A 57,671-nucleotide genomic window follows, 5' to 3' on the forward strand; every position below is an offset into this window, starting at 1 on the left:
GCGGAAAGAATGTCAGTGCAAAAAGATATGCTATGATAAGTTTTGTGTAGGTTTTGTTACATTTATTGAGCAGAGTGCGGTTGTGGGCATACTCCCTTGCCTTTGCCTCCTGATCACGATAAACATCAAATCTATCCATAATAAAACTCCTACAAGAAGTTAATATCAGTATTTTGAATCCAGCATTTTTGCCATGAAGCAGTATACTATAGAGAATACAAGGCTGAAAATAGCTGTGCTCTTGTCGCTTGTGATTGCGAAAGATATGATGTTCAGAAGCATAAGGACCGCCGCGAGTTTGTAGCACAAATCATAATTTCTTTTAAGTCCCTGAACAGCCATATAAATAACAAGAAGAGTCGGTATGAGCAACATAAGCGCCGTGAAAAAAGCTACACCGCCAAGGGCAGCGTCGGCTCCTCTTTTGCCTGCTGCTGCAGTGCCTGCGGCAGAGATACCTGTGAATGTGATCACAGCAATTATGCCGTAATACACCACAAGAAGTATGTTGATAATTTTGAATGCCTTTGCCATTTAGATTTTCCTCCTATATCATAAATATATATCAGACCGCCGTCTGCATGTGAAGCGGCAGGTATGACCCATTATATTCTGTCGTCTGTGTGGACGATGACAGTATTTTCCAGCAGCCTGAACCCCATATCGGCTGCCGCGTCGGGAACGCCTCCTGGAAGTCTGATACCACTGTAAACAGCCGGAACTGCTGCAGATGGCGTCTCCCTGCGTTCCTTTTTTATGATAATGCTCCACATTATCAGATTTATTATAATGAACACCGCGGCAGCTGCCACGATGACAAGTATCTCTCCTGTAGTCATAGTTCCTCTCCTTTGAGCGGATAGCTGCGTTTGAAAGTTTGTCAGAATTCGGGACGGAACAGAGCGGCTGTGATATTATCGTTTTCCTCTCTTGCTTTGACTGTGTCTATGAGCTCCCTGAGCTTTTTCTGCATATCTGCCTTTGTGACGGTGCGTTCTGGAGAAAGCTCTTCAAACAGCTCTTTTTCGGTAAGTACATGGCGGAAGCCGTCAGAGCATATCATATAGTTCGCGCCGCTTTCAAGGTCTCCCAGTTTTACCTCCGGGAATATATCTGCGGTGACGCCAACGCACTGCACTAGGGCGTTCCTGCGGGGATCTGTCTTAGCTTCCTCGGGAGTCATTCTGCCGTTTTTTACCTCGCGGTTCACGAAGGTATGATCGTCGGTGAGTTGGCTGAGCTTGTCAGATATCTTGTAAATACGGGTATCGCCTACGTGGAATGTCATGAACTTCGAGTCCACGGCTATTATTCCCGTAGCTGTAGTGCCGAGTTGTATATCCTCGTGCATACCGTAGTCAACCATAATGGCGTTGAGCCGTCTGAGGCGACTTATGACATTACGGGCTGCGGTCTCCCAGTTCCAGTCGGGAAGCTCAAAGGGAAACTCGCTGTCAAACCACTCTGCAAAGCTGCGTATGACTTCTGCGCTGGCGAGTTCACCACGGGAGAGACCACCCATTCCGTCACATACAAGTATAAGAGCGGCTTTACCGCTGCCTGTTTCGGCTGTCTTGACGCATACGCTGTCTTGATTTATGTATTTTGATATGCCTGCGTCTGTATCGCAGGCTGCGATGTATTTCATACTGACCTCTACCTGTCTGTGAAATCGAATTCTTCGTTTGAAAGCTTGAGCACATCGCCGCTCTTTAGCTTTATTTCCCTTTCGGGGATGAGGGGAGTGCCATTTATGTATGTTTTATTGGTGGAGTTGTTGTCTTCTATGAAGCATGAGCCGCTACGTGTATAGATAGTGGCGTGAAGGCGGCTTACTGTGCGGTTTTCGGTGACACAGAAGTCAACGCGGCTGCGTTCCTTGCCTATCCTGAAGACCGGCTTATCGATATTTACCGTAACTCCGGTTGAGCGTCGTGTAAGAGTTGGATATCTCTGTTCTGTATGAGGTATCTCTTTTTTCACAAGATCTGGGAGCCCCTGCTTTCTTTCCTCCCTGAGGGAAGGAATAACCTTGGGCTCAGACTTCTGAGTTGCTGGTGTCAAAGGTCTTTCAGCTCTATGTGCTGAAAATTCGTGAGTATCTCCGCTGTGCTGCACAGGGGGCAGCACTTTCGGCTTGCGCACCTGCTGAGCGGATTGGGAAGCAGGTCTGCTGAACTCGCTCCTGTCCGGTAATGCAAAGAGCTCGGGAGCCTCGTTGTGTATATAGTTTTTGGCCTCGTATATACTGAAACCGGGCTTGCTTATGATAAAATTCATGAAGCTGTCAACGCGGTCGTAGTCGTAACGGTCGCGGTAGCTTGCATAGGTGGATATCTTACGCAGGCAGTTGACGATTCCGTCGTTGGTTGACTCGTTATACCAGAGTGGAAGATAAAAAAGGTGAATCTCTTTTGTCTGCCGGTCTATGATGATATAATTCGGATCAAGCACGATATTCTGCATATTGAAGCCGCATTTCTCTGCAATTTCAAGTATATTGAGAAGATTTGACACTATCTGGAAATACTGTGTCTTGTCTATGCCGCTTTTCAGCACGTCTATAAGGGGGACTCCGTGAGCGCCAGTGAATACCAGCTTATCGGCGGACTGCATCGAGGGAACGAGCCAGCCCTTTATGCGATTGTCGATAAAATAACGGTATTCGGGTTCGTTGAGCATTTCGCTGCCGATGAGTCTGCATACTATATATACCTCTCCATTTTTCTCCGAAAATTTAAGCTTAGCCACGTTACCACTCCTTTCAGCTGATTCTGCAATATATTATACAATATAATCAATACAAAGTCAAGATGATAGTAGCAAGGTGTTAAAGGTGTAATCGGAAAGTGTGCATAACAAAAAACCGCCCCGAAGGGCGGTTTGAAAGTTTACTTTGAGCTCTTTTTCTTTGCATCGGATTTGTTCTTCCACCATGACCATGTTACAGGTGCAACGAAGAGTGAGGAGAACGTACCTGAGATAAGACCCATCATAAGCGGTACAGAGAAGCTGAGCAGCGACTTGTAGCCTGTTGCCAGAACAACAATAGTGATGACGAGCATAGTACCGATAGTTGTGATAGATGTTCTGATAGATCTTGTAAGTGACTGTGTGCAGCTTACGTTGATAAGCTCGTTAAGTGAAGCCTTCGGCATGAGGTTGCGGTTTTCTCTGATTCTATCGTAGATAACGATAGTGTTGTTGATAGAGTAACCGAGTATAGTGAGTATAACGGCAACGATGTTGGAGTCAATGCTGAAGCCGCATACTATAGTAGTTGTGAAGGCTACGAATATATCGAGGCAGAGTGCAAATATCGAGCATACGCCGGCTGACCAGCCGCCGATATTTCTGAATCTTATTGCGATATATATGATAACGATGAATGCTGCAAAGAGTACTGCGATGAAGCACTTGAGCAGGAATTCACGTCCCGATGAGGGATTAACATCATTTGAATCGTAGATAACGAGATCGTTTGAAGCAAACTTCTCTCTGAGAGCTGATGTGAGCTCTGTCTGTCTGTCGGCTGTAAGTCCTTGATCTGAGGTAAAGGAGATTGTTACCTGTTTTCCGCCTGAGTCAAGGCTCTCACCTGTTCTTACCGTAACTGTCGAGCCTACGATATCTTTTACAGCATCTGCGACCTCATTGGTGTTGATGTCGCCTTGATAGGTGTAGGTTATAAGGGTACCGCCCTTGAACTCGATAGCGAGGTGGATACCCCTGATTATTGCAGCGCCGATGAATACTAAAAGTACCGCTATGACAACGCCGAGGATAAGTTTTTTCTTGGAACAGAAGTTATAAACCTTTGCGGGAGTGCTTACGCTTTCCTTCTGAGTATTTTTCTTGCTCATTTCACGTCACCTCCGTAAAGCTTTCTGTTTTTGAAGCACTTGAACTTGGAGAGTGATGTTACCATAAGTCTTGAAGCAAATACTCCGAAGATAAAGTTGCAGATAACGCCTGCGAGCAGGGTAAATCCGAAGGAGTAAACAACGCCCTCAGCAGTAGCGCCGAATGCGAAGAATATCGTCTTGTTAAGTATCTTCGAGAAGAAGCTGTCGGGAACGCCGAAAGCTCCCATGAGGATAACGGCGATGATAACGTTTGTGATGTTGCCATCGAGGATAGCCGAGAAAGCCTTCTTGTAGGCGATCTTTATAGCGGCGTCAAGGGACTTGCCCGTTCTAAGTTCCTCCTTGATACGCTCGCCGGTAATGATATTTGCGTCAACGCCCATGCCGACTGCAAGTATGATACCTGCGATACCGGGAATAGTGAGAGTTGAGCCTTTCATGAATCCGAACCAACCTGTAACAGCTGCAAGAGAACCTGCTACCTGGCCGCAGAGTGCGATAACGGCAACAACGCCGGGAAGTCTGTAAAGGATTATCATATATACTGCTATGCAGCAGAAAGCGATGAGAGCTGCAAGAAGTATAGCGTCGAGTGAACCCTCACCCATTGTAGGAGATATGGTCCTGAAGCTCTTGGTCTCCATTTTGAAAGGGAGAGCACCGGAATTGATCTGGTTTGCGAGCTTTGCTGCGGTTTCTGCGGTAAAGTTACCTGTGATCTGAGCTGAGCCGTCGGTAATAGTGCTCTTTACGGTAGGAGCTGAGATCATAGTATTGTCCATCCATATGGAAATAGGTGTATCCGAGCCTGATAGCTCTGCTGTAGCGGCAGCGAATTTTTCAGAGCCTGATTGCTCGCCGTTTTCGCTGGTCTTCTTGAGCTTAAGGCTTACAACGTACTCAGCACTTTTTCCGTCGTCTGTCGGAAGATAGCCCATCTGAGCGGATTCGATATCATCGCCGTTAATGACGAGCTCGCCTGAAGGTACGGTATTTCCGTCTTCGTCAGTAGTGGTATCTGTGCCCTTACGGAATGTCAGTTCAGCCATTTCGCCGAGCTCCTTAACAGCAGCCTCTGGGTCGAAGTTTGTTTCGCCGACCTTCCAAGGGAAACGAACGATGATTCTGTCGCTCTTAATATCGCTGTACACCTCGTTATCTGTGATACCGAGTGAAGAAAGTCTGGTCTTGATGACTTCTGTTGCGGAATCGAGCTGTGCCTGATCCGCGTCATAGTCGCCGGCAGGACCGAAGGTAACGTCAACGCCGCCCTTGATATCTATACCAAGACGGATATCGTCAACACCCTTGACATAGGTAGTTCTGTTATCGCCGAAGAGCTTGTCAATGCCCAGTATCGACGAAACAGCAAACAAAGCGATAAAAGCAACGACAATGAAGAAAGTTTTTTTGCCTGTCTTTTTCACAGTCATGCCTCCTAAATATGGGGCTTTTTCCGCCTTACCGAAGCTCTTCGGAAAAGGCATGAGCCCTTATTTCCTGTCTCTTTGACAATTACATTAATTGTACTATATTTTTGCAAAAAAGTCAAGTATCTGGACTGAAAAAATCCCCATTTCAAAAATATGCACAATTAAGAACAGAAAATTTCGGAATTATGAACAAATTAGCCGTTGAAATGAAGAGCGGCGGAATAATATCAGCCCGTGCCGTCTTTAGTCAGTTTTCTGACAAAAATCGGCTTGTTTTTATCACGATACCCATACGAGCTTTTTGTGGTCAAGGAGCACATTTTTTCTATATGATACCGGCATCCATATCTTGCATTTCTGCACTTCTCCGCGCACTCTACTATACTTCCGGGCGGTTCGCCGAAGTCTTTCCCGTTTATCTCTTCTTTGCAGATCATGTTATAATGCTCTAAACATTTTTTATAAATGCGTCGTACATAGCGTTTCCATAGTCATTACCCGCCTTTCCTTTAGCCGTTAGTTGTCTTCAGAAAGAAACAAATTGGGCTGCCAATGGTAGCTACAATACTACTTCCTACTTACTACTCATAAAAAATGCACCCCGGGTACGGAGTGCATCTGATCTTACTTGAAATGTTTCTGTGACAGCTTAAGTCGGTTCATGGCACGGTTGAGGGCAGCCTGAGTCTCATAGTACTCCTTGATGCTCTGCTTCTGCCTGAGTCTCTCCTCGGCACGTTCCTTAGCTTCCTGAGCGCGTTTGATGTCTATCTCCTCAGGTAGCTCGCAGGTGTCTGCGAGGATTATTGACGAATCCGGCATTACCTGTATGAAGCCCTCGGATATAGCAGCGTACTTCCACACGCCGTCAACAAGGTATTTCAGCTCTCCCGTGGGGAGGGAGGTAACAAGTGGCTCATGTCCTGCCATTATACCAAGAAGACCGTCGATAGCCGTTATAACGAGGTGCTCGACCTCTCCGCTGAAGAAAATGCGGTCTGTTGCGATTATTTCAAGGTGAAAGGTCTTTGCCATAACGGGTGCCTCCCTTAACTTTCGTCCATTTGACGGGCTTTCATAATAACGTCGTCGATAGTGCCTGCCATGAGAAAGGCAGCCTCCGGGTATTTGTCCATATCTCCTTCGATAATAGCCTTAAAGCCCTCAATAGTGTCTTTAAGAGGTACGTACTTGCCTTTGAGACCCGTGAAGTTTTCGGCAACGTTGAAGGGCTGAGAAAGGAACTTCTGTATCTTTCTTGCGCGGTATACCGTCAGCTTGTCGTTTTCGCCAAGCTCCTCCATACCGAGTATGGCAATGATGTCCTGGAGCTCCTTGTATTTCTGGAGTATCTCCTGAGTCTGTCTTGCGACTGTATAATGTTCCTCGCCGACTATTTCAGGTTCGAGGATACGGGAATTCGATTCAAGAGGATCTACAGCAGGGTATATACCCTGTTCAACTATCTTACGGGAAAGTACTGTAGTAGCGTCAAGGTGTGCAAATGTTACCGCAGGAGCTGGGTCTGTCAGGTCGTCTGCAGGGACGTAGACAGCCTGTACTGAAGTTATGGAGCCGTTTTTCGTAGAGGTGATACGCTCCTGTAATTCGCCGACCTCGTTTGCCAGCGTAGGCTGATATCCAACGGCTGAGGGCATACGTCCGAGAAGTGCTGATACTTCAGAGCCTGCCTGTACGTAACGGAAGATATTATCGATAAAGAGAAGTACGTCCTTGTGCTCACAGTCGCGGAAGTACTCAGCCATGGTAAGACCTGTCTGAGCCACGCGCATACGCGATCCGGGAGGCTCGTTCATCTGACCAAAAACAAGAGCGGTCTTTGAGATAACTCCCGATTCCTGCATTTCGTTCCAAAGGTCGTTGCCCTCACGTGAACGCTCTCCCACGCCTGTGAATATAGAGTAGCCGCCGTGCTCAGTGGCAATATTGCGTATGAGCTCCTGTATAAGGACGGTCTTTCCGACGCCTGCACCTCCGAAAAGGCCTATCTTACCGCCTTTTGCGTAGGGGGCTATAAGGTCTATAACCTTAATACCAGTTTCGAGTACCTCAACGACAGGGCTCTGATCCTGAAAAGTAGGAGCCTTGCGGTGTATCTCCCATTTTTCCTCTGTCTCAATGTCGCCCTTCTTGTCGATAGGCTCACCTAGGACGTTGAACATACGTCCTAGGGTCTGCTCGCCCACAGGTACTTTTATACAGGAGCCCGTGGGAGTGACCTCCATATTCTTGCTGAGTCCTTCACTGGACGCCAGCATGATACAACGGACAATATGATTGCCCATATGTTGAGCGACTTCCATAACGCGTTTTTGGCCGTCCACTTCAACGGTAAGAGCGTCCCTTATCATAGGGAGCTTTCCCGAGCCAAACTCAACGTCTATAACAGGTCCGATGACCTGAGTTATTCTGCCTTTTTCCATTGCTTTCTCCTTTTGTTTAAGAGAACTTGTAGGTGAGCACTTTGTGCGCCCGAGCCTGTAGCTATTAGCCTTTATTTATCAGCTTGTAGGGGCGGTGCTTCGACGCCCGTAGTTTTGTGTTGTTTGTGAATGCCCTCTGGCTCCCCTATGTATTATTCGCTGATAGAAGCCGCACCGCCGCAGACCTCAGTTATTTCCTGAGTGATAGCCGCCTGTCTTGCACGGTTATAGAGCAACGACAGATCCTTTATCATATCCTTTGCACTTGTTGTAGCAGCGTCCATAGCGGTCATGCGCGACTGCTGCTCGCAACAGAAGGCTTCCACCATAGCACCGTAGATTATGCCCTTGGCGTACTGAGGTATGAGGTAATTCATTACTTCCTCTGGAGAAGGCATGAAGGAAGCTTTAGGTAGCTTCTTCATAGTACCATCGGCAGCCTTGCCGAAGTGCTTTCTCTCAAAGGGGAGAAGCCGGAGCGTTCTCGGTTCCTGAAGGCTTGAATTGACCATATCGGTATATATAAGGTATACCTCGTCCAGCTCCATTTTCTCAAACTTATCGAGTACTAGTTCGGCTATCTCACGGGCTCTGTATAGAGTAGGATTCTGGGTGGTATAGAGGAATTCTCCGTCCACGTAAGCCTTCTTGTCGCTGCCAATACGGCGTTGAAAGTGCATTCTTCCAACTTGTCCCATGACGAAAAGGTAGCAGTTGTCGATATCTGCCGCTTCCGCAAGCTTCTGCTCGGTGTATCTGAGTATATTATGGTTATAGCTTCCGCACAGTCCCTTGTCGGCGGTAATGACGATATATCCTTTTTTTCGCTTGTCCTCAGGGATATCTTGACGCCTGTCGAAGTAGAGCTGACGGGTATGTGGGGTATGCTCCAGAACACTTTCGATTGTTGACTGGAGCTTGTAGAAGTAGGGCTCTGTAGCCTCCAGTGAACTCCTTGCCTTTTTCAGTTTTGAGGAGGACATGAGGTACATAGCATTAGTTATTTTGAGTATCTGCTGGATACTTCCGATCCTTTCGCGGATCTCTCTCATATTGGGCATATCTTTACCGCCTTATTCTTCAAAAGCTGTGAGTATTCTTTCGATACGCTCTGCAAGGTCGTCGTTGAGAACTTTATTCTCCTCTATCTCGGTGATGATGTCCTGACCATAGCTTCTAATGTAGTTCATAAGGTCTGTGCGGTATTCTCTCAGCTCTTCAAGGGGTATGCCTTTGAAGAAGTCATGTTGCGCCGCATAGAGGATTATGACTTGCTCGTAGTGAGGGAGTGGATTGTAAAGAGGTTGCTTGAGCAGTTCTGTAAGCATACGTCCGTGATTGAGAAGCTCAGTTGTAGACTGATCGAGCTCCGAGGAGAACTGTGTGAATATCTCCATTTCTTTGAACTGAGCAAGGTCTATACGGAGATTTCCAGAAGCCTTCTTCATAGCCTTTGTCTGAGCTGCTCCACCTACACGGGATACGGAAAGTCCGTAGTTCACGGCAGGACGGAGACCGGAGTTGAAAAGCTCGCTTTCCAGGAATATCTGACCGTCTGTTATAGATATTACATTGGTCGGGATATAAGCGGAGATGTCACCTGCAAGAGTTTCTATTATCGGCAAAGCTGTCAACGAACCGCCGCCGTGCTCGTCGTCAAGACGGCTGGAGCGTTCAAGAAGTCTCGAATGAAGATAGAAAACGTCACCGGGATATGCTTCACGTCCCGGAGGACGATGGAGCAGAAGTGACATGGCTCTGTAAGCTACGGCGTGCTTGGAGAGATCGTCGTAAATTATGAGTACGTCCTTGCCCTTTGACATGAAATATTCTGCTATAGCAGTTCCCGAATAAGGAGCTATATACTGGAACGGCGCAGGGTCACTGGCAGATGCGCAAACAACTACGGAGTAATCCATAGCACCGTACTTTTTAAGGGTATTTACTATCTGTGCAACGGTGGAGGACTTCTGACCTATGGCAACATAAATACAGATAACGTCCTGTTCCTTCTGGTTTATGATAGTATCAACGGCAATGGAGGTCTTTCCAGTCTGACGGTCGCCGATTATGAGCTCACGCTGACCTCTGCCAATAGGGAACATCGAGTCTATGGCAAGTATGCCTGTCTGTAGCGGTACGCTTACAGGTTTACGCTCGATAACACCTGGAGCCTCGCGCTCTATGGGGAAATAGTCCTCTGACTTTATCTGCCCGAGGCCGTCAATAGGCGCACCGAGAGCATCAACTACTCGTCCGAGAAGCTCGTCGCTCACGCCGATACCAGCTCTCTTACCCGTTCTGATAACGGAGGAGCCCTCCGTAAGTCCGTGGTCGTCGCCGAGGAGAACTACTCCTACTGTCTTTTCCTCGAGGTTCTGAACTATACCGCGTATACCTGTCTCAAACTCAACAAGCTCGCCATACATTACTGAATTCATTCCGCGTACCCTTGCGATGCCGTCGCCGAGACGAGTGACGAAGCCAGTCTGTGTAGCTCCTGATTTTACGTCAAAGTCGCGCACCTCGGTCTTGAGCACAGAGATTATATCGCTGTTTTTGCTTTTTGATATTGAGCCGACATATTCCGTAGCTTTATTCTGGAGTGTGTCCTTCATAAGTCTTAGGCTTGTACGGTAGCTCTTGTCGTATTCAAGGTCGCCGGCGTTGAGTATGAAACCGCCTATGATATCGGGATCGTGCTTATACTCTATATCAACATCTTCTTTGACAAATCTGTCCATGATAAACTGTCTCAAGTCAGCCTGCTGTGACTCCGTAAGGGGAGTAACATAGCGTACCACAGCCTTTATACTGCCCTGCTTGTCAAGAAGTATACTGTCGTATTCGTCAAGTATCTCGCCTATTCGCTCAATAGCTCCACCGCGTACAGCGTTCATCATGAACTTCTGCATTGATTCGGGGAAGAGCTTACTTATAACGGCTCTTTTCTCGTCGTGGGTCACGAGGGGATTTGAAAGTGTATCCGCAAGGTCGGGACAGGTCTCGAGTACCTTCCTTGTGTCGGAGCAGTCGGTCTGGGAAACTTCAAGATGGACGAGCTCTTTCAGTAATTCTCTGTCTGCGTCGTTCATTTCTTACCCTCCTCCTCGGAAAGGAACTTGTCCACGAGACGGCGGTTCTTTTCGTCGTCTACGTTTTCACCGATGATCTTTGAAGCCGCTTCTATGGCGAGGTCTGCAATCTCAGACTGAGCCTGACGCAGAACGCGCTTTCTCTCGTTTTCGATTGTCTTGTCAGCGTCTGCGACTATCTTTTCAGCTTCCTCCTGAGATTTCCTTATTATGGCAGTTCTCTCGTTTTCGGCGTCCTCATGGGCTTTCATTATGATCTGGTTAGCCTTTGCCTTGGCGTCACTGATTGAGTTCTCATACTGCTGACGGAGCTCTTCCGCTTCTTCCTTTGCCTTTTCGGCGGAATCCAGGTTATCCTGTATAGTACGGGTGCGGTCGTCCCTGATCTTGTTTAAAGGTTTGAAAAGGAATATCCTCAGGAGCACAAACAGTATCAGGACGTTTGCAACAGCCTCGAAGATGCTCCAGAATTCAAATTTAAGCATTTTATGCCCTCCTTAGGTCTGATTGCTTATTATGCTTTGCCTATGATCATTATCGCAATAACAAAACCATAGATAGCGGTAGCCTCTGCGAGAGCACAGCCAAGCAGGAGAGCTGTTCTGATGTCGCCCTTTGCTTCGGGCTGACGGGCGATAGATTCTGTAGCCTTAGCAGTAGCGATACCTATGCCGATACCAGCGCCTGCGCCTGTAAGAACGGCGATAGCAGCGCCAAGTGCGATGAGTCCCATAATAATATCCTCCCTTGTATGTATTATGCTTTACCTATTATCATGATAGCAATAACGAAACCGTAGATAGCAGTAGCCTCTGCTAGGGCACAACCAAGCAGGAGAGCTGTTCTGATATCTCCTTTAGCCTCAGGCTGACGAGCGATAGATTCCGTAGCCTTAGCAGTAGCAATACCTATGCCGATACCAGCGCCCGCGCCTGTAAGAACGGCGATAGCAGCGCCAAGTGCGATGAGTCCCATAATTTATACCTCCATGAAGTTGAGTTTATTCTTCTTCCATGGCTTCAGCCATATAAAGAGAAGTAAGGAATACGAATACATAAGCCTGTAGAAGTCCGTCGAAAATGTCAAAGTAAGCGCTTGCTATAACAGGCACGCCTATTGCTGCAATCCCCTTTTTTACAAGCTCCATAACGACGAAGGCTCCGAGTACGTTACCGAAAAGTCGCATACAAAGCGACAGCGGTCTTGTCACAAGGTCAAGCAAGTTTATAGGGTTAAGGAAGCTTTTCAGCCATTTAAGTGGACCTTTTTCTATTATAAATGACAGTTGAACAAAGATTATAGCCATGCCAGCTAAAGCTGCTGTGACGTTTACATCCTTTGTGGGCGGAACAAAACCGAATAAGCCTATGATATTGGCAAATGCTATGTAAATTATCAGTGTTTCAAGAAAAGGCAAGTACTTTTTTCCCTTATGACCGAGGATGCCAAGAAAGAAATTATCCAGCCAGTCCATTATCCCTTCCAGTATGCACTGAGAGCCAGTAGGCACTTTTTTCATCTTGCGCGTGAGTATTATGGACAGCAGAACTAATGCTCCCATTATTATCCATGTGACAACACATGATTCGGCAATAGGTATCCCTCCGAAAATCGGTATGGTAAAAGCCGTTTTTGCTTCCAGCTCTTCCATGAGATTGTCCATTATAACACCTTCTTTCCTGCGTGACTGCGCCAAATAATAATAAAACGGAGACTGCAATTACACAAATCTCCGTTGATTGAGTCTTGATAAGGTACAGATATATGTCCGTCGGACTTTTTCAAGCTGAGGGGAATATCCTGTCCACTTATATATAATATAACAAAATTGATATGTTGTCAAGACTTTGAGAAAAATTTCACATTAAAAATGTTATTATTTTCCGTCACTGTCGGCGAGCTTAAGAGCACGGTCTATACGTTCTATAGCTCCGGAATTGAGCTTTTCCGCAAGCCGGACGCGGTCTATCTCCTTTTTGAAAGAGTTCAGCTCGTCAGCTATGCGGCGCAGCACCTCGGCGGTCTTTACCTGCTGATCCTCCAAAGCGCAGACGCGCTTTATGAGAGCGTTTATATTTGTGGCGAGTAGCTCGTTGGCGTTGTTCTGATTATCTCCAAATTCCGTCAGCTTTTCGCCTGCCTTAAGGGTACTTATCTTTTCATGTCCGGTAAAGGTAAGCATTTTATCTTTTGTCAGCTTCATATCAGACATTTTGTTCACTCCTTTTGTTCAGTTGAGAGTCGATGTGTCGCCTTGCGGCGTTAATATCACAATTTGCTAGCTTTGGCAGCTTTTCATGTGCCAAGTGACAATCCGTAAGCCATAAGCTTTTCACGCCAGAAGTTCAGCGTATCCTCTACGGTCTGCTCCATGCTTATCTCTGCACGCCAGCCGGTATCGTCGAGTATCAGTGAAACATCGGGCTCTATTATAGGTATATCCGAAGCTCTCATGCGGTTGGGATCCTGTTTTACTTCTATTGGCAGCTTTGCGAAGGAAAGGGCAGTATCCAGTATGTACTGTATCGTCACAGACTTGCCTCTGCCTACGTTGTACACGGCTCCACTCCTGCCCTTTTCACCGAGGAGACGGTAAGCTTTTACAACGTCCCTGACGTCAGTGAAATCGCGCATAGCCGTGAGATTTCCCACGCTTATAACGGGCTCACGAATACCCTTTTCTATTTCTGCTATCTGTTTGCAGAAATCAGAGATAACGAAGATATCGCTCTGACGCGGTCCAGAATGGTTGAAAGCCCTAACCATTACGATGTCCATTTTGTAGGCATGGGCATATATTTCGCCAATCATGCCCTGACAAGCCTTTGTGGCGGCGTAGATATTGCCGGGATTGAGGGGCTCCGACTCCTTAAGCGGACAGGCTCCCTCGCGGATATAGCCGTATTCCTCGCCGGATCCTATGAGAAGTGTCCTTATATCCTTTTTTTTGGCTTCACGGAGCGCTTCCAGCACATTTATAGTACCGATTATATTTATCTCCGCAGTGAGCTGCGGCTTTTTCCATGATACTGACACCGAGCTTTGTGCAGCAAGATGATACACCACATCGGGAGCGTTTTCGTCAAGTATCTGTGATATATCGTCTTTGTTCATTATATCGAGCACGTGGGTGCCGCATTTTTCGGTTATTGTCTCATTCGGCAGACAGGTAGCGTGGACCTCCCAGCCTGCGAAGGCGAGTTCGCGGATAAGATAAGCTCCTACGAAGCCTGCCGCGCCGATTATCAATGCTTTCAAGTGTCTGCCCTCCATTATCAAGAAGTTGTACTATTTCAGGAGCTCATAGAGCCTGTTGAGTATGGTCTTTTCGTTGAATTCGTTCTGTACTCTCTCAGCGGCTGCTTTACCGTACCTTTCCCGGAGATCCTTATCGGCTGCAAGGGTATTTATCGCCTCTGCAAGAGCCTTAGATGAGGATGGCGTCACTGTTATGCCCGTCACTCCATCGAGACTGACGTATGGAACGCCGGATCTCAGCGCTGTATTTATGACTGGTTTACCGTATATCATAGCTTCGAGTTGCACGATGCCAAAGGCTTCACTCGGCGCTACAGACGGCAGCACGAAGATATCACAGTCTGCGTAAGCCTGTTTAAGCTCCTCGTCGGGGAGAAAGCCGAGAAAGTGTACTCTGTCTTCCATGCTATGAGCGGAAACAAAGCTCCTGAGCTTGTCGCCTAGCTCTCCTGTGCCTGCGATGAAGAGCTCGCAGCCGAGTACCTTTTCAAAGGCTCGGAGAAGGACGTCCACGCCCTTGTAGTAGACGAGCCTTCCTGTGAAGAATACCTTCACGCAGCTTTTGTCGTTCGCTCTTTCGGTGAGAACAGGTCTTCGCGGTACGGAGATATAATTCCCGGGAGTTATCCCATATGGAAGTATCTTGCATTTCTCCTTGAATTCAGGGAGATAGAGGGAGTGCTTAACGTGGCCCTCCGTCGCGGCGAGTATGATATCAGCTCTTTTGAGCAGATAGCGCATGAATGGCTTATAAAAAAGCATGAGCTTTTTCTGCTTTACGATGTCGCTGTGCCATGATACCACGACTTTTCCCTTGTAACCAGACAGCAGTAGAGCAACGTCTGCAAGAGGAAAGGGTACGTGTATGTGTACCACGTCGGCTTTTTTTGCCATTCGTTTGAAATTGCGGATAAATGACAAGGATACAGGACATGAGAAATAGGTCCCGAAGCTTCCCGATCTTATAAGGTCTACTCCACACATTTTCTCATGGATAGTCTTTCCTCTTCCGTCGCGGCATACGAGAGCCTTTACTTTAACGCCCTCAAGCTTTCCGAGCTCCTCGGAATACTGGCGTATAAGGGTCTCTATACCGCCTATATGCGGAAAGTAGGCCTTGTTTACTTCAAGTATGTTAAGCTGTTTTTTCATTTTGCAAGCTCCCTGTATACTTCCATGAGTATTTCAGCGGAGCGCTTCCATGTGAAGCCCTGAGCGCGCTGAAGTCCCTTTCTGCCAAGCTCTTGGCGCAGCTCTTCGTCGCGGTATAGTCTGTACATACCGTCGGCAATGCTTTTGGGGGCGTATGCATCGCATATCACCGCGCAGTCACCTGTGACTTCAGGGAGAGAAGCTTCTCCGGAAGCGAGCACCGGTACTCCGCAAGCCATAGCCTCAAGGGGAGGCATACCGAAGCCCTCGTAAAGTGAGGGAAAGACAAATGCCAACGCACCGCACATAAGTGGGTTCATGTCCTCTGAGGGGACGTATTTCGTGAATATTACTCTGTCCGTTAGACCGAGCTTTTCGACCCTGCCATATATGCCCTGATCCAGCCAGCCCTTGCCGCCTGCAAGAACGAGCTTGGGAGCGTTGATTCCTGCCTTTTTCACAAAGGCTGAGTATGCGGTTATAAGGCGTTCAAGATTTTTTCGTGGCTCAATAGTGCCAACATATAGGAAGTAATCACCCTCGATTCCCAGCGACTTCTTTACCGCAGGTATGCGTTCCGGAGCCTCACAGGGATGAAAGCGCTCAAGGTCAACTCCGCATGGAACGACCCTTATCTTATTTTCGTAACGGGGGAAGTACTTTATTATCTCCGATTTTGAGAATTCTGAGTCAGTAACTATAAGGTCGGCACGCTTCATGGAGCGTTTCAAACCTATATCCAGCATATATTTTGTTCTGCCGCGGACGGTTCCCGGAAAGGACTTGTATACCATATCGTGAACGGTCACGACCTTTTTTCCGTGTACGAATGGCGGAATAATGTAGTTGAAAAAGTGGGTGATATCAGACTTCCTGCCAAAAAAGAATGAATACGGCACAGGAAGGAAGGTACTGACGGCGCGGTAAGCAAAACCTGAGAACTTTGAGGTGTTAAGCTTTATGCCCTTCCCTGCAAACTTTTTTACGCGCTTTACACGCTCCTCATCACCGCTTGTGAAGAAGCTGTATTCGTATTTGTTTGTGGGATAGAGCTCTGCGAGAGCCTGAGTCTGCCCGAGCTCACACCAGCCTATTCCCGTCATTTTATCGCTGCATATAGGTACAGCGTCGAAAGTTATCCTCAAATCAACTTCTCCACCTTTGATGTGTTTTTATTGTATTTTTTTCTCGATCATATTAACAAGATCGGAGATATAAGTATCGGTGTCCTCGACCGAAAAGCCGAAAGTACCAAAAAAGCCTCCCTTTTCGGTGTGGAGTGTAGTCTGTTTTATCCTATCAAGCTCTGAGAGCGCCTTTTCACGCGGCATACCCTCTGTAACAGCAAGCAAGAGCCCGTTCAGCGCGTCTAATTTAGCGATGACGCTGGCCTTGGAATAGCCGCCCTTTACAGTCCTGAGTACCTCGAATCCCATGATGAGCCCTCCTTAAAAAAGCTTTTATATCAGCCTATAGCTTCCTTTATTTTTATTTCCTTGTCAACCAATGCAAGGTCGTTCTTTACCATGCGTTCAACCAGCTGTGAGAAGCTTATCTCACGTTTCCAGCCAAGGGCCTTTTCAGCCTTTGACGGGTCACCGAGGAGTATATCAACCTCTGCCGGACGGAAGAACTTCTTGTTTACTTTAACGACAGTCTTTCCGTTTGCCTTGTTTATTCCGGTCTCGTCAACGCCTTCACCCTTCCACTCGATGTCTATACCGACGTGTCTGAATGCAGTCTCAACGAATTCGCGGACAGTTCTTGTCTCGTTTGTAGCGATAACATAGTCATCAGGCTTATCCTGCTGAAGCATGAGCCACATTGCGCGGACATAGTCCTTGGAGTGACCCCAGTCGCGCTTAGAGTCCATATTTCCAAGCTCAACACAGTCCTGAATGCCCAACTTTATACGCGCTACGGCGTCTGTTATCTTGCGTGTGACGAACTCTATGCCCCTGCGCTCGGACTCATGGTTGAAGAGTATTCCTGAGCAGGCGAAAAGTCCATAGCTCTCGCGGTAATTCTTGGTTATCCAGTGGCCGTAGAGCTTTGCGACACCGTAGGGACTTCTGGGATAGAATGGAGTTGTCTCTTTCTGGGGAATCTCCTGAACAAGTCCAAACATTTCCGATGTGGAAGCCTGATAGAAGCGAGCTTCAGGCTTTACTGTGCGGATAGCCTCCAGCATATTTGTAACGCCTACGGCGTCGATGTCTGCAGTGCCGAGGGGAGTGTCCCAACTCGTAGCCACAAAGGACTGTGCAGCGAGGTTGTACACCTCGTCAGCCTGTGATATTCTCATGGCGGATATAAGAGAAACAGGATCGGTCATATCAGCGTATATGAGAGTTACTCTATCCTTTAGATGAGCGATGTTGCCGTAGTCGGCAGTAGCCTTTCTTCTCCATATACCGTAAACGTTGTAGCCTTTTTCCAGCAGAAGTTCTGCAAGGTAAGAGCCGTCCTGACCTGTGATGCCTGTGATAAGTGCGTTCTTCATTATTGTTGCTCCTCCGTAATATTCATACTGCCGCTCACACGAGCTCGTTCCTGTTCTGTTCCCTGAGCTGTGCTATGACTTTTTTAACGTCCTGCGTGTTGTTCTTTGAGCATACGAGCAGAACGTCGTCGGTATCGACGATTATTATATCTCTTGTGCCGACGGCGGCGATAAGTCTTTTTCCACCGCATACAGTAGTGCGCTTGGCATCGACTGTGATAATGTCGCCATCGATGAAGTTATTGTCGTCGTCGGTCTCATTTATGCGCTCGACAGCCAGCCAGCTTCCTACGTCGTCCCAGCCGAAGCTACCGGGGATAGTGTATATATGACTGGCTTTTTCCATGATGCCGAAGTCTATAGATTCACTTCTGAAGGCTGTGAACTCCTTAACGAGAGTATCCTCAAAGCCGTCAGTGCCAAAAGCCTTTCCTATACGCATTGCGCCCTCGTATATATCTGGCATGAACTCCTTGATATTGTACATGACAGAGGATATCTTCCACACGAACATACCGCTGTTCCATAGATAGCGTCCGGACGCAAGATACTCCTTTGCGGTGGGGAGATCGGGCTTCTCTACGAAGCGCTCTACAGCGTATACATCACCCTTTTCCTCGCCAAAGTTGATATAGCCATAGCCTGTTTCGGGGTACTCGGGAGTGATTCCGATAGTTACAAGACGTTTGCCTTTTTCAGCTGCCTTTACAGCCTTTTTTAGAGTGTTGATATATATGTCCTCATAGCCGATGAGATGATCCGAGGGGAGCACGAGCATTATCGCGTCATCGTACTTCCTGCTGATGACTGCAGCCGCAAAGGCTATGCAGGGAGCAGTGTTCCGTGCACAGGGCTCCAGAAGGACATTTTCCTTCGGCACTGCTGGGAGCTGATTGAAAACGAGCTCTTTGTAGGCTGCGTTGGTAACGATGTAGATATCCTCCGCTTCGACTATGGGGAGAAGACGTTTTACCGTTTTTTGTATCATGGTCTCGCCATCTTTTGTGAGGGATAGGAACTGCTTTGGGCTGGCGTTGCGGCTTTTCGGCCAGAAACGTTCGCCTCTGCCTCCTGCCATGATAACTGCTGTGATCTTCATTTGGTATTTTCCTTTCTTTCGCTTCTCTTCGGCATTAGGAGAGCTTCTGTGGTTTCCGCGTTGTTTTTTGGCGGGAAGAACATTGTCTTTAATGTCATGAGTATTATCTGAAGATCAAGACGTATAGAGTAATTCTCAATGTACATCAGATCCATTTTCAGCTTATCGTAGGGTGTGGTATCGTAAGCGCCTGTCACCTGAGCATAGCCGGTGAGGCCAGCCTTTACTTTTAGCCGGAAGCTGAATTCCGGCATTTCTTCCTCGTATTCCTGCGTGAGCTCTGGTCTCTCCGGACGTGGACCCACTACTGACATATCGCCCTTAAGGATATTGAAGAGCTGAGGGAACTCATCAACACGGAATTTTCTGAGTATTTTTCCTACAGGAGTTATGCGGTCGTCCTCCTCTGTAGCGAGCTGTGGCTTGCCGTCCTTTTCCGCGTCTACTATCATGCTGCGGAACTTGTATACGTAGAACTCCCTGCCGTTGAGGGTAAGTCTTTTCTGCTTGTACAGTATTGGTCCGCGGTCGTAGAGCTTGACTGCAAGAGCTGAAATGAGCATAAATGGAGCAGCCGGTATCAAAGCGATGATTGAGAATATTATATCGAAGGTGCGCTTTACAAGCTGTTGCTCAAAGTCAAGACCGTAGTTGCGGCAGAGCATAAGGGGAGTATCGAAGAGGCGTATGTCGTCGGCGCCTCTTATTATAATATCCGATATTTTCGGGGCTAAATACGCACGCTTGGAGTGGGCGAAGCAGAATTTGAGGTAGTCATTGCGCTGCTCATCAGGGATATCACAGACGATAGCGCCCTCGTATTTCATTATTAGTTCCTTGACCTTTTCCTCAGGCTCGTTGGTACTGATAGATTCGCATATCATGTACTTGTCCACGCGCTGACTCATTTTCAAAACCAGTGAAGCTGCACGGTGGCTGCCATAGATTATCACCAACTTTCTCGGTGGATATATCATAAAATAGAGCTTCCCTGCGAGTAGTGTCCATAGCGCTATGATTCCCATATCCACGCAGGACATATAGACTATTGGCATGACCTCCATGAAATGACGGCCGATAAGGCTTATCAGAAAGTAGCTGACAATATTCACGCATAGCATTGATATCATCTGTGCATAGAACATATCCGTTTTTTTCAGATAGCCCAGCTTGAAGCCTCCATAGGCTCTGAAGAAGAGCCATACTATCAGGCAGTATATTGCGATGAGCACCCAGTTGCCTCGTCTGTAGTAGGGGAGCACGATCACCGCGCTGTATTTCCTATACCAAACGAAGGCAAAAAGTCCCGTTATCATAGCGAGAAGAAGTATTCCCGAGATAAAGGTGACAAATCTTTTGTACAAATCTTTATTTTTATTCATAATCCTTATCCGCTCCTGCGCGGATCCAGTCTCCTTCTGATTCGTATATGTTTTTTGATCAGCCGCATCAAGCGGCACAAAGTAATTATAACAAATCGTCAGAGCTATGTCAATATTAGTTGCCATATTCGGCAAAAAATGAAAACCAAAAATTGCGGCGTCAGTTTGTACACTGGAGCCGGAAGTCCCGTTTTCTCCTCTCTTATTTTGTCACTGTTATCTTCGAAATTGTGCAGCCGGGATAGTAATGCTCCAGTATCTCGCGCCAGTTTTTTCCCTCGGAAGCCATTGCGTTTGCGCCGTACTGGCTCATGCCGACACCATGACCGAAGCCTTTTGTGGTAAGAGCTGCTCCGCTGCTGTCTGCGGAGTATTCAAAGCTTGCTGACCGGAGCCCGAGAGCGTCCCTAAGCTCTCCGCCGGTTACTGTCATATCACCAACAGAAGCTGTCAGCACTGTTCCGGAATCCGATACGTTCAGCACCTCTATCCACTTCTTTATGTTGTCGCTTAGGATTATGCCGGGAAAGGCTGATTCAAGGGCTGTTCTCAGCTCCTCGACACTGTATTCTTTCTTTTCACGGAAGTGGGGAGCCGTCAGGTCGTACCGGCTGTCCACCTCCACGAGATAGTTAACGGGAGCTCCCCATACGTTTTCTGCGCTTTCTGTAAAGCCTGGGGACATGGAGTGAAAGGCAGCTATGATAGGCGCTTCATCATAGGTAATTATGTAAGGGAGAACCTCGTCCACTGCGGCCGATATCTTTTCATAGTTTTCTCCGAATTTCTCTCCAAAGCACTCCTGAGCTCGTTCCTTGGTGAAGTAGCCCTGATAGATGGAGGTATCATTTGAGAAGTCTGCGCCCCTGAGCTCTGCTGTGGGGGAGCACCTCTCACTGAGGCGGCGACGCTCTGCATAGGTATGGGCTGCTACTGCCTGTGCTTTGAGAGCTTCCTCGCCGAAGTTTGCGGGCATTTCAGCGCATACAGCCCCTATGACATAGTCGCGAATGGGCACCTCTATGACCTCTCCGCTGACGGTGTCCAACACCATGTATGGCTCGCTGGAAAAAGCAGGCTCTCTGTTGCCAGCATCGCCGCTGAATATGTACTCCTTGAGTTGCACCATGTCTCTAGGAGCTGCCTCCGGTCTTCCCGATATACAGGCGGGAACTGCCGGTATCGTCACAATTGAAACAATGAGCAGCAAAGCTGCTGTGGCGTATTTTTTCATACTAGACCTCCTTGTCTGTCCACTTTCTTATTAGTATAAGAAATAATGTTTGACATTAAACGATAAATGGTGTATAATTGATAGTGAATATGTTTTAGGAGAGTGATTAGGATGCCGTCATTCATTTCGGGCGCCAATATTACAGATTTATGCAGCAGACTTGCTGAAAATACCGTCATAGATCAGAACCTTTATGAAAAATATCATATCAAGAGAGGTCTCCGCAACAGTGACGGTACCGGCGTAATGGCGGGTATTACCAATATATGTAATGTTCATGGCTATGTCATAAACGAGGGTGAAAGGGAACCTATTCCTGGCGAGCTCATATATAGAGGCTATAATGTGAACGATCTTGTTGAGAACGTTGAAAAGGACGACCGCTTCGGCTATGAGGAAACAGCCTTCCTCCTCCTCTTCGGTCATCTTCCAAATGAGAAGGAGCTCAAGACTTTCAGCTCATATATCTCCGTAAAGAGAGATCTCCCAAATGGCTTCGTGGAGGATATGATACTAAAGGCTCCGTCCAAGAATATCATGAACAAGCTAGCGCGTTCGGTGCTGGCGCTTTATTCCTACGATGACGAGTGCGAGAACAAAGGACTTGAAAACGAAATGCGTACGGCGGTGAGCCTTATCGCCAAAATGCCTGTTATCATGGCTAATGCCTATCAGGTAAAGCGCAGGGTATTCGACAACCAGAGCATGATAATGCATCCCATAAATTACGAAGAAAATACGGCGCAGTGCATACTTTCGCTGCTCCGTCCCGACAGGAAGTACACCAAGGACGAGGCTCAGATGCTTGATCGTCTGCTTATGTTGCAGGCAGAGCACGGCGGCGGAAACAACTCTACCTTCACCTGCCGGGTGCTCACCTCTTCTGGCACAGACCCCTACTCCGCCTATTCTTCGGCTATTTGCTCACTTAAGGGACCCCGTCACGGTGGTGCGAACCTACAGGTGATAAATATGCTCGACAACTTTAAGGCAAACATAAAGAACTGGGAGGACGAAGGTGAGGTCGCTGACTATATGCGCAGGACTATACTTAAAGAGACCAACGACCATTCGGGGCTTATCTATGGTATGGGACATGCGGTATATACTATCTCCGATCCTCGTGCCGTTATCCTGAAGAAAAAGGCTTTCGAGCTCGCTAAGGGCAAGGACATAGAAGCAGAATTCCGACTTCTCGAAACTATCGAGAGACTTACTCCTGAAGTGTTTAAGGAGATGAAGGGTAGCTGTAAGGTAATGTGTGCGAACGTGGATATGTATTCCGGCCTTGTTTATCGTATGTTAGGTATCCCCGATGAGCTGTTTACTCCGCTATTTGCTATCGCACGTATGGCAGGCTGGGCTGCACACCGCATGGAGGAGATACTCACGGGAGGAAGGATAATCCGTCCTGCATATAAGGCTATCGCAAAGGAAAAGGAATACATAAAGCTTTCAGAGCGCGAATGATATGAAGAAGATCTCAGCGGTTATAACTGCCCTTGTCACTGGGGCTTCCCTTACGGGCTGCACCTTTGGGGCGAGTATAGATACCCTTATGGCTCCGCCAAAACTCAGTTTGGATCAGGAACAGATATACAACGAGCTGGGCTCTCCCGAGACCTCTATAAGGCTTAAATATCCTAAATCAGGCAAGTACCTTTCGGCCTTCATAATTGAGGATATCGACGGTGACGGCGGCGATGAGGCAATAGTTTTCTACGAGCGCCTGAACCATGCTGCGGACGAGAATTCCCTACGTATAAGCGTCCTCGACAAAAGAGAGGACGGCTGGCACTCGGGAAGCGATATACCGGCTGAGGGCAGCGAGGTCGAGGAGGTAATGATCTCAAAGCTTGGCGCTAACAGCCGCATAAATATAATCATCGGCACGAGCACTCTCAACCGTTCAGAAAAGAACGTGGCCATATATAACTACTTCAATGATACTCTCATAAGGGAGCCTACACTTACTCTCCCTTATTCTTACATAGGAGTCAACGACCTCGATATGGACGGTCAGAATGAGTTTTTGAGGCTTGCGAGCTCCTCAAACGGAGAGCCTGCCTTAGCTGAGGCGTATAACCTCGACAAAAACGGCAAGTACCACAAGATGTCCCTCCAGCTCAGCGAGAGCTACAGCGATTTCGATATAAGCTATGGCAAGCTCCCAAATGGGAAGCTGGGTATGTACATTGACGCTGCGGCGGGCAACGGTATGATACAGTCTGAGGTGGTATATATGCAGGATAGGACGCTGCAAAAGGTGTCCGGCACTCCTGAGGAGAGCACTGCAAGCGAAAGATCAGCGGGCTGTCGGTGTTTTGACGTCGACGGAGACGGTAGAATAGAGATACCATTTCAGGAGACAGCTCCGGGCAACGAAAGGGTTGCCGAGGGCGAACAGCTCAAGCTGACCGAGTGGATGAGGCTCGATAGCGATATGAAGCTCAGAAAGTGTTATACCTCCTACTACAGCCTCAATGACGGATATATATTCATATTCCCAGAGAAATGGCTGGGAAGAGTCACGCTAATGCGCGATATCGTCAATGATGAGATAGCTTTCTGCACCTACAGTAATGGAAGCGTCGGAAGAGAGCTGCTGAAAATATACTGTGCAGATGATGCTCCCTCACGGGACGACAGGATATCCAGCGGATATATGCTCATGCACACAAAGGGCGAATCGGCCTATCTTGCTTATATACCTTCGGGCAGCCACGCGGATGGCGACGGTCTGTCGCTGACTGCCGGTGAGCTTGCACTGGGATTCAGATACAGAGACTGATGCTGCGGCATAAGCAGCGATCTTACATAAAGGAGTGAAACCTTATGAAACGTATACTTATCTGCGAGGATGAGGACACTATTCGCGAATTCGTGGTCATAAACCTCAAACGCGCCGGCTACGAGGTAGTCGATGTAAACTGCGGCGAGGACGCTTTAAAGACCTTTGAAAATGAGCACGGAAACTTCGATATCGTCTTGCTTGATATAATGATGCCTGGTATAGACGGCTTCACGGTCTGCAAGAAGATACGTGAGAAGAGCTCTACTATTGGCATAATCATGCTGACTGCAAGAACGCAGGAAATGGACAAGGTGAGCGGTCTTATGATAGGCGCTGACGATTATATCACTAAGCCTTTTTCTCCCTCTGAGCTAACAGCCCGCGTAGATGCTATCTACAGGCGTGTCTGCATGAGCTTTATCAAGAACGAAAAGCAGTCTGTGATAGAGAGCGGTCCTTTCGTGCTGAATCTCAAAAGCCGCACGGTCACAAAGGACGGCAACCCTATCGAGCTAACGCAGGTGGAGTATCAAATACTCGAGTTCTTCATGAACAACAAAAACACCGCTCTTGACCGCGCCAGCATACTCAATCATATATGGGGTGAGAGCTACTATGGTGACGACAAGATAGTAGACGTTAACATAAGGCGTATCCGTATGAAAATAGAGGAGGAGCCCTCCAACCCAAAGTATATCATAACTATATGGGGCTACGGATACAAGTGGAATGACGGACAATAATGGCTAAGCACAGTATCACCAGACGCTGGATATTCAACAATCTTGGCGTTGTCGTGCTTGCGATACTCGTCATAGATATGGCGATAATCTATGCCGTGCAGAATTACTTCTACAGCTCAGCGAAGCAGTACCTTGTGTCGAAGCTAAACGCTGTCACCAGCGTACTGAGTATACACTCGCAGGACAGCTCCGCAAATTTCTCGGCTGAGATGAGAAAGATGCTGGAGACTTTCAACGAGAAGGACAAGATAGAGCTTATGGCGATAAACTCAAAGGGAAGAGTGGTGCTGACCTCCTCTGGTTTCTCTCCGGAGGCTGACGACCCTATGCCTGATTATGGTGAGGCTCTCCAGAAAAGCGAGGGCGACCATATATACCGCCTCAGTGGTGGAGAAAAGGTGCTTGCGGTATCCGTGCCCATAGACTCCATGAGCAGGGAGTACAACGCCGTGAGAATGGTGACCTCGCTGTCGAAAATAGACGATACCATAAAGAATTATGCGGCAGCGATAACCATAGTCTGCCTTGTTATTATCCTTATCATAGTGATAACCGGTCTGTACTTCGCAGGTTCGATAGTAAGACCTATCAGACAGATAAGCGGCATTGCACGTAAATTTGCAATGGGCGACTTCTCCACACGTATCGAGAACGACAGCGATGACGAGATAGGCGATCTTTGTACAGCCATAAACAATATGGCTGACGAGCTCTCCGCAACTGAGGCTATGAAGAATGAGTTCATATCCTCAGTATCCCACGAGTTGAGAACTCCCCTTACCGCCATAAAGGGATGGGCAGAGACACTCATGATAGACGGTGGTGGAAGTCCAGATACAATGAAGAAAGGCGTAAAAGTAATAGTTAACGAGACTGAGCGACTTTCGCAGATGGTAGAGGAGCTCCTTGACTTCTCACGTATGCAGAATGGTCATTTCACTCTCCAGAATGCGAATATGGATATACTCGCTGAGCTCGGTGACGCTGTGCTGATATACAGCGACAAGGCAAGGCGCGAGGAAAAAGAGATAATCTATAACGAACCCGAGATGCTACCTTTCGTGTATGGCGACAAGAACCGCATACGTCAGGTGTTCATAAATGTCATAGACAACGCGGTTAAGTATTCCTCTGCAGGGGATACCGTTACCATAATGGCTTACGAAAAGGGCGGCAGCGTGGTGGTAATGGTCACCGATACCGGCTGCGGCATAAAGAGCTCAGACCTTTCAAAGGTAAAGACTAAATTTTATAAGGCGAACCATACGCGTCGTGGCTCAGGAATAGGTCTTGCCGTTGCGGATGAGATAATCACCATGCATGGCGGAACTATGGATATAACCAGCGAAGGCGAGGGCAAGGGAACTACCGTTATAATAACCCTCCCTGCGGTAAAGCCGTAAGGCGTATACGATATTTGATTCAATAAGGTGAAAACATGGGAAAAAGCGATAATACACAGGAAAAATTCAAATCAAAGATAGGCGGCCAGGCTCTCATTGAGGGTATAATGATGCTGGGACCTACAAAGGGTGCGATGGCGTGTAGGCTTCCCGATGGTACTGTTGATCTGGAAACATGGGACGAGAATAATGGAAAGAACGCCCCGTGGTACAGGAAGGTGCCGCTGGTGAGAGGTTGTACGGGCTTCGCCATTTCTCTTGTCAAGGGATATAAGTATATGATGAAGTCTGCGGAAAAGCAGATGCCCGAAGACGAGGAGGACGAAAAGAAAAAAACTAAGTCTGATATTGGTCCTGAACCTGCAATAGCTGGTGGAGCTGCTGTCAGTGTCAACAGTACAGTTTCTTCTGAGGAGAAGACTGAAAAGAAAAAAGAGGGCTCCGGATATGATTTCGTCATGTATCTCGGCATACTCTTCGGAGTAGTCCTTGCTCTGGGACTTTTCGTCATGCTTCCGAAGTGGATAGTGGGACTTATTCCATCTGTAAAGGAAAATCGATTCCTGCGCTCTCTGCTTGAAGGCGTGGTGAAGATAGTCCTTTTCGTTGCGTATATGTACCTTACGAGTCTTATGAAAGATATACGCAGACAGTTTATGTATCATGGCGCAGAGCACAAGACAATCGCCTGCCATGAGGCGGAGCTTCCGCTTACAGTTGAAAATATCCGCAAGCAAAGCCGCTTCCATAAGCGCTGCGGCACGAGCTTCATATTCATAGTACTTATAGTCAGCATATTCGTGATGTGTTTTGTGCCATTCACGGTAACATGGCAGCGTATAGTGGCTTCACTGGTACTGCTGCCACTTGTTGTGGGTATCTCCTACGAGTTCATACGTCTTGCAGGAAATAACGACAACCTTTTCACGCGGATACTTTCTGCTCCTGGACTTGCAATGCAGCGCATAACCACACGTGAACCTGATGATAGTATGATAGAGATAGCGATAGCCGCTATGACACCCTGTATCCCTCAGGATAAGGAGGAGGACAGGTGGTAAGAAAGGGCGAGCTTTATGCCCAGTGCCGTGAGCTCATAGCTCAGCGTGACGAGGATTCCGCAGACTTTGAGATTAAATGTATCTTTCAGGACATTCTGGGTGAGAAGTTTCCCATGTTCGCTCCGAAGGAGCTCGTTCCCGATGATAAGGCTGCGGAGATACTTTCTGTCTCAAAGCGCCGTTCAGAGGGTTATCCCTTGCAGTATCTCCTCGGACAGTGGGAGTTCTGGGGCTGTAATTTTAAGGTGGGCGAGGGCGTGCTCATACCCCGTCCAGATACAGAGACACTTGTGGAGCAGGTACTCGATATATGCCGCAAGGAAAAGCTTACAGATCCTAAGATAGCAGATCTTTGCAGCGGTAGCGGATGTATAGCTGTGGCGCTGAAAAAGGAGCTCCCTAAAGCGGAGGTATACGCTGTGGAACTGTCAGAAAAGGCGCTGTACTATCTGAGACAGAACACAGAGCTGAACGGTTGCGGCGATATAAAAATAATAAGCGGCGATGTACTGAAAAGCGAGACAGCCCGTCAGATAACGGGACTTGATGTACTTGTGAGCAATCCCCCTTATCTTACTTTCCAGGATATGAGCGAGCTCATGATAGAGGTGAGGTATGAGCCCGAGTCTGCTCTTTTCGGCGGCGAGGATGGTCTCGACTTCTATAGAGCCGTTACGGAGCTTTGGAAAGCTTCGATAAAGGACGGCGGATTTATCGCTTATGAGTTCGGTTTCGGGCAGCATGATGCCGTAAAGGATATACTTGAAAAAAACGGATTTACAAACGTTGAGCTTCGTCGTGACGGTGCAGATATAATAAGAACAGCAGCTGCTGTAAATAATTAAGCTCTGAGCCGTTAGGAAGCAGCTTTGCCGCTTAATATAGAAATGATAAGGGTCGGTAAGGTAGAACATGAAAAATGAAAGGATAATCTATGAAGATTGCCGTATTCTCTGATGTTCACGGAAACCTTGAAGCATTGAAAGCGGTTATCGGACAGATTAGTGAAATGGACGCGGACCTGACGGTGTTTTTGGCGAGGGAATGAAGAATTTGAATGCCTCGAACTGCTGAAGGAAAGCGAGATAGTCTGTTTGAAAGGCAACTGCGAGCTCTATGCGGAACACGGAGTTGATGTTGATCCCAATGTGGAATATCTGAGGGATTATTACGACGGGATAAGAAGGAGGCTCACAGAGGAGCAGGTGAAGTTCATAGGGCAGATGCCACTGTTCTATGAGATTGAATGTCACAGACACAAATTGCATTTTTCACACTCTCTGTTTTTTGATGTTGAAAAGCCTTATCCGTTTTTACCACTGTCAAGCTTAAAGGACGGCACGTTCGACATTGTCTGCGAAAGTGGATATGTAAAGCAGTATGATCTTGCTGTGATCGGTCATTGTCATCGGAATTTAGTGAAAGGAAATGTGGTCTCTGTTTCGGCTTCAGAGTTGGAGGGAGTTTCGTATCTTCTAATTGAAGCAAATGAGAACACTGTCGACTTTGAGCATATCAGCATTTCTTGAACAGACGGCAGATATAAATGGATTTTCAGAAAATATAAAGCTTAATAAATTATAATACAGTACGGAGGAAATACCAATGGCAAAAAAGGAACTTGCTAAAAAGCCTACAGTTGTCAGAGTTACAGCGGTAGAGGACAAGAAAGCCGCACTTGACGGCGCTCTCAAGCAGATAGAAAAGAAGTATGGTGCAGGAGCGGTAATGCGCCTCGGACAGACAAAGACACTGAATGTTGACGCTATACCTACTGGCTCCATGACTCTCGATATGGCGCTGGGTATAGGCGGCGTTCCGAGAGGACGTATCGTTGAGATATACGGCCCTGAGAGCTCCGGTAAGACCACAGTGGCGCTGTCTATCGTGGCACAGGCTCAGAAGGCTGGCGGAGAAGCCGCATTCATCGATGTTGAGCATGCTCTCGACCCTGTCTACGCAAAGGCTTTGGGAGTAAATATCGACAATCTCCTCGTTTCACAGCCTGACAGCGGCGAACAGGCACTCGAAATAGCGGAGGCTCTTATTCGTTCGGGAGCTATCGACGTTATAGTACTTGACTCTATCGCTGCTATGACCACAAGAGCTGAAATAGACGGCGAAATGGGCGATCTTCACGTTGGACAGCTTGCGAGACTTATGTCCCAGGCTATGAGAAAGCTCACAGCGGCTATATCAAAGTCCAACTGTGTTGCTATATTCATCAATCAGATACGCGAAAAGATAGGCGTTATGTATGGAAATCCCGAGACTACTCCCGGCGGACGTGCCCTTAAGTTCTATTCGTCGGTACGTATAGAGGTAAGAAAGGGCGAGGTGCTGAAATCTGGAACTGATGTTATTGGAGCATGTACGCGCTGCAAGATAGTAAAAAACAAGGTAGCGCCTCCCTTCAAGGAGTGCGAGTTTGACCTTATGTACGGAAGCGGTATCTCCCGTACAGGAGAGGTACTCGACCTTGCCGTTGATCTTGACATCATCAAGAAAGGCGGCTCGTGGTTCAGCTACAAGGATCAGAAGCTGGGACAGGGACGCGATAATGTAAAAGAGCTGCTCCAGAACGATGAAAAGCTCATGAAGGAGATAGAAGAGCAGATACTTGCAAGAAAGGACGAGCTGGACGCTTCTGTTGTAACAAAGAGCAAGCCCGCAGCGGCTCCGGCTGTTGATAATTCGACGGAGGAGGGAAGCGCAGGAGCCTCCGAGGAAGACGTTCTTGCAAGTTTTGACGAGAACTTTGAGGAGTTTACGCCGGCTGAGGAATAATGAAGATAATATCCGTCGCGCATTATAAGGGCGCGACCTATGAGGCGGAACTGGACGACGGTCGAAAGCTCTATCTCCATGCCGATATAATCACTGATTTCGGCATAAGCGTAGGTATGGAGACAGACAGGGAGACCCTGAAAAAAATTGTATATGCGTCTAATTTCCGCAGAGCCTACCAGAGGGCTCTTTATCTGCTGGATTACAGAGACTATACTTATTCGGAAATGTATGGAAAGCTCATTGAGAACTATAAAAGCGAGCCGCTTTGCACTGCGGTGATGAAAAGGCTCACTGAGCACGGCTTTATTGACGATGTACGCTATGCTGAGCGTATGGCGCGGAAGCTCGTTGAAGTAAAGCGGTTCGGATTCCGCCGCTGTAAGCGTGAGCTAATGCAGAAGGGTATCAGCGGATTTACTGCAGAGGACGCCCTTGCTCCCTACAGCGATGTCTTCGGGGAGAACCTTATGGAGCTGCTAAAAACCAAGCATTCTCGGTACCTGACAGAACGTGAGGACATAAAAACAATAGAAAAGGTCAAAAGCGCACTTGTGCGGTACGGATACGATTTTACAGAGATAAACCGCGCCGTAAAGGAGTATTTCGAGAGCGCTGAGGACCTTGAGGAGGAAAACTGATATGGCGATCAAGGTGGGCATGGTGTCCCTTGGCTGCTCGAAAAATCTTGTTGACTCTGAGCGTATGCTCTACAAGCTTAGGAGCCACGGCTACAAGCTTGTAACAGAGCCGGGGCTTGCCGATGTGGCAGTTGTTAATACTTGCGGCTTCATAAAGGCTGCAAAGGAAGAAGCTATCGAAACTATCCTCGAGTTGGGTAAGCTCAAGGAGGAGGGCAGCCTCAAAAAGATTATCATAACAGGCTGTCTTGTGGAAAGGTACAAGGAGGAGGCTGCGGCTCAGTTTCCAGAGGCAGACGCTGTAATAGGAATAGGCGATACAAAGGATATAGTCGATATCCTCGACCATGTCCTTGCTGACGAACGAGTTGTGCGCTTTGCTCCTAAGCTTGACGCGGAGCTTTGCGGAGAGAGGATAATATCCACTCTGCCTTTCTTTACATACCTTAAAGTTGCGGAGGGCTGCTCAAACTGCTGCACCTACTGCGCTATTCCTATGATAAGGGGGAAATTCCGCAGCGTTCCCATGGAAAAGCTCATAGAGGAAGCAAGATTCCTTGCTGATAATGGCGTTACGGAACTTGTTGTTATCGCTCAGGATACGGCTCTGTACGGAAAGGATCTTTACGGCGAGCCGAAACTACCGGAGCTTCTCACAGAGCTGTGTAGGATAGACGGTCTTCGCTGGATACGTACTCTTTACTGCTATCCGGAGCGCATAACAGATGAGCTTCTTGATGTTATCGCCCGTGAAGAAAAGCTGGTAAAGTACCTTGAGATACCAATACAGCATTGCAACGGGGATATACTTTCAAGCATGAACCGCTGGGGCGATGCAGAAAAACTGGAGGCTCTTTTTGAGCATATACGCGAAAAGATTCCTGGAGTTGTACTCAGGACTACGCTTATTACTGGATTTCCCGGTGAGACCGAGGAGCAGTTCGAGGAACTGGCTGAATTCGTGAAGAGAGTACGTTTCGACAGGCTTGGATGCTTTGCTTATTCCCGTGAGGAGGGCACCAAGGCTTACGATATGCCTGATCAGGTAGACGAGGAAACTGCCTCACACCGTGCGGATATCATAATGGAGCAGCAGATGCTAATCAGCTGCGAGAATAATGAAAAGCTCATGGATTCAGAGCTTGAAGCTGTTGTTGAGGGCTTTGACAAGTTCGGCGAGTGCTGGTTCGGCAGAACTAAACACGACGCTCCCGATATCGACGGAAAGGTGTTCTTTACTTCTGGAAAAACACTTGAGATCGGCGATCATGTCAGAATAAGGATCACCGATACACTTGATTACGATCTTATTGGAGAGGTGATAGACTGATGAATCTGCCAAATAAGCTGACTCTTCTGAGAGTCATTCTTATACCGTTTTTCCTTTTGTTCATGTACATAAATGTGCCGTTTCACTATGCAATCGCCCTCATAATCTTTGCGGCTGCTTCCATAACGGATGCGCTCGATGGTAAGATAGCAAGATCGAGAAATCTCGTTACCAATTTCGGTAAGTTCCTCGACCCTCTTGCGGATAAGGTGCTCGTAATAGCTGCGCTGGCAGTATTCGTAGAGCTGCCCGAGATAAGAGTGGGCGCTGTTCCGTTTATTATCATAACCGCAAGAGAATTTATGGTATCGGGACTGAGGCTCCTTGCAGCAAATAGCGGTATAGTTGTTGCAGCTGGTATATGGGGAAAGTTGAAAACTGCCTTTACCATGGTGGCTATAATAGCTATTCTTTTATGGCTCAGCCTCTGCTTCGACTTCGGCATAGACTTCTCGGAGGCATTCAGGAACGTGGTGGATAATGTACTTATACCCATACTTATCTGGATATCGACAGTTCTGACCGTGATTTCAGGTGCGGTATATCTTAAAGGCTACTGGAACCTTATCGACTCCGATAAGTAAAGCAAAAGTCCCTTTGAAAGGAGAATATGATGAAACACTGTGCAGGTCAGGTTAAATACCTTGCAGCAATAAAGGAATTATCAGAAAAGGAGGATACGGTGCGTTGTGTTAGTATAGCGCGTCATCTCGGAGTTTCAAGACCTAGTGTAAGCAAAATGCTCCGGTGTCTTGCAAACTGCGGACTGGTATATGAGGACTTCTGCAACAGCGTTGTCCTTACTCCCGAGGGAGAGGAGACTGTGAAAAGGCTGTTCTCGTCTTTTGACGAAGTATATTCGTTCTTTCACAGGTTTTTGAAGCTTCCACGAGAGGAGGCTCACGAACAGGCTATCAGATTCATAACGGAATTCCCACAAGATACCTGTGAACGTGTGAAAGCACTCATAAAGCGTACTCTTAAGAAAAAAGAAGCATAAATAAAGCAGCACACATAAGTATACTACTTATATAGAAGTCAAGCCCCTGGTCACATGATGACCAGGGGCTTGTTCATTTATTTTCGTGAAAGGTATATTGTTGTGGCGGCGTTTCACCGCCCGGAACAAACACTTTTATAGTGTTTGTCACATAAGCTCGCATATAAGGTTAGAGAACTCAACGGGATTCTCAATGCTTATGCCCTCGATAAGAAGAGCCTGATCGTAGAGGAGTTGTGCGTACTTGCCCAACTTTTCCTTGTTGCCACCATCACTGAGAGCTTTCAGCTTACCAAATATCTCGTGGTCGGGATTAATCTCAAGGACCCTCTGCGCGTGAACTTTCTGGTCGGTAGGCATTGAATTGAGCACCTTCTCCATTTCAAGGGATATTTCTCCTTCACTGGTAAGGCATACGGGGTGGGATTTAAGCCTCTGTGATATAGCAACCTTCGTTACCTTGCCGTTCAGAGCTTCCTGCAGCTCCTTGAGAAGGTCTGCACTTTCCTCTTCCTTAGCCTTGATTTCTTCCTTCTTTTCGGGAGAATCAAGTCCGAGATCGTCAGCGGATACTGACTTGAATTCCTTCTCCTTGTACTTCATCAGCGACTTTATAGCGAACTCGTCGATATTATCCGTCAGGTAAAGTATCTCGAAGCCGTTGTCCTTGACCAGCTCTGTCTGAGGAAGTTGCTCGATACGTGCTGTGCTCTCGCCTGTTGCGTAGTAGATGTACTTCTGATCCTCGCGCATACCAGTAACATACTCATCAAGAGTTACCAGCTTCTGCTCGTTTGATGATGTGAACAGGAGAAGATCCTGGAGCTTTTCCTTGTTCATGCCGAAGTCACTATATATACCGTATTTCAGCTGCAAGCCGAATGCTTTCCAGAACTCCTCGTATTTCTCACGTTCGTTTTTGAGCATCTTTTTCAGCTCGCTGCTGACAGTCTTTTCGATGCTCTTTGCTATAGCTTTCAACTGCCTGTCGTGCTGCAGCATTTCACGGGATATATTCAGCGAAAGATCCTCACTGTCAACAAGTCCCTTTACGAAGCTGAAATAGTCGGGGAGAAGGTCTGCGCACTTGTCCATGATGAGGACGCCATTTGAGTAGAGCTGCAAGCCCTTTTCGTACTCCTTTGAGTAGTAGTCAAAGGGAGCCTTTGACGGTATATAAAGCAGTGCGTTGTATGCAGGCATTTCGTTGCTTATGTGGGAATATTTGAGAGGAGCATTATAATCAAAGAACTTCTCGGTATAGAAGTGCTTGTAGTCCTCCTCCTTTAGCTCGTTCTTGTTCTTTTTCCAGAGTGGGGTCATGCTGTTGAGAGTTTCTACCTCAATGTAGTCCTCGTACTCTACAGGGAAGTTCTTCTCCTTTTCCTCCTCGGTCTGCTCCTTTGGACGGCTGTGGGATACTTCCATTTTTATAGGGAAGCGGATATAGTCGGAGTACTTGGTGATAAGAGACTTTATCCTATACTGGTCGAGAAATTCACCGTAGTTCTCGTCCTCTGTATCGTCAAGCATTTCGAGGATTATCTCGGTGCCGGCGTTTTTCTTTTCGTCCTCGGTGATTGTATATCCGTCAACGCCCTCGGACTCCCAACGGTAAGCCTTATCGCTTCCATAAGCTTTGGATATAACGGTTACCTTCTTTGCAACCATGAATGCCGAGTAGAATCCAACACCAAACTGTCCGATTATCTGATTGTCCTCCTCAAGCTTATTTTCGTTCTTGAACTTGAATGAGCCGCTGTTTGCGATAGTACCGAGGTTGTTTTCAAGCTCCTCCTCGGTCATACCGATACCGTTATCGGTTATTTTTAGAGTGCGGCTGTCCTTATCTGCGGATATCCATATTGCGAAATCGTCTTTATTCAGTCCCACCTTGTCGTCGGTGAGGGATTTGAAATACAGCTTATCAATAGCGTCGCTTGCATTGGAGATAAGCTCGCGGAGAAATATCTCCTTATGAGTATAGATCGAGTGGATCATCATATCGAGCAGTCTTTTGGATTCTGCTTTAAACTGTTTGGTTTCCATAAAAAACATCTCCGTAGTAAATTGATTAGCACTCTATCTCATAGAGTGCTAAAACAAGTATATAACTTTTACATGGTGAAGTCAAGGGAAAGAGAAAATGTTTACAATTTGTTCATATTTTAGAAGAAACAAATCGTCTTGACAAATCCCTGTACAATGGTATATAATATTTTTTAGAGTTTAGACTTAGAGCTGTCTATGCACTAAGCACTAATAACTAAAAACTTATAAAAGGCGTAGCAGTCAGAGTAGCTTTTCTGCGGATTTTCAGAGAGTGTGCGGCAGGTGCGAGCACACAGTCGGGAGAAGTGAAGTGCGGCTGTCAGCTCCGGCAGGGAAGCTGTATGTGTGTATCTGCCGGCGTTTCGTCCGCGTTAGGGATAAGATGAGTAAAAACGGAGTGGAAACGTGCTTTTGCGCCTCCGAGTTATGCCCGTGCCGGCGGTATGAGCATTTCTCGGAGCTTTTTGTTTTAAGGAGGCGGAAATGGAAATAATAAGATATCCTTCGGACGAGGCGGTAAATGAAGCTGTCAGGAATGAAAGCAGGTTCCTTGCGGCTGTAAGTCTTGACGGAAGCAGGGCTTATGTAGGTGCGGCAGACGACGCGGGAGATCATATTGCTCTCCTTGAAAGCTTCGGTGAGGAAAGTCCATCGTGCTTTTTTAGGCTGGGCTTTGACAGTATTACGGCTGAATGGATATTCTCATGTCCGCGGAACTATAAGGGAATAGCTGAGGAAAAGGAACGCATGGGAGCTTACTACCGCGACGGACTCCGTATTATCCCAGAGTTCCTTGTAATGTTCGGATTTTTCTCAAAGCTTAAAATAAAGAATCCGCCCCCTGAGATATGGGAAATATAATCGTTTTCTGTAAAGTCGGATACTATCCGCACGTTAAATACGCAAAAAACTGCGGACGCAAAATATGCGCCCCTACATATATAAATGATTCTGGAGGAAAAAGCGATGCAGTTATATAATTCACTGTCACATAAGAAAGAGGAATTTGTACCTCATACTACGGGAAAAGTCAATATGTACACCTGCGGACCTACCGTGTATCATTTTGCACACATAGGTAATCTCAGGAGCTACATCATGGAGGACGTTCTCGAAAAGTACCTGCGCTTCATCGGCTACAATGTGAACCGCGTCATGAACATCACAGATGTGGGACATCTTACCAGCGATGGCGATACAGGCGACGACAAAATGCTTAAGGGTGCTAAGCGCGAGCATAAGACTGTCATGGAGATAGCCAAGTTCTATACAGATGCATTTTTTGAGGACTGCAAGAAGCTCAACGTCAGAAAGCCAGATACAGTAGTTCCGGCAACTACTTATATCGACGAGTTCATACGAGTTATCAGTACTCTTATGGAAAAAGGCTATGCTTACGAAGCTGGCGGAAATATATACTTCGATACTTCAAAGCTTGAAAAGTACTATGTTTTCAACGATTTCAACGAGGAAGACCTTGCAGTAGGTGTTCGTGAGGGCGTTGAGGCTGACGAGAACAAGCGCAATAAGGCTGACTTCGTGCTCTGGTTTACCAAGTCCAAATTCGACGATCAGGAGCTCAAATGGGACAGCCCGTGGGGTGTAGGCTATCCGGGCTGGCATATCGAGTGTTCATGCATAAGTATGAAGAACAACGGCGAGTATCTTGATATCCACTGCGGCGGCATCGACAATGCTTTCCCTCATCATACCAACGAGATAGCGCAGTCTGAGGCATACCTCGGACACAAGTGGTGCAATTATTGGTTCCATGTACTCCACCTAAATACAAACAGCGGCAAGATGAGCAAGAGCAAGGGTGAGTTTCTGACGGTATCGCTTCTTGAAGAAAAGGGTTACAAGCCAGTGGTATACCGTTTCTTCTGCCTACAGTCACACTACAGGAAATCGCTTGTGTTCTCGTGGGAGAACCTTGACAACGCTGTAGCTGCATACAACAAGCTTACAGAGAAGATAGCTCCGCTTACAAAGGAGAGCGGTGGAGATATTGACAAGGCTGAATATGATCGTCTTATGACAGCTTTCAATGAAGCACTCGGAAACGATATCAATACAGCTATGGGCATAACTGTTATATATGACGTTCTGAAATCAAAGGCAAATGCAGCTACAAAGCTTGCACTTATAAATGAATTCGACAAGGTAATGGGACTTGACCTTATCGCAAACGCCAAGGAGCTTGCAGACAATGCAGGTGCGGCTTCTGCTGATATACCCGCCGAGGTACTTGCACTCGTTGAACAGCGTCAGGCTGCGCGTAAGGAAAAGAACTTTGCACTGGCAGATGAGCTCCGTGATAAAATAGCGGCTCTCGGCTATGAGGTCAAGGAAACAAGACAGGGTACTGAAATCAACAAGTTAAATTAAGCGATATGTGATTTGAATGCATAATTCATAATTATAGGTGTTCGTCACATGACGGATATAATGAATAATTAAATACGTCAGCGTAATACGACCCATTAATTATGTATTATGAATTGAAAAAAGAACGGAGAATCCCAATGGCACGACTCTATCCCCTTTTCAGCTCCAGCAAGGGCAATTCCACATTTATCGGCACTGAAAAGGGCGGTATTCTTATAGACTGCGGCGTCAGCTTTAAACGGCTCTCGGAAGCCCTTGAAGTGAATAATATACCGCTGAGCGCGGTTCAGGGAGTGTTCATAACCCATGAGCACTCCGACCACATCGCAGGTCTGAATATGCTCACAAAGAAGACTGGTATGCCGGTATACGGACAGAAGCGTACTCTGCAAAGACTCTGCGACAGCAATAAGATAGCGGTGAATTCGCCAGTTATTGATTTAAACGGCAAGACCATAAGTTGCGGTGGCAGTGAGGTTAGCTGTTTTGATACTCCTCATGACGCCATACAGAGCTGCGGCTACCGCATACATACCTCTGACGACAAATACTGTGCGATATGCACCGACCTCGGTCACGTTACCCCTGAGGTGGACGAAGCCCTTACAGGCTGCCGCATGGTACTGATAGAAGCAAATTACGACGATTATATGCTGCGCAGAGGTCCATATCCGCTGTACCTGAAGGAGCGTATCCTCTCGCAGAACGGTCATCTCTCCAACGACGACTGCGCTGTTCAGGTGGGCAGACTCATAGAGCGAGGAACTACACATTTTCTTCTCGGACATCTCAGTCAGGATAACAATCGTCCCGATATTGCTGACGGAACTGTACAAAGAAGCCTTGAAAGATTCGCAAGAGGAAGGGACTATCTTCTTGGTGTAGCTCCTGTTGAAACACAAGGAGGAGCGGTAATATTCTGATGAATATAAATCTGATAGTCATAGGAAAACTGAAAGAGGACTATCTCCGCAGCGCCTGCGGGGAATACATCAAGAGGCTGGGAAGATACTGCACCTTTGAGCTCCATGAGCTGGACGAGTGCCGCCTCAGCGACGATCCGTCGGAGAAGGAGATAGTTTTGGCGCTGAAAAAGGAAGCGGAGCAGATTAAAAAGTACGCAAAGGGCATGACAGTACCGTTATGTATCGAAGGAAAGCAGATGACAAGTCCCGAGCTTTCGGAGAAGATAAGTTCAGCCGGAGTGAGCGGACAGAGCACAGTCACTTTCATTATCGGCAGCTCCCACGGACTTGACCCAGAAATAAAAGCAATGGGAGCTTTAAGCTTTCAATGTCGAAGATGACCTTTCCACACCAGCTTGCAAGGGTAATGCTCCTTGAACAGATATATCGTTCATTCCAGATAGCGGAGGGCGGAAAATACCATAAATGATAGTAGATATGTATGGGTGATGCCAGATTGTCCCGAATTGAATATTTTATTGTTACAAAAGCGGACAAAACTGTCCGTTTTTTGCTTTATATAGCAGAATGACAGCTTTTTACTTGACAGCATAAATGGCTTGTGATATAATTAAAAGATACTATGGAATTTTATGCGCTTTTGACGAAAAACGCCGTCTATCAGCGCTTTAAGGAGCGTTAAATGAGTACGATAAAAGAGCTGTATGCATACAGACAAATGATATTCAGCCTTGTAAAAAAGGACCTGCGCGGACGTTATAAGGGTTCAGTCCTCGGCTTTCTATGGACCTTTATCAATCCTCTTTTCCAGCTGATAGTTTATACAATAGTCTTCACACATATACTCCCGAACAATGCTATAGAGAAGTATTACCTTTATCTTTTTGTTGCGCTGATACCGTGGATATTTTTCTCCTCTGCGATAACAACTGGAGCAGCTTCCGTTTTGGCACAGAAGGATCTCGTGAAAAAGATATACTTCCCTAGAATGGTCATTCCCATATCCTACGTGACCAGTTGCTTTGTGAATATGCTGCTAAGCTTCATAGTGGTATTTGCAGTCATAATCGTAACAGGAACAGGCTTCAACTTCCTTGCTTTGCTTACACTTCCTGTAATTATGATAGTGGAATATATTTTTGCGCTTGGAATGTCTTTGCTGACCTCGGCTGTTACCGTTTATTTCAGAGATCTCGAGCATATCCTGGGTATTGTGGCTATGGGATGGATGTACCTTACTCCTATCGTGTATCAGGTACCTCCAAAGTATGAAAAGTATTTTAATCTCAATCCTATGACGCATATAATTAACTGTTACAGAACGGTTTTGTACCGCAAGCAGGTACCAGACCTTTCGACGCTTCTTCTGGCGGCAGGACTGGGAGTATTCTTCCTTATTATCGGTACATTGGTATTCAACAAGCTACAAAAGCATTTTGCGGAGGAACTCTAATGGCAGAGAATGAAATTGCAATAGATGTCAAAGACGTGACAAAGAGCTTTAGGGTATACCTTGACAAGGGTTCACAGCTGAAGGAAAGGCTCCTCTCCTTCAAAAGGAATAGGTATGAGGAGCGAAAGGTGCTCAGGGGCATAAGCTTTAAAGTGAACAAGGGCGAGGCTATAGGTCTTATAGGCAGGAACGGCTGCGGTAAGAGTACTACTCTTAAGCTGCTGACGAGGATAATGTATCCCGATTCAGGAACTATAAAGATGAACGGCAGAGTTTCAAGCCTTATCGAGCTTGGAGCAGGCTTCCACCCGGATATGAGTGGCAGAGAGAACATCTATACCAACGCTTCCATATTCGGACTTACCAAAAAAGAGATAGATGCGAGATTACAGGATATTATCGATTTCTCGGAGCTTGCAAGCTTCATAGACAATCCCGTCCGTACCTACTCTTCGGGAATGTATATGCGCCTTGCCTTTTCTGTAGCAATAAATGTTGATGCAGATATACTCCTCATAGATGAGATACTTGCGGTAGGTGACGCCAATTTTCAGGCGAAATGTTTCAACAAGCTAAAGGAAATAAAGTCTCAGGGCACGACTATAGTCATAGTATCACATTCCCTCGGACAGATAGAGCAGATATGCGACCGCTCTATATGGATATTGGACGGTCTTATCCGCGCTGAAGGCAATCCCAAGGAAGTAGACCTTGAATACCTTGACTTCATGAGTCGCGAGATGCAGAAAAATATGAGCAGCGGCAATATCACCGGTGCTTGCGAGACAGAACGTCACGGCAACGGAAAGGCGCGTATAGAGAAGGTGTCCTCCTTTAATGTGGAAGGGGAGGAGCAGTCGGTTTTCCGTACGGGAGAGACGATAGTATTCAGGATAGACTACAGCGTAAATGAAAAGGTGGAGGACGCTGTTTTCGGCTTCGGAGTATTCAACAGCAAGGGAGTATCCTGCTACGGTACCAACACAAGGATAGAACGCTTTGACATTTATGATATTGCTGAAGATGGCACAACGGAGATAGTTCTGGAAAACGTCCCCCTGCTTCCTGATGTGTATACCTTTGATTTTACAATAGAATGTGGCGACGGTATCCCCGTAGACTACTGTCGCCATATATACAAGATAGAGATACTGTCAAGTGTCGGAGATGTGGGCGTGGCAAGGATAAAGCACAGCTTCGGGCTTGACGATAACGTGGTCAAGAACGAAAAAAGTAACTGAAAGGACATAAGAAATGGACAATATAAATATCGAGCAGATAATGGCTGATATAAAAAGAGAGATAAAGGAAAAGGGCCTTACTTCGGATATGCTCAGCTTTGAGGATATCCCCTACAAGAAGACCGCTCAAGGCGGCTCACCTGCGGAGGCTGTGGACTATGTGACATCTCATTACTATGTGCAGCCCTACCAGGAATTCACAGGCAATCCGGTGAAGGTATTCTTCAAGAAGGCTCTGCGCAAGGTCATGAGATTCTATGTTGACCCAATCGTTATGGAGCAGAACGACTTCAACGCCAATACAGCCATAGCTATAAAGGCTATATCCGAGGATAAGTCAAAGGATATGAACAGTAGGGTTGAGACCCTTGAGATAGTGAACAAGGAGCTTGTAAAGCGCCTTGACAAGCTAGAACACGAGAACGCAGAGCTCCGCAGCATTATCGCAAAGGAGCAGGCATAATGCGCGTAGTACAGCTACTTACCACACTCTCCTTCGGTGACGCTATAGGCAACGATACCATAGCCCTTAAGGGCGTTATCAGCGATATGGGGTACAAAACCGATATCTACGCTGAGAATATCGACAAGCGCCTCCCCGACGGCATAGCAAAAAAGGCTGCAAAGCTCCGTGACCTGAAGAAGGATGATGTTCTCATATATCACAAGTCTACCGGCACAGACCTTACATTCAAGCTTGAAAAGTACAAGTGCCGCAGGATAATGGTGTACCACAATGTAACACCTCCGGAGTTTTTTTGCTCCTACAGCATACCAGCAACACAGCTCACGGAGCTGGGCTACAAAGGGGTAGAGTTCCTCCGCGACAAGGTGGACTATGTGTTGGCAGTATCAGCATACAACAAATCTGAGCTTCTTAAAATGGGCTATACCTGCCCTATAGATATACGCCCCATACTTATAAAGTTTGAGGACTACAGGAAGGCTCCTGACGAAGCTGTGATAAAAAAATACAGCGATGGAAAAAAGAATCTTGTATTCGTGGGACGTATCGCTCCCAATAAGAGACAGGAAAACGTCATAAAAGCGTTTTACTGCTACAAGAAGCTGAATCCCGAGTCAAGGCTCATACTCGTTGGTTCTGCAAGGGGCATGGAAAACTATCAGGAGCGCCTTGTGAAGTACGCAAGGGCTCTCGGTATAGGCGACGACGTTATCTTTCCGGGACATATAAAGTTCAGCGAGATACTTGCATATTACCACCTTGCTGACGCATTCGTGTGCATGAGCGAGCATGAGGGCTTTTGTGTACCTTTGGTAGAAGCGATGTTTTTTGACGTTCCAGTGATAGCTTATGACACCAGCGCCATATCGGACACCCTTGGCGGCAGCGGAGTGCTTCTCGACAGCAACGATCCAGTATACGCGGCGGCTGTAATAGACAGAGTGCTCACTGACGACAAGCTCAGGGAGAGTATTATCGAGGGTCAGCGCAGACGTCTTGAGGACTTCTCCTACGAGAACGTCAGGGCTGTGTTCGAGAAGGAGCTCAGGGATTTCATAGAAGGCAGAAAAGGATAATAAAATGAAAAAAATAGGATTTGTTATCCCGTGGTACAGTGAGAAGATACCCGGCGGTGCCGAAATGGAGCTCCGCGGTCTCACCACGCATCTTCACGAGGCAGGAGTGGAAGTGGAAATGCTCAGCACCTGTGTGAAGGAGTTCTCCGCTGATTGGAACGAGAACTATTTCAGCGAGGGTACTGATACGGTACACGGGTTCACTATAAGGCGCTTCAAGGTAAGGAAGCGTAATACCAAGGCTTTTGACGCAGTGAATGCAAAGCTGATGAAGGGGCTGCCTGTCTCGGCTGAGGAGCAGCATACCTACGTAGAGGAAATGGTGAATAGTCCCGACCTTTGTGAGTATATCAGAGCTCATAAGGACGAGTATAGCCTTTTTGTGTTCATACCCTATATGTTCGGCACGACCTTCCATGGCTTGCAGGTCTGCCCTGAAAGATCAGTGCTGATACCCTGTTTCCATGACGAGCCTTATGTGTATATGGACGTATTCAAGCCGGTCTTCGAGAATATCGGCGGTATCATATACCACGCAAAGCCGGAGTACGAGTTGGCAAATCGTGTCTTTGACATGAGTCGCGTAAAGCAGGGCTGCCTTGGTGAGGGAGTATATACTGATCTCACCGGAAATGCTGCTGATTTCCGGAGCAAATTCGGCATAGACAGTCCATTTGTGATATACGCTGGAAGAAAAGACGAAGGCAAGAACGTCCACACCCTTGTGAAGTACTATTCAGAGTATGTCAAGCGAAGAGATACCGACCTTAAGCTCATACTCATAGGCGGAGGAAATATAGAGCTCCCCGGCGAGCTTGTAAAGCAGAAGAGGATAATCGATCTTGGATTCATAGATATACAGGACAAGTACAATGCTCAGGCAGCGGCAGAGTTTCTCTGTCAGCCTTCAACCAACGAGAGCTTCTCCCTTGTCATTATGGAGAGCTGGCTGTGCGGACGTCCGGTGCTCGTGAACAGCGGCTGCGCGGTAACGAGAAATTTCGCTTCAGAGTCAAACGGCGGACTATATTTCGGTGACTATTTCGAGTTCGAGGGCTGTACGGATTGGTTCCTGAGCAATAAGGAGAAAGCAGCACAGATGGGCGAAAACGGCAGAAGCTATGTCCGCAGTAATTTTGCATGGGACGTTATCGTTGATAAATACATGAAGTTTTTCAGAGAAGTGAGCGGAGATAAGGAATAATGAAAAGGATAGCTCTTGTCAATCAGAGATACGGACTTGAAGTCAATGGCGGCTCGGAGTACTATACTCGGCTCATCGCCGAAAGACTCGCAGGTAGCTTTGATGTGGACGTCATCACAACAAAGGCTCTTGAATACACCACATGGGACAATTACTACAAGGCTGACGAGGAGGAAATAAACGGAGTTAGAGTGCTCCGTTTCCCAGTGGCAAAGCCCCGTGCAAAGGACTTCAACGACTATAACGGAAAGTATCTGCGCTCGAGAAATTATAGCACAGAGGCAGAAAAGACATGGTTTGAGAAGCAGGGACCCTATTCTCCTGCGGCGATAGACTATATACGCAGCAACAGAGACAAATACGACGTTTTTATATTCGTTACCTATCTGTATTATCTTACCGTCACGGGACTTCCTGAAGTGGCTGATAAGGCGGTGCTGATACCAACAGCTCACGAGGAGCCCTATATACACTTTAAGACATTCGAGAAGCTTTTCACTCTCCCGAAAGCCTTTGTTTTCCTTACCGACGAGGAAAAGGCTATGGTGCAGAGGCTTTTTGACTGCAAGGACATACCCTGTCGGGTAATGGGTACGGGAGTTGAGGTTCCCTGTGAGCCTGATGAATCGGCTTTCCGCAGCAAGTTCGGCATTGAGGGCGATTACCTGATATACGTTGGACGTATCGACGAGGGCAAGAACTGCCCGGCAATGTTCAGATACTTCATTGAATACAAAAAACGACGTCCCGATAGCGGACTTAAGCTGGTGCTAATGGGTAAGCCGGTATGCGATATACCCTCCCATAAGGATATAATCAGCCTCGGCTTCGTCAGCGAGGAGGACAAGTTCAGCGGCATAGTCGGAGCGAAATGTCTTTGGCTGCCGTCAAATTTCGAGAGCCTTTCAATATCGGTGCTGGAAGCGATGACGCTGTCGGTACCTGTGATAGTCAACGGCGTCTGCGAGGTGCTCAAAGGGCACTGTATAAAGAGCAACGGCGGTCTGTATTATACGGATTATTTCGAGCTTGAAGGTATACTCGACTATATAATGTCCCACGGCAGGGAGTACGGGCTCATGCGTCAGAACGCAAAGGCTTACGTTGACAGGAACTACCGTTGGGAGGTAATAATGGAAGGCTTCAGGGAGGTTATCGGCAGAATATGAGCGAAAAAGCAAAGAAAAAGGAACGCAGACTGCCTGCGTTCAATCCCCGGTATATCGTAACTCTTGCGCTGGCGGCGCTGATATTTTTCATGAATATACCAATGGTCGGCAAGTGCTACAGCCCCTTCGTTTACAACGACGAAATGGGCTACTGGATGCACGCAGCCGAATTGGCAGGACTTGACTGGAGAGGCGTTTCCGAAACGGTAGGTTGGTATTCCTACGGCTACAGTCTGCTGCTTCTACCTCTGGTGAAGCTGATATCCGACACAGTGCTGCTCTACCGTGCGGCTCTTGTCATGAATATAATAATGGACGAGATCTGCTATTTTATGTTCATATACATAATCAGGAGGCTTTTCCCGAAACTGGAGATACTTCCTGCAAGTGTTGTTGCGGCGGCAGGAATGCTGTATACCTCATACCAGTTCAACTCAGGCGTGGCATTTTCTGAGACTGTCCTGCTGCTTGCGGCTACGATAGTGACCTTACTCATAGTAAGGATAATGCAGAAGCCCACATACATAAATGCAGTAAGCCTCGGTCTTTTCAGCGTGTATATGTACATGGTACACAACAGGACTATAGGCATAGTCGCGTCCGTGGTATTCGTTTTGGCAGCCGCTGTTGTTTGCAAAAAGATAAAGCTCAGTCACGGCGGCGCGTTCATGCTTGCTCTCACAGCCGGCTTCATAGCCGATAAGCTGATAAGGAGACGTCTTGTCAGCGCCCTTTGGAGCAGCGGCTCCTCCGGAAATGACGCAGGCACAGTTTTTGAAAAGATGAAGATAGCCTTTTCCTCAGCCTCTGGCTTGTATAAGCTGATTGGAGTAATGTCGGGACAGATCTTTTCAATATCGGCAGGCACCTTCTGTCTGGTGCTGTTCGCTCTGCTCATAATGGCAAAGCGTGGAGCGACAGGCTTATATAATGCGCGGAAAGCGATTAAGGGCGGCAAAAAGCTCTTCGAGACTGCTGACAGCAGGTTCTTTATGTTCCTGTTCATATTCTGCGCGTTTATATCTACATATTTCATCAGCTGCATTTTCATGATAGATTTCCAGCGTATCGACCATATCCTGTATACAAGATACTTCGATATAGTTGTGGGACTGCTTATAATGATCGGCATAATTTTCCTGTTTGAAGCCGATAAACGGGATGTGCTCATTATGATGTTCATACCCTTTATCATGAGGCTGGGAGCCAGCGGAGTTTCAAGGATACTGCCCCTTGTTGAGGATCAGGTCTTCAACAAGGTCTGCGCACCGCCTATATGCAAGCTCTTTGAGGAAAATCATCAGTACTTCCATGGATTCATAAGCTATTCGCTGTCATGGTTCTTTGCACTTGCGGCTATATCCTGTATGCTCAGGTGGAAAAAGCTGTGCATATACCTTTGCTCAGCGATATGCGCAGTTCTGTTCACTGTCAATACTCCCAGCGCACAGCTTGCTATAACTGTGAATCAGGAGGCTTACGAGGGCGACCGTGCTCTCTGCGCAAGAGCGAAGGAGCTGCCTGAGAAGCAGATATATGTAATTCGTGACGCAGGGACCTTCATATCTTTCTTACAGTACGAAATGCATGATATACGTGTTGAGGTAACAGAGGACCCCGACGCCATCAGCGAAGAGGGATATATCTTTGCTCCCAACAGCGACCTTATAGAGCTTATGGGACATGAGATCATCGACCGCTCCGACAGGCATATAATCTATTCCACATCAAAGACGGAAACAGACAGCATAAATATCCCCCTCGACTTGATGAACGTATTCGACACCGAGTGCTATATACCTTCCGAGGACGTCATAAATAGCTCGGAGGAATTCAACTATCTATGCTACGGACCGGGGCTGCGTCTGGCAGAGGGCTCCTACTCCTTCATGTTGGATATGAGCTTCTCAGGCTACTACGGTGATGCCGAGATAGGCTATGCCGAGATAAGCAGTGATGCCGGCGAGACTATATACGCTCACGAGGAGATAACAGCAGATATGCTTGGAAAAGACGGAAGGCTGGAACTCGACCTCGATGCAGAGCTTGAGACGGAGACTGAGAAAGCGGAGATAGTGGTATATCTTTATGAGCCTGAGAGTATATCCGCAAGACTCAGATCCATTGAAGTAAAAACGGAGGGCTAAGAAAATGAAGCTTATAATCCAGATACCGTGCTATAACGAGGAGGAGACCCTCGAGCTGGCATACAGCGACCTGCCGCGGCATATAGACGGTATCGACACTATAGAATATCTCATAATCAACGATGGAAGTAAGGACGGGACAGTTCAGCGTGCAAGAGAGCTGGGCTTTCATCACATAGTTTCCTTCAAGAGAAATAAGGGACTTGCCAAGGGATTTATGGCTGGTATAGATGCCTGCCTGCATCTTGGCGCGGATATAATCGTAAATACTGACGCTGACAATCAATACTGCGGAGCGGATATCGAAAAGATAGTTCGCCCCATACTTGACGAAAAGGCAGATATAGTCATAGGCGAACGCCCTATCGACAAGACTGAGCATTTTTCATGGAAAAAGAAGAAGTTCCAGCATATCGGAAGCTGGGTGGTCCGAGTTGCCTCGGGTACTGATATACCCGACGCTCCCAGTGGATTCAGAGCCTATTCAAGGGAGGCTGCGCTGAGGCTCAACGTAGTCAACGAGTACACCTATACTCTTGAAACTATCATACAGGCAGGTAACAGCAAGACTGCCATGACATCAGTCCCCATAAGGACGAATCCTGAGACCAGACCTTCCCGTCTGTTTTCAAGCATGTGGCGCTATATGAAGCGATCCTCCACGGTTATAACCCGTTCCTTCGTTATGTACAAGCCGCTGAAGTTCTTCATGACTATCGGTTTTGTTCTCCTTCTCTTCGGAGCTGTGCTGGGAATAAGGTTCCTTGTGCTCATGGCAATGGGCGAGGGCGGCGGACATATACAGTCCCTTATACTTACTGCCATACTGGTGATGATGGGCTTCCAGACCATTACCATAGGTCTGCTTGGCGACACTATCTCGGCTAACAGAAAGCTCCTCGAGGACGTGCAGTACAGAGTAAGAAAAATGGACTGCGGAAAGAGCGACGAGGAAATGAAGAATGAAAAGTAAGAAGAAAAAGATAGTGATGATAGGTCCCGTTTACCCGTACAAGGGCGGTATAGCTCATTATACGGGAGCAATGGTGAAGAACCTGAAAAAAGATTTCGACGTCGAGACCGTATCCTACAAAATGCAGTATCCGAAGCTGCTTTTCAGGAACGAACAGAAGGACTTTGACAACGATCTTTTCATGATACCTGGGACAAAGTATCTCATAAACACGGCAAATCCTATAAACTGGCTGATATCGGCGCATAAGATAAAAAAGATGAAGCCAGACCGTATTATCGTGCAGTGGTGGCACCCTTATTTTTCGCCATGCTATACTGCTCTTTCCTTTATGTTGAGAGGAATACCGAAGATATTCGTATGTCATAACGTATTCCCACACGAGCGCTTTCCTATGGATCGCTTTCTCACAAAACGCGCATTGAAAAGAGGCTCGGCTTATATAACCCATTCCGAGAAGGAAGCCTCCGACCTTAAGGAGATAACCTCTTCGCCAGTGTACGAGGCTACGGTACATCCCGTATACAACGCTTTTAAGATACAGAATATGGGCAGGGAGCAGGCAAAGCAGGAGGCAGGCTCAGCTCCGGATAAAAAAATGCTTCTTTTCTTTGGATTTATCCGTGATTATAAGGGGCTACGCCATATTATAGATGCCATGCCAGAGATAGTAAGATACGATCCTAAAATAGAACTCTGGATAGTAGGTGAGTTCAGAAGCGACAAAGAAGTCTATATGGAGCAGATAAAAAAGAGCGGAGTTGAGAGCAATATAAGGATAGTTGACGGTTATATCCCTGACAGTGGCATAGAGAAGTATTTTGCAGCGGCGGATATAGTTGTGCTGCCTTATGAATCCGCTACACAGAGTGGTATAGTGCAGATAGCCTACGGTTTTGAAAAGCCAGTTATTGCCACGAACGTGGGAGGGCTACCTGAGGTGGTGCTTGACGAAAAGACAGGGTATATCGTACCGCCTAAGGATTCTCATGCGCTTGCAGAGGCTGTATGCCGCTTCTTCCGCGAGGAAAAGGCAGAGGAATTTACAGAAAACGTCCGCAGGGAAGCTTACAAATATTCATGGGACAGAATGAACGAGGTAGTTCAGCGTCTTTCAGAAAAGACAGGTGCTCATGAAGGATAAGCTGAACATAAAGAAACTGCTGAAGCTTGCAGGACATCTGGTAGTAATTCTGGCGCTTGCCTTTGTTGTTAAGAAGATAATAGAAATGGACATAAAGTTGGGAGACCTCAGCTCCCCCAGTGTTATAGGAGCCTTTGTACTGAGCCTTGTGATACAGGCGGCACAGATAATTATAGCCTGTTTCCCGTGGCTCATGTTCACTAGGTCACTTTCTGGCAGGAAGATACCATATTCTGCGGCTATGCCCGTGTATACGCAGTCGAATATATACAAATATCTGCCCGGAAACGTCTTCCAGTACGTAGGACGAAACAAGCTGGCTGCGGATATGGATATAAGCCATGTGGACGTAGCCTGTGCTACTATACTCGATGTTTTTTTCTGCGTGTTCTGGACGGGAATGGTTTCGGTCATACTTCTCGGCAGCAAGATAGCCGAGCTCCTAGATAAGTACGGCAGGAACCTGTTTATTGCAGGAGCGGCGGGGATACTACTTCTAATAGCATCTTTTGCAGTTGTATGGTTGAAATTCCGTGGCAGGCTTCAAAGTTATCTTTCACGCTATTCAAAGGCATTTGAAAAGAGCAACCGACTGCAGCTCCTGAGCGGCATATTCTACTATTTCGCTCATAACATCGTATCCGCGGCGATGTATTTTTGCTGTATGGCTCTTATAGTGCCGCAGGCAGGCACAAAGGAGCTCTTGACGCTAACGGGAGCTTTTATGTTTGCATGGATAATTGGCTTTGTTACGCCGGGAGCCCCCGGCGGTATAGGTATACGTGAGGGCGTTATGATGTTCGTTTGCGGAAACAGCTATGCGGACAGGATACTGCTTTTCGTGCTGATAATGCGTATAGCCTCGGTGTTTGCTGACGTATCGGCATTCCTTATCGGCAGGATATATGCCAAAGCTAAGAACCATTAGCCGAATTTGTTAATGCATAATTTGTAATGCGTCATGAATTGTGTTGGTTTACGCCGATAAATTATGAATGATCGTTTATAGGTGCGGATATTATCCGCCTGGAAACAGGTAAATAACATGGAAAAAATTGAAAGATCTTAACATAAACTCCCGAAATGAAGCAATTGCTTTTCTTAAAAGGCTGTGGAACGGCGAAAGTGTTCCCTGTTCAATATGCGGCAGCGATCTTGAATTGCTTCATAAAAAAGCCAAAAAGAGCGACTGCGACTGGCAGTGCATGCACTGAGAAAAAGTCATCAAGACTCTTGACTTGCTGGATGAATTAAATGAACAATGAAGTAAAAAAGCAGTTCACTAATGAGCTGCTTTTTTCAGGCGGATAAACAAAAGGAACGCCGAGGACGGCGTTCCCCTGTAATTATACTCCGTATACCCGCGAGGCTATATCCACGGTCTGCTTTGCATCCTTGGCATAGTAATTCGCGTGTATCTGCTCAGCGTAGGAGGCTGTAAGCACAGCTCCACCCACCACCGTTTTACATTCGGGGTATTTCTCGTTGAGCTGGCGAAGAGTCTCAGCCATAGCGCCGAGAGTGGTCGTCATAAGTGCAGAAAGTCCGACAAGACTCACCTTGTTCTCAATGGCAGCATTTACGATAGTCTCGGGGGGCACGTCCTTACCGAGATCTATGACCGTGAAGCCGTAGCTGTCGAGGAGCACCTTGACGATGTTCTTGCCGATATCGTGTATATCTCCGTGTACTGTAGCGAGCACAACCTTGCCCTTGGATACGCTCTCACTGTTTGCGGAGGAAAGCTTAGTCTTTATTACCTCGAAGCAAGCCTGAGCAGCTTCTGCTGTGAGTATCAGCTGCGGCAGGAATATCTTGCCCTTTTCAAACTTTGCACCTGCGTTGTCAAGAGCAGGTATGAGATAACCATTTATTATCTCCATAGGATCGACGGTATTCATAAGCTCCTCGGCGGCTTTTACGGCTTGGTTTTTCAGACCGTTCTCCACCGAGTACATTATATCCGGAGCTCCCTTGTCCTGTGCAGGGGGAGAAGCTTTTGGTGCACTGTCGTCCTGAGCATATATGCTTATGAAATCCGCGGAATTACGGTCTATACCTGCAAGGAGACGGTAAGCTCGAACAGCTCCGATTATACTCTCGATATTGGGATTGATGATAGGCAGAGTAAGACCGCTGTGTAGAGCCATAGTGAGGAAAGTGCGTGTTATAAGCTCGCGGTTCGGTAGTCCGAAGGATATATTTGAAACACCGAGTACCGTGTTCAGTCCCAGCTCTGTTTTAACCCTGTGGAGAGCGTTGAGGGTTTCCATAACGCCGTCCTGCTCTGCGGAAGCCGTAAGGGTAAGGCAGTCTATAAATACGTCCTCTTTGGGTATCCCGTACTCAATAGCGCGGCGGAGTATCTTTTCCGCGATAGCAAATCTGCCGTCGGCAGTTTTCGGAATACCGCCCTTGTCGAGGGCAAGTCCCACCACGGAAGCACCATACTTCTTGACGAGTGGGAGTATAGCTTCGAGGGAATCGTCCTCGCCGTTTACGGAGTTAACTATTGGCTTACCGTTGTACACGCGTAAACCTGCTTCAAGCACATCAGGTATGGTGGAATCCAGCTGCAAGGGAGTGTCGCATACGCTCTGTATAGCCTTTACGGCAGTTACCATCATTTCCTTTTCGTCTATGCCTGGCAGGCCCACATTTACGTCCAGTATCTCAGCGCCTGCATGTATCTGCTCAACTGCCTGACCAAGGATATAGTCCACGTCATGGGCAAGAAGAGCTTCCTTGAAGCGTTTTTTGCCGGTTGGGTTTATACGCTCGCCGATGACCCTCGGCTGATTTATTGTAACGCAATTTACAGCTGAACAGGCGATACTTGCACGGACTATCCTTCTCGTTTGCTTTTCTGTGCCGGAAAGAGCCTCTATCATAGCCGAAATATGGTCCGGAGTAGTTCCACAGCAACCTCCGAATACAGTAACTCCGGCATTTGCCAGCTTTACGGCACTCTCAGCAAAGTCCTGCGGACCCACGTTATATTCATTGGTAACAGGATCTGGGAGACCGGCATTAGGCTTTGCGATGACCGGCAGGGTCGTAAGTGCGCATATCCTGTCGAGAACAGGGAAAAGCTCATCTGGACCGAGGGAACAGTTGACGCCTATAGCGTCAGCACCGAGACCTTCCAGTACAGCCACCATACACTCTGGTGATACGCCCGTGAAGGTACGCATATTCTCCTCAAAGGTCATAGTGACGAGTACGGGCTTGTCTGAGTTCTCCTTTGCTGCGAGAACAGCTGCTTTTACCTCATACAGATCTGTCATTGTCTCTATGACTATAACGTCGGCTTCTTTTCCTGCGAGAACGAGCTCTTTGTACACCTCGTATGCGTCCTCGAATCTGAGGGTACCGGCAGGCTCAAGGAGCTGACCGATAGGACCAAGGTCAAGAGCGACGAGTGCCCTGCCTGCGGCGGCTTTACGGGCGTTGGAAACGCCTGCGGAGACAACCTCCTCTACGGTATGACCACTTTTAGCCAGCTTGAAACAGTTAGCACCGAAGGTATTTGCGTAGATTATATCGGCTCCGCTTTCAACGTACATACGGTGTATGCGCATTATAGCTTCTGGGTCGGTTATATTAAGCAGTTCAGGTACGTGCTCGGTTTTTATACCGTGAGCCTGCAGCATGGTGCCCATGCCGCCGTCAAGGAATACGAAACTGTTGTTCTCAAGCAGGGAATAGAATTTTTGGGACATATTTATCTCCTTATTCTGACTTAAAAGTGCCTATGCATCTGAAATTGCTTAGGTTCTCCTCAAGGTCGTGGAGCACTGCCTTTACGCTGGGGTCGGAGAGCTTTCCGCTGAAATCGAGGAAGAACATTACGTCGAAGCTTCCGTCGCGTATGGGACGGTTCTCTATCCTGAGAAGGTTCATGCCGTTCACGAAGAATTTGGTCAGCAGACGGTAAAGACTACCCTCCCTATGGGGGATAGTGAGCATTACGGATACCGCGTCGGAATCCTCTGCCACCTGTAGATCTTTGGAAATTATTATGAACTGAGTGCGGTTTATAGTGCAGTCCGCTATATCACGGGCAAGTATCTCAAGACCGAGCCTCTGAGCGCAGTCCACAGAGCAAATAGCTGCTATGTTTTCTTCGCTCCTAAGGACTTTTTCTGCAGCTGTGGCGGTATTGCTGTACTCAGCCTTTTTTAGTTTTGTCCTGCTGAGAAATACCTCGCACTGCGAAAGAGCCTGCCTGTGGGAGTAAACACAGGAAATATCCTCTATTTTTGTGCCACTTTTAGCAGCAAGGCAGTGATTTATCTCAAGAGTGACCATTTTCACGATATAGAAGGGGTATTTTGCCATAAGGTCGTAGGTGCTGTCAACAGAGCCTGCGGTGGAGTTCTGAACGGGGAGAACGCCGTAGTCCACTTCTCCTGCCTGCACAGCCTTGAAAACGTCCTCAAATGACGGATAAAAGGTGAAATCCCTGTCTCCGAATACAGTTCTTGCAGCAGATTCCGAGTTGGCTCCAGATGTGCCTTGACAGCCCACCTTTTTTGCCCCTGCAAAATCCGGTTCAGAATAGCTGTAATCCGCAGAGCCTGCAAGAATAGCACGGTTCTGCAATATCTTGCTAATGTCCATGATATTGGTGAAAAGAGCGGTAGTGCCGTTTTCAAGCTCACTGTTTCCGGTCAGTACCCTGATGCGCTCGATAATCTCCTGTTCACGTCCACCTTGAAAAACAGGCATATCGTGCTGTTTTTTGAAGTCGGCAACGTCTCTGCAAAGCTCCATTCGTTTGAGGAAAAGTGAGAGGATACTGCTGTCGATTTCATCTATCCCGTCGCGAAGCTGTTTAAGATCCATAAAAAATACCTCCGATTTAAGCCCTTAGCTTTCAGCCCTTAGCTTTTAGCCTTTAGCTCTCCAGGGCAGGCAGCTAAAGGCTAATGGCTAAAGGCTAAAGCTCATTGATATACCTCACATATTATAGCATTTATTTTTGTAGAAATCAATAAAAAAGGGATAAATATATTGCAAAGGGTACTTGTTTTATGTTATAATAATATAGTGTATGGTGAGAAACTGTACTATTATGAACTTTTAAACAAAAAAACAGGTAAAAAACATTGAAAAAAGTCAGAATACTGGGGATAGATCCGGGCTACGCAATAGTTGGGTTCGGAGTCCTCGATTACGACGGCGTAAGGTTCACGCCCGTAGAGTACGGGGCGGTGCTGACAGAAGCCGGAACGCCCTTCCCCGAGCGGCTCAGAGCTATACACGAGGACATCGAGTACATATTCGAGAAGTTTTCTCCCGAATGTATGGCGGTGGAGCGGCTCTACTTCACAACTAACCAGAAAACGGCTATAGACGTGGCTCAGGCGAGGGGAATAACAGTGCTTTCAGCTGCAAAGCGTAATATTCCCGTATCGGAATATACTCCTCTACAGGTCAAGCAGTCTGTAGTGGGCTACGGAAAGGCTGAAAAGAAGCAGGTTATGGAAATGACAAGGCAAATACTTGGTCTTGCACAGATACCAAAGCCTGACGACGCTGCTGACGCTCTTGCTATAGCGATATGCCATGGGCACAGCATAAGGTGGAGCTGAAAACTGAGAATGTAGAATTGAGAATGGAGAATTGAGAATCAATGATATACAGTGTAAAAGGTACCATTACGGTGAAGGAGCTCGGTTTTGCTGTGATAGAATGCGGCGGAGTGGGCTATGGCTGCCGTACCTCATACAATACGGTGTCTCAGCTGGGCGATATTGGTAGTGAGGCCAAGCTGTACACATATCTTTACGTCAGAGAGGACATTGTGGAGCTCTTCGGCTTTGCAACGCTTCAGGAGCTTAGCTGCTTCAAGCTGCTAATATCCGTATCTGGTGTGGGTCCGAAGGCGGCAACGGCGATACTTTCGGATATTACTCCGGAGAGGTTTGCTCTCCTCGTAGCCTCTGGCGACAGCAAGGCATTCACAAAGACAAAGGGCATAGGTGCCAAAACAGCACAGAGGCTTGTCCTTGAGCTGAAGGATAAGATATCCTCAGAGTCCATAAGCGGAAGCATAAGCAGCGACGCTGCCGCGCTTGCCAGCATACCGGCAGGGGAAGCTTCATCGTCAGTGTCGGAGGCTCTCGAAGCACTTATGGTGCTAGGCTATACTCAGGGAGAGACGGCTCCTATACTCGGAAAGCTCGACCCCTCCCTCAGTACGCAGGAACTTATAAAGGAAACACTGAAACTAATGGCGGCAAAAAATATGCGCTAAGAAAATATACATGTAAGGAAGGTTACTGTTATGATGAATCTTGACGAATTGCTGAAAGCAGCAATAAAGGACCCCTCACAGCGCTCATTGTTCTTGCAGACACTCATCAAGAGCGACGTATATGTTATATGCAAGAATCCTGTCAAGCAGGAGCGCGACCGTGCAGAGGGAGGTATTCAGCTTGAACTGATAACCACCCAGAATCCCGACGGCGATATTTTCATACCCTTCTTCACAAGCTACCGTGCGCTCCAGCAGTTCGCAAAGCGTTATGTTGACTGCTATAAAATAAACTGCCTGCGTCTTTTCGACCTTATACAGTCGGTATCAGCGGTGCTTAACCCAAATTCCTACGGCAAGGAGTTCTCCTCACAGGAGATAACGAGCATACTCTTAATCGCACGAAATCTTAAAATTAAGGCTATCTCCTACAACGAAGCCGATATTATCAGCTACCGTCCTGTGGAGCATTCCGTGGATCATATCATCAGAGCTGCCTGCAAATTCCTTTCAAAGCAGCCTAATGTTGACCGCGCCTACATCATGGAGATGATAAAGGGCTGCGAAAAGCCGCAGATACTCCTTGTGCTGGACATGATGGGCAGTACGAGAAAGCTGTTCGTTCCGCTGTCAAAGTACCTCTCAAAGGTCGTAAAAGCCAATGAGCACCTGTGCTTTATCAGCTTCGAACAGGATATGGGCAAGAAGGCTGCGGAGACCGTAGAGCCTTTCTATGTCCGCAAAAAGAGATTCTTTGAGAAATAATACAGAGGTGTTCACTTGATACAGACAGAGGATATGGAGTTCGCTCCGAGGATAATTACTCCCGAGAATACTGCCGAGGACAGCGATACGGAGCTTAGTCTCAGACCGCAGACCCTTCACGAGTATATCGGGCAGGACAAGGTTAAGGAAAACCTTGCCATATATATCGAGGCTGCAAAGCGAAGGAGCGAGCCGCTCGACCATGTGCTGCTGTACGGTCCTCCCGGACTTGGAAAGACCACTCTTTCCTCCATAATAGCACATGAGCTCGGTGTTAACCTCCGCGTTACCACAGGTCCGGCGATAGAGAAGCCCGGCGACCTTGTATCATTGCTCACCAGTCTTTCCGATAACGATGTGCTTTTCATTGATGAGATACACAGACTGTCCCGTGCGGTGGAGGAGATACTATACCCTGCACTGGAGGACAGAGTTATAGACATAATCATAGGCAAGGGGCCTGCTGCACGTTCCATACGCATGGACCTTAAGCCCTTCACGCTCATAGGTGCCACTACGAGAGCAGGACAGCTTTCTGCTCCGCTAAGAGATCGCTTCGGTGTAATACAGCGCCTTGAGCTTTATACCAAAGATCAGCTCACAGATATCGTGAGAAGAAGCTCGATGATACTCGGCATCCCCTGCACCTCCGATGGAGCTGCAGAAATAGCCGGAAGAGCAAGAGGTACGCCCCGTATAGCAAACCGCCTTCTGAAAAGAGTGCGTGATTTCGCCGACGTCATGGGCAATGGTCAGATTACGCAGGAGATAGCCTCCATAGCCCTCAGCCGACTTGATATTGATAATCTCGGACTTGACGGACTTGACAGGCGTATGCTTGAAATGATAATCAGAGGCTACGGCGGCGGTCCCGTGGGACTTGAGACCCTTGCTTCGGCTATAAATGAGGAGAGTGTTACCCTTGAGGACGTATGCGAACCCTTCCTTATGCAGCTTGGCTTTCTTGGGAGAACTCCCCGTGGAAGAGTTGCCACAAGGCTTGCTTACGAGCATCTCGGGATAAAGCTGCCGGAACAGACACCGGAGCCAGGAGATGGACAGCTTAGCTTCTGACGACGCTTCCGCAATGGGAGAAGGGGTAGAAAATGCTTATAAAGGGTTCAAGGAGATACAATCTCAGACATAACAGCGAGAAGGTCGAGCAGCCTGCCTTCGGAAA

Annotated in this window: 60 protein-coding genes and 1 pseudogene (2 of these 61 cut by a window edge); 33 read left to right on the forward strand and 28 right to left on the reverse strand. The window is 47.3% G+C overall.

The genetic code is table 11. From position 1 onward, the window contains the following. The 25 genes from J6U00_RS04590 to spoIID form a co-directional block, all read right to left on the reverse strand. On the reverse strand, positions 1-139 hold the 5' portion of the coding sequence (locus J6U00_RS04590; RefSeq protein ID WP_296579517.1) for a hypothetical protein. 542 nt of this gene lie to the left of the window's left edge; only the first 139 of its 681 coding nucleotides appear in the window; its start codon is at positions 137-139; its stop codon lies off the left edge, out of view. Positions 140-165: 26 nt separating this feature from the next. Next, positions 166-534 (reverse strand): hypothetical protein, encoded by a 369-nt coding sequence (locus tag J6U00_RS04595; protein ID WP_296579520.1) that lies wholly within the window; start codon positions 532-534, stop codon positions 166-168. 71 nt (positions 535-605) lie between these two features. Next, entirely contained in the window at positions 606-839 is a 234-nt protein-coding gene (locus tag J6U00_RS04600; protein ID WP_296579522.1) for a hypothetical protein, read from the reverse strand. A 41-nt stretch (positions 840-880) separates the two neighbouring features. After that, a complete protein-coding gene (locus tag J6U00_RS04605; RefSeq protein ID WP_296579524.1) occupies positions 881-1,648 on the reverse strand; it encodes a PP2C family serine/threonine-protein phosphatase in 768 nt (255 codons plus the stop codon). A gap of 8 nt (positions 1,649-1,656) precedes the next feature. Beyond that, positions 1,657-2,751, reverse strand: coding sequence for an FHA domain-containing protein (locus tag J6U00_RS04610; RefSeq protein ID WP_296579525.1), 1,095 nt, complete (start codon positions 2,749-2,751; stop codon positions 1,657-1,659). Between the two features lie 140 nt (positions 2,752-2,891). After that, positions 2,892-3,863, reverse strand: coding sequence for a protein translocase subunit SecF (gene secF / locus J6U00_RS04615; protein ID WP_296579528.1), 972 nt, complete (start codon positions 3,861-3,863; stop codon positions 2,892-2,894). Next, positions 3,860-5,293 carry a SecD/SecF family protein translocase subunit gene (locus J6U00_RS04620; RefSeq protein WP_296579531.1) on the reverse strand — a complete coding sequence of 478 codons (1,434 nt, stop codon included), beginning with the start codon at positions 5,291-5,293 and terminating at the stop codon, positions 3,860-3,862. The genes secF and J6U00_RS04620 overlap by 4 nt, the downstream gene beginning before the upstream one ends. Before the next feature lie 233 nt (positions 5,294-5,526). After that, the gene (locus tag J6U00_RS04625) at positions 5,527-5,736 is read right to left on the reverse strand and encodes a hypothetical protein (RefSeq protein WP_296579533.1); all 210 of its coding nucleotides are present in this window, start codon (positions 5,734-5,736) and stop codon (positions 5,527-5,529) included. Between the two features lie 187 nt (positions 5,737-5,923). Then, a complete protein-coding gene (locus J6U00_RS04630; RefSeq protein ID WP_295075901.1) occupies positions 5,924-6,334 on the reverse strand; it encodes a F0F1 ATP synthase subunit epsilon in 411 nt (136 codons plus the stop codon). 14 nt (positions 6,335-6,348) lie between these two features. Further along, positions 6,349-7,743, reverse strand: a complete 1,395-nt coding sequence (atpD, locus tag J6U00_RS04635; protein ID WP_296579536.1) for a F0F1 ATP synthase subunit beta — start codon at positions 7,741-7,743, stop codon at positions 6,349-6,351. 152 nt (positions 7,744-7,895) lie between these two features. Continuing rightward, the gene (gene atpG / locus J6U00_RS04640) at positions 7,896-8,804 is read right to left on the reverse strand and encodes an ATP synthase F1 subunit gamma (RefSeq protein ID WP_296579539.1); all 909 of its coding nucleotides are present in this window, start codon (positions 8,802-8,804) and stop codon (positions 7,896-7,898) included. 12 nt (positions 8,805-8,816) lie between these two features. After that, positions 8,817-10,838 (reverse strand): F0F1 ATP synthase subunit alpha, encoded by a 2,022-nt coding sequence (atpA, locus tag J6U00_RS04645; RefSeq protein WP_296579542.1) that lies wholly within the window; start codon positions 10,836-10,838, stop codon positions 8,817-8,819. Next, positions 10,835-11,323, reverse strand: coding sequence for a F0F1 ATP synthase subunit B (atpF, locus tag J6U00_RS04650; protein ID WP_296579544.1), 489 nt, complete (start codon positions 11,321-11,323; stop codon positions 10,835-10,837). Before atpF ends, atpA begins: the two co-directional genes overlap by 4 nt. 29 nt (positions 11,324-11,352) lie before the next feature. After that, entirely contained in the window at positions 11,353-11,574 is a 222-nt protein-coding gene (gene atpE / locus J6U00_RS04655) for an ATP synthase F0 subunit C (RefSeq protein WP_294751457.1), read from the reverse strand. Positions 11,575-11,594: 20 nt separating this feature from the next. Next, positions 11,595-11,816: an ATP synthase F0 subunit C gene (atpE, locus tag J6U00_RS04660; RefSeq protein ID WP_294751457.1), complete on the reverse strand. Its 222-nt coding sequence runs from the start codon at positions 11,814-11,816 to the stop codon at positions 11,595-11,597. Between the two features lie 22 nt (positions 11,817-11,838). Next, positions 11,839-12,501, reverse strand: coding sequence for a F0F1 ATP synthase subunit A (locus J6U00_RS04665; RefSeq protein ID WP_296579547.1), 663 nt, complete (start codon positions 12,499-12,501; stop codon positions 11,839-11,841). A gap of 213 nt (positions 12,502-12,714) precedes the next feature. Further along, complete coding sequence (locus J6U00_RS04670; protein WP_296579549.1) at positions 12,715-13,050, reverse strand: hypothetical protein; 336 nt, start codon at positions 13,048-13,050, stop codon at positions 12,715-12,717. A gap of 83 nt (positions 13,051-13,133) precedes the next feature. After that, positions 13,134-14,096, reverse strand: coding sequence for a GDP-mannose 4,6-dehydratase (locus tag J6U00_RS04675; RefSeq protein ID WP_296579551.1), 963 nt, complete (start codon positions 14,094-14,096; stop codon positions 13,134-13,136). 30 nt (positions 14,097-14,126) lie between these two features. Then, a complete protein-coding gene (locus tag J6U00_RS04680) occupies positions 14,127-15,248 on the reverse strand; it encodes a glycosyltransferase (RefSeq protein WP_296579553.1) in 1,122 nt (373 codons plus the stop codon). Further along, positions 15,245-16,393, reverse strand: a complete 1,149-nt coding sequence (locus J6U00_RS04685; protein ID WP_296579556.1) for a glycosyltransferase family 1 protein — start codon at positions 16,391-16,393, stop codon at positions 15,245-15,247. Before J6U00_RS04685 ends, J6U00_RS04680 begins: the two co-directional genes overlap by 4 nt. Positions 16,394-16,420: 27 nt before the next feature. Then, on the reverse strand, positions 16,421-16,684 hold the full coding sequence (locus J6U00_RS04690; protein ID WP_296579559.1) for a hypothetical protein: 264 nt from the start codon (positions 16,682-16,684) through the stop codon (positions 16,421-16,423). 29 nt (positions 16,685-16,713) lie between these two features. Continuing rightward, positions 16,714-17,751, reverse strand: a complete 1,038-nt coding sequence (gene gmd / locus J6U00_RS04695; protein WP_296579561.1) for a GDP-mannose 4,6-dehydratase — start codon at positions 17,749-17,751, stop codon at positions 16,714-16,716. Between the two features lie 34 nt (positions 17,752-17,785). Beyond that, positions 17,786-18,850, reverse strand: coding sequence for a mannose-1-phosphate guanylyltransferase (locus J6U00_RS04700; protein WP_296579562.1), 1,065 nt, complete (start codon positions 18,848-18,850; stop codon positions 17,786-17,788). Further along, a complete protein-coding gene (locus J6U00_RS04705; protein WP_296579565.1) occupies positions 18,847-20,232 on the reverse strand; it encodes a sugar transferase in 1,386 nt (461 codons plus the stop codon). Before J6U00_RS04705 ends, J6U00_RS04700 begins: the two co-directional genes overlap by 4 nt. Before the next feature lie 202 nt (positions 20,233-20,434). Then, positions 20,435-21,466 carry a stage II sporulation protein D gene (gene spoIID / locus J6U00_RS04710; RefSeq protein WP_296579569.1) on the reverse strand — a complete coding sequence of 344 codons (1,032 nt, stop codon included), beginning with the start codon at positions 21,464-21,466 and terminating at the stop codon, positions 20,435-20,437. Positions 21,467-21,577: 111 nt separating this feature from the next. Between spoIID and J6U00_RS04715 the strand changes: the two genes are divergently transcribed. The 13 genes from J6U00_RS04715 to J6U00_RS04770 all read left to right on the forward strand — a co-directional run bounded on the left by J6U00_RS04715 (position 21,578) and on the right by J6U00_RS04770 (position 33,225). Further along, positions 21,578-22,936: a citrate synthase gene (locus tag J6U00_RS04715; RefSeq protein ID WP_296579572.1), complete on the forward strand. Its 1,359-nt coding sequence runs from the start codon at positions 21,578-21,580 to the stop codon at positions 22,934-22,936. Position 22,937: 1 nt separating this feature from the next. Then, the gene (locus J6U00_RS04720; RefSeq protein WP_296579575.1) at positions 22,938-24,257 is read left to right on the forward strand and encodes a hypothetical protein; all 1,320 of its coding nucleotides are present in this window, start codon (positions 22,938-22,940) and stop codon (positions 24,255-24,257) included. 44 nt (positions 24,258-24,301) lie between these two features. After that, positions 24,302-25,003, forward strand: coding sequence for a response regulator transcription factor (locus tag J6U00_RS04725; RefSeq protein WP_296579576.1), 702 nt, complete (start codon positions 24,302-24,304; stop codon positions 25,001-25,003). After that, the gene (locus J6U00_RS04730) at positions 25,003-26,406 is read left to right on the forward strand and encodes a HAMP domain-containing sensor histidine kinase (RefSeq protein ID WP_296579579.1); all 1,404 of its coding nucleotides are present in this window, start codon (positions 25,003-25,005) and stop codon (positions 26,404-26,406) included. Before J6U00_RS04725 ends, J6U00_RS04730 begins: the two co-directional genes overlap by 1 nt. Positions 26,407-26,441: 35 nt before the next feature. Further along, entirely contained in the window at positions 26,442-27,467 is a 1,026-nt protein-coding gene (locus J6U00_RS04735; RefSeq protein WP_296579582.1) for a DUF1385 domain-containing protein, read from the forward strand. Further along, entirely contained in the window at positions 27,461-28,312 is an 852-nt protein-coding gene (prmC, locus tag J6U00_RS04740) for a peptide chain release factor N(5)-glutamine methyltransferase (protein WP_296579585.1), read from the forward strand. The genes J6U00_RS04735 and prmC overlap by 7 nt, the downstream gene beginning before the upstream one ends. 89 nt (positions 28,313-28,401) lie before the next feature. After that, complete coding sequence (locus tag J6U00_RS15160) at positions 28,402-28,515, forward strand: metallophosphoesterase (RefSeq protein ID WP_365718112.1); 114 nt, start codon at positions 28,402-28,404, stop codon at positions 28,513-28,515. Between the two features lie 46 nt (positions 28,516-28,561). Beyond that, complete coding sequence (locus J6U00_RS04745; protein WP_296579595.1) at positions 28,562-28,996, forward strand: hypothetical protein; 435 nt, start codon at positions 28,562-28,564, stop codon at positions 28,994-28,996. A gap of 76 nt (positions 28,997-29,072) precedes the next feature. After that, positions 29,073-30,254, forward strand: a complete 1,182-nt coding sequence (gene recA, locus J6U00_RS04750) for a recombinase RecA (protein ID WP_296579596.1) — start codon at positions 29,073-29,075, stop codon at positions 30,252-30,254. Then, positions 30,254-30,895: a RecX family transcriptional regulator gene (locus J6U00_RS04755; RefSeq protein WP_296579597.1), complete on the forward strand. Its 642-nt coding sequence runs from the start codon at positions 30,254-30,256 to the stop codon at positions 30,893-30,895. The genes recA and J6U00_RS04755 overlap by 1 nt, the downstream gene beginning before the upstream one ends. A gap of 1 nt (position 30,896) precedes the next feature. Beyond that, positions 30,897-32,225 carry a 30S ribosomal protein S12 methylthiotransferase RimO gene (rimO, locus tag J6U00_RS04760; RefSeq protein WP_296579598.1) on the forward strand — a complete coding sequence of 443 codons (1,329 nt, stop codon included), beginning with the start codon at positions 30,897-30,899 and terminating at the stop codon, positions 32,223-32,225. After that, the gene (gene pgsA, locus J6U00_RS04765; protein WP_296579599.1) at positions 32,225-32,809 is read left to right on the forward strand and encodes a CDP-diacylglycerol--glycerol-3-phosphate 3-phosphatidyltransferase; all 585 of its coding nucleotides are present in this window, start codon (positions 32,225-32,227) and stop codon (positions 32,807-32,809) included. Before rimO ends, pgsA begins: the two co-directional genes overlap by 1 nt. A 29-nt stretch (positions 32,810-32,838) precedes the next feature. Beyond that, positions 32,839-33,225 carry a metal-dependent transcriptional regulator gene (locus tag J6U00_RS04770; protein WP_296579601.1) on the forward strand — a complete coding sequence of 129 codons (387 nt, stop codon included), beginning with the start codon at positions 32,839-32,841 and terminating at the stop codon, positions 33,223-33,225. Between the two features lie 147 nt (positions 33,226-33,372). Here the strand turns inward: J6U00_RS04770 and htpG are convergent, their stop codons facing one another. Further along, positions 33,373-35,274, reverse strand: a complete 1,902-nt coding sequence (gene htpG / locus J6U00_RS04775; protein WP_296579603.1) for a molecular chaperone HtpG — start codon at positions 35,272-35,274, stop codon at positions 33,373-33,375. Positions 35,275-35,760: 486 nt separating this feature from the next. Between htpG and J6U00_RS04780 the strand changes: the two genes are divergently transcribed. The 15 genes and pseudogenes from J6U00_RS04780 (at position 35,761) to J6U00_RS04850 (ending at position 50,678) form a co-directional block, all read left to right on the forward strand. Further along, positions 35,761-36,138: a hypothetical protein gene (locus J6U00_RS04780; RefSeq protein ID WP_296579604.1), complete on the forward strand. Its 378-nt coding sequence runs from the start codon at positions 35,761-35,763 to the stop codon at positions 36,136-36,138. Between the two features lie 105 nt (positions 36,139-36,243). Further along, positions 36,244-37,665, forward strand: coding sequence for a cysteine--tRNA ligase (gene cysS, locus J6U00_RS04785; RefSeq protein WP_296579606.1), 1,422 nt, complete (start codon positions 36,244-36,246; stop codon positions 37,663-37,665). A 137-nt stretch (positions 37,666-37,802) separates the two neighbouring features. Further along, the gene (locus tag J6U00_RS04790; RefSeq protein ID WP_296579608.1) at positions 37,803-38,588 is read left to right on the forward strand and encodes an MBL fold metallo-hydrolase; all 786 of its coding nucleotides are present in this window, start codon (positions 37,803-37,805) and stop codon (positions 38,586-38,588) included. Beyond that, positions 38,588-39,060, forward strand: a pseudogene (locus tag J6U00_RS04795) (23S rRNA (pseudouridine(1915)-N(3))-methyltransferase RlmH). The gene J6U00_RS04790 and the pseudogene J6U00_RS04795 overlap by 1 nt, the downstream one beginning before the upstream one ends. Before the next feature lie 213 nt (positions 39,061-39,273). Then, positions 39,274-40,044, forward strand: a complete 771-nt coding sequence (locus J6U00_RS04800) for an ABC transporter permease (RefSeq protein WP_296579610.1) — start codon at positions 39,274-39,276, stop codon at positions 40,042-40,044. Beyond that, entirely contained in the window at positions 40,044-41,285 is a 1,242-nt protein-coding gene (locus tag J6U00_RS04805) for an ABC transporter ATP-binding protein (RefSeq protein ID WP_296579612.1), read from the forward strand. The genes J6U00_RS04800 and J6U00_RS04805 overlap by 1 nt, the downstream gene beginning before the upstream one ends. A gap of 13 nt (positions 41,286-41,298) precedes the next feature. After that, on the forward strand, positions 41,299-41,748 hold the full coding sequence (locus J6U00_RS04810; RefSeq protein ID WP_296579614.1) for a hypothetical protein: 450 nt from the start codon (positions 41,299-41,301) through the stop codon (positions 41,746-41,748). Beyond that, positions 41,748-42,827, forward strand: a complete 1,080-nt coding sequence (locus J6U00_RS04815) for a glycosyltransferase (RefSeq protein WP_296579616.1) — start codon at positions 41,748-41,750, stop codon at positions 42,825-42,827. The genes J6U00_RS04810 and J6U00_RS04815 overlap by 1 nt, the downstream gene beginning before the upstream one ends. Before the next feature lie 4 nt (positions 42,828-42,831). Then, positions 42,832-44,031: a glycosyltransferase family 4 protein gene (locus J6U00_RS04820; RefSeq protein ID WP_296579619.1), complete on the forward strand. Its 1,200-nt coding sequence runs from the start codon at positions 42,832-42,834 to the stop codon at positions 44,029-44,031. After that, entirely contained in the window at positions 44,031-45,200 is a 1,170-nt protein-coding gene (locus J6U00_RS04825; RefSeq protein WP_296579622.1) for a glycosyltransferase family 4 protein, read from the forward strand. Before J6U00_RS04820 ends, J6U00_RS04825 begins: the two co-directional genes overlap by 1 nt. Then, positions 45,197-47,347 (forward strand): hypothetical protein, encoded by a 2,151-nt coding sequence (locus J6U00_RS04830; RefSeq protein ID WP_296579625.1) that lies wholly within the window; start codon positions 45,197-45,199, stop codon positions 47,345-47,347. The genes J6U00_RS04825 and J6U00_RS04830 overlap by 4 nt, the downstream gene beginning before the upstream one ends. A gap of 4 nt (positions 47,348-47,351) precedes the next feature. Then, positions 47,352-48,320 carry a glycosyltransferase family 2 protein gene (locus tag J6U00_RS04835; protein WP_296579628.1) on the forward strand — a complete coding sequence of 323 codons (969 nt, stop codon included), beginning with the start codon at positions 47,352-47,354 and terminating at the stop codon, positions 48,318-48,320. Then, complete coding sequence (locus tag J6U00_RS04840) at positions 48,310-49,464, forward strand: glycosyltransferase family 4 protein (protein WP_296579630.1); 1,155 nt, start codon at positions 48,310-48,312, stop codon at positions 49,462-49,464. The genes J6U00_RS04835 and J6U00_RS04840 overlap by 11 nt, the downstream gene beginning before the upstream one ends. Then, positions 49,454-50,392, forward strand: coding sequence for a lysylphosphatidylglycerol synthase domain-containing protein (locus J6U00_RS04845; RefSeq protein ID WP_296579632.1), 939 nt, complete (start codon positions 49,454-49,456; stop codon positions 50,390-50,392). Before J6U00_RS04840 ends, J6U00_RS04845 begins: the two co-directional genes overlap by 11 nt. A gap of 127 nt (positions 50,393-50,519) precedes the next feature. Next, the gene (locus J6U00_RS04850) at positions 50,520-50,678 is read left to right on the forward strand and encodes a hypothetical protein (RefSeq protein ID WP_296579636.1); all 159 of its coding nucleotides are present in this window, start codon (positions 50,520-50,522) and stop codon (positions 50,676-50,678) included. 132 nt (positions 50,679-50,810) lie between these two features. On the opposite strand, the gene J6U00_RS04855 is transcribed toward J6U00_RS04850, so the two are convergent. Then, entirely contained in the window at positions 50,811-53,186 is a 2,376-nt protein-coding gene (locus tag J6U00_RS04855; protein ID WP_296579639.1) for a homocysteine S-methyltransferase family protein, read from the reverse strand. Positions 53,187-53,196: 10 nt separating this feature from the next. Beyond that, a complete protein-coding gene (locus J6U00_RS04860) occupies positions 53,197-54,312 on the reverse strand; it encodes a bifunctional chorismate mutase/prephenate dehydratase (protein WP_296579644.1) in 1,116 nt (371 codons plus the stop codon). 263 nt (positions 54,313-54,575) lie between these two features. On the opposite strand from J6U00_RS04860, the gene ruvC reads away from it, so the two are divergent. The 5 genes in view from ruvC to J6U00_RS04885 are tightly spaced (at most 41 nt apart) and all read left to right on the forward strand, a layout consistent with a single transcriptional unit that may run on beyond the window. Then, positions 54,576-55,061: a crossover junction endodeoxyribonuclease RuvC gene (ruvC, locus tag J6U00_RS04865; RefSeq protein ID WP_296579647.1), complete on the forward strand. Its 486-nt coding sequence runs from the start codon at positions 54,576-54,578 to the stop codon at positions 55,059-55,061. A 41-nt stretch (positions 55,062-55,102) separates the two neighbouring features. Next, entirely contained in the window at positions 55,103-55,726 is a 624-nt protein-coding gene (ruvA, locus tag J6U00_RS04870) for a Holliday junction branch migration protein RuvA (RefSeq protein WP_296579651.1), read from the forward strand. 30 nt (positions 55,727-55,756) lie between these two features. Continuing rightward, positions 55,757-56,491 (forward strand): enhanced serine sensitivity protein SseB, encoded by a 735-nt coding sequence (locus J6U00_RS04875; protein ID WP_296579654.1) that lies wholly within the window; start codon positions 55,757-55,759, stop codon positions 56,489-56,491. A gap of 33 nt (positions 56,492-56,524) precedes the next feature. Further along, positions 56,525-57,565 carry a Holliday junction branch migration DNA helicase RuvB gene (gene ruvB / locus J6U00_RS04880; RefSeq protein WP_296579701.1) on the forward strand — a complete coding sequence of 347 codons (1,041 nt, stop codon included), beginning with the start codon at positions 56,525-56,527 and terminating at the stop codon, positions 57,563-57,565. A gap of 32 nt (positions 57,566-57,597) precedes the next feature. Further along, positions 57,598-57,671, forward strand: partial view of a hypothetical protein gene (locus tag J6U00_RS04885; RefSeq protein WP_296579658.1) — the beginning only. 454 nt of this gene lie beyond the right edge of the window; 74 of the gene's 528 nt are visible here — the first part of the coding sequence; its start codon is at positions 57,598-57,600; the stop codon falls past the right edge of the window.

The organism is Ruminococcus sp. (genome assembly GCF_017650195.1).
In the GTDB taxonomy this organism is placed as follows: domain Bacteria; phylum Bacillota; class Clostridia; order Oscillospirales; family Ruminococcaceae; genus Ruminococcus.

Coding starts and splice junctions, on each gene's coding strand:
- J6U00_RS04805 (WP_296579612.1), top strand. CDS start 40,044: ATGGCAGAGAATGAAATTGCAATAGATGTCAAAGACGTGACAAAGAGC.
- J6U00_RS04875 (WP_296579654.1), top strand. CDS start 55,757: ATGATGAATCTTGACGAATTGCTGAAAGCAGCAATAAAGGACCCCTCA.
- J6U00_RS04840 (WP_296579630.1), top strand. CDS start 48,310: ATGAAAAGTAAGAAGAAAAAGATAGTGATGATAGGTCCCGTTTACCCG.
- J6U00_RS04720 (WP_296579575.1), top strand. CDS start 22,938: ATGAAGAAGATCTCAGCGGTTATAACTGCCCTTGTCACTGGGGCTTCC.
- J6U00_RS04705 (WP_296579565.1), bottom strand. CDS start 20,232: ATGAATAAAAATAAAGATTTGTACAAAAGATTTGTCACCTTTATCTCG.
- J6U00_RS04815 (WP_296579616.1), top strand. CDS start 41,748: ATGCGCGTAGTACAGCTACTTACCACACTCTCCTTCGGTGACGCTATA.
- J6U00_RS04810 (WP_296579614.1), top strand. CDS start 41,299: ATGGACAATATAAATATCGAGCAGATAATGGCTGATATAAAAAGAGAG.
- J6U00_RS04605 (WP_296579524.1), bottom strand. CDS start 1,648: ATGAAATACATCGCAGCCTGCGATACAGACGCAGGCATATCAAAATAC.
- J6U00_RS04700 (WP_296579562.1), bottom strand. CDS start 18,850: ATGAAGATCACAGCAGTTATCATGGCAGGAGGCAGAGGCGAACGTTTC.
- recA (WP_296579596.1), top strand. CDS start 29,073: ATGGCAAAAAAGGAACTTGCTAAAAAGCCTACAGTTGTCAGAGTTACA.
- atpG (WP_296579539.1), bottom strand. CDS start 8,804: ATGCCCAATATGAGAGAGATCCGCGAAAGGATCGGAAGTATCCAGCAG.
- J6U00_RS04800 (WP_296579610.1), top strand. CDS start 39,274: ATGAGTACGATAAAAGAGCTGTATGCATACAGACAAATGATATTCAGC.
- J6U00_RS04690 (WP_296579559.1), bottom strand. CDS start 16,684: ATGGGATTCGAGGTACTCAGGACTGTAAAGGGCGGCTATTCCAAGGCC.
- J6U00_RS04680 (WP_296579553.1), bottom strand. CDS start 15,248: ATGAAAAAACAGCTTAACATACTTGAAGTAAACAAGGCCTACTTTCCG.
- atpA (WP_296579542.1), bottom strand. CDS start 10,838: ATGAACGACGCAGACAGAGAATTACTGAAAGAGCTCGTCCATCTTGAA.
- J6U00_RS04755 (WP_296579597.1), top strand. CDS start 30,254: ATGAAGATAATATCCGTCGCGCATTATAAGGGCGCGACCTATGAGGCG.
- J6U00_RS04825 (WP_296579622.1), top strand. CDS start 44,031: ATGAAAAGGATAGCTCTTGTCAATCAGAGATACGGACTTGAAGTCAAT.
- atpF (WP_296579544.1), bottom strand. CDS start 11,323: ATGCTTAAATTTGAATTCTGGAGCATCTTCGAGGCTGTTGCAAACGTC.
- ruvB (WP_296579701.1), top strand. CDS start 56,525: ATGGAGTTCGCTCCGAGGATAATTACTCCCGAGAATACTGCCGAGGAC.
- rimO (WP_296579598.1), top strand. CDS start 30,897: ATGGCGATCAAGGTGGGCATGGTGTCCCTTGGCTGCTCGAAAAATCTT.
- ruvA (WP_296579651.1), top strand. CDS start 55,103: ATGATATACAGTGTAAAAGGTACCATTACGGTGAAGGAGCTCGGTTTT.
- cysS (WP_296579606.1), top strand. CDS start 36,244: ATGCAGTTATATAATTCACTGTCACATAAGAAAGAGGAATTTGTACCT.
- J6U00_RS04790 (WP_296579608.1), top strand. CDS start 37,803: ATGGCACGACTCTATCCCCTTTTCAGCTCCAGCAAGGGCAATTCCACA.
- pgsA (WP_296579599.1), top strand. CDS start 32,225: ATGAATCTGCCAAATAAGCTGACTCTTCTGAGAGTCATTCTTATACCG.
- htpG (WP_296579603.1), bottom strand. CDS start 35,274: ATGGAAACCAAACAGTTTAAAGCAGAATCCAAAAGACTGCTCGATATG.
- J6U00_RS04780 (WP_296579604.1), top strand. CDS start 35,761: ATGGAAATAATAAGATATCCTTCGGACGAGGCGGTAAATGAAGCTGTC.
- J6U00_RS04830 (WP_296579625.1), top strand. CDS start 45,197: ATGAGCGAAAAAGCAAAGAAAAAGGAACGCAGACTGCCTGCGTTCAAT.
- J6U00_RS04835 (WP_296579628.1), top strand. CDS start 47,352: ATGAAGCTTATAATCCAGATACCGTGCTATAACGAGGAGGAGACCCTC.
- secF (WP_296579528.1), bottom strand. CDS start 3,863: ATGAGCAAGAAAAATACTCAGAAGGAAAGCGTAAGCACTCCCGCAAAG.
- J6U00_RS04600 (WP_296579522.1), bottom strand. CDS start 839: ATGACTACAGGAGAGATACTTGTCATCGTGGCAGCTGCCGCGGTGTTC.
- J6U00_RS04770 (WP_296579601.1), top strand. CDS start 32,839: ATGAAACACTGTGCAGGTCAGGTTAAATACCTTGCAGCAATAAAGGAA.
- J6U00_RS04715 (WP_296579572.1), top strand. CDS start 21,578: ATGCCGTCATTCATTTCGGGCGCCAATATTACAGATTTATGCAGCAGA.
- J6U00_RS04730 (WP_296579579.1), top strand. CDS start 25,003: ATGGCTAAGCACAGTATCACCAGACGCTGGATATTCAACAATCTTGGC.
- J6U00_RS04855 (WP_296579639.1), bottom strand. CDS start 53,186: ATGTCCCAAAAATTCTATTCCCTGCTTGAGAACAACAGTTTCGTATTC.
- J6U00_RS04665 (WP_296579547.1), bottom strand. CDS start 12,501: ATGGACAATCTCATGGAAGAGCTGGAAGCAAAAACGGCTTTTACCATA.
- J6U00_RS04625 (WP_296579533.1), bottom strand. CDS start 5,736: ATGATCTGCAAAGAAGAGATAAACGGGAAAGACTTCGGCGAACCGCCC.
- J6U00_RS04735 (WP_296579582.1), top strand. CDS start 26,442: ATGGGAAAAAGCGATAATACACAGGAAAAATTCAAATCAAAGATAGGC.
- J6U00_RS04630 (WP_295075901.1), bottom strand. CDS start 6,334: ATGGCAAAGACCTTTCACCTTGAAATAATCGCAACAGACCGCATTTTC.
- J6U00_RS15160 (WP_365718112.1), top strand. CDS start 28,402: ATGAAGATTGCCGTATTCTCTGATGTTCACGGAAACCTTGAAGCATTG.
- gmd (WP_296579561.1), bottom strand. CDS start 17,751: ATGAAGAACGCACTTATCACAGGCATCACAGGTCAGGACGGCTCTTAC.
- spoIID (WP_296579569.1), bottom strand. CDS start 21,466: ATGAAAAAATACGCCACAGCAGCTTTGCTGCTCATTGTTTCAATTGTG.
- J6U00_RS04820 (WP_296579619.1), top strand. CDS start 42,832: ATGAAAAAAATAGGATTTGTTATCCCGTGGTACAGTGAGAAGATACCC.
- atpD (WP_296579536.1), bottom strand. CDS start 7,743: ATGGAAAAAGGCAGAATAACTCAGGTCATCGGACCTGTTATAGACGTT.
- J6U00_RS04845 (WP_296579632.1), top strand. CDS start 49,454: ATGAAGGATAAGCTGAACATAAAGAAACTGCTGAAGCTTGCAGGACAT.
- J6U00_RS04595 (WP_296579520.1), bottom strand. CDS start 534: ATGGCAAAGGCATTCAAAATTATCAACATACTTCTTGTGGTGTATTAC.
- J6U00_RS04670 (WP_296579549.1), bottom strand. CDS start 13,050: ATGTCTGATATGAAGCTGACAAAAGATAAAATGCTTACCTTTACCGGA.
- J6U00_RS04860 (WP_296579644.1), bottom strand. CDS start 54,312: ATGGATCTTAAACAGCTTCGCGACGGGATAGATGAAATCGACAGCAGT.
- J6U00_RS04725 (WP_296579576.1), top strand. CDS start 24,302: ATGAAACGTATACTTATCTGCGAGGATGAGGACACTATTCGCGAATTC.